Annotated in this window: 54 protein-coding genes and 2 tRNA genes (1 of these 56 running past the window's edge); 34 read left to right on the top strand and 22 right to left on the bottom strand. The window is 72.9% G+C overall.

What is annotated here, in order from left to right; translation table 11 throughout:
• The 6 genes from gyrB to SM452_RS24905 form a co-directional block, all read left to right on the top strand.
• Positions 1–837 carry the end of a DNA topoisomerase (ATP-hydrolyzing) subunit B gene (gene gyrB / locus SM452_RS24930; RefSeq protein ID WP_135242602.1) on the top strand. 1110 nt of this gene lie to the left of the window's left edge, so the window shows 837 of its 1947 coding nt (coding positions 1111–1947); its start codon lies off the left edge, out of view; its stop codon occupies positions 835–837.
• A gap of 131 nt (positions 838–968) precedes the next feature.
• Complete coding sequence (gene gyrA / locus SM452_RS24925) at positions 969–3488, top strand: DNA gyrase subunit A (RefSeq protein WP_463840812.1); 2520 nt, start codon at positions 969–971, stop codon at positions 3486–3488.
• A gap of 3 nt (positions 3489–3491) precedes the next feature.
• Complete coding sequence (locus SM452_RS24920) at positions 3492–4418, top strand: DUF3566 domain-containing protein (protein ID WP_262012900.1); 927 nt, start codon at positions 3492–3494, stop codon at positions 4416–4418.
• Between the two features lie 143 nt (positions 4419–4561).
• A tRNA-Ile gene (locus SM452_RS24915) sits at positions 4562–4635 on the top strand.
• A gap of 43 nt (positions 4636–4678) precedes the next feature.
• Positions 4679–4807 (top strand): DLW-39 family protein, encoded by a 129-nt coding sequence (locus SM452_RS24910; RefSeq protein ID WP_013283222.1) that lies wholly within the window; start codon positions 4679–4681, stop codon positions 4805–4807.
• Between the two features lie 9 nt (positions 4808–4816).
• A tRNA-Ala gene (locus SM452_RS24905) sits at positions 4817–4892 on the top strand.
• Positions 4893–4894: 2 nt separating this feature from the next.
• On the opposite strand, the gene SM452_RS24900 is transcribed toward SM452_RS24905, so the two are convergent.
• From SM452_RS24900 to SM452_RS24890, 3 genes are all read right to left on the bottom strand, one after another.
• Positions 4895–5242 carry an ImmA/IrrE family metallo-endopeptidase gene (locus SM452_RS24900; protein ID WP_463840811.1) on the bottom strand — a complete coding sequence of 116 codons (348 nt, stop codon included), beginning with the start codon at positions 5240–5242 and terminating at the stop codon, positions 4895–4897.
• 331 nt (positions 5243–5573) lie between these two features.
• Positions 5574–6566 (bottom strand): DMT family transporter, encoded by a 993-nt coding sequence (locus SM452_RS24895; RefSeq protein WP_262012898.1) that lies wholly within the window; start codon positions 6564–6566, stop codon positions 5574–5576.
• 124 nt (positions 6567–6690) lie between these two features.
• Positions 6691–7242, bottom strand: coding sequence for an AAA family ATPase (locus SM452_RS24890; protein ID WP_262012897.1), 552 nt, complete (start codon positions 7240–7242; stop codon positions 6691–6693).
• Positions 7243–7292: 50 nt separating this feature from the next.
• On the opposite strand from SM452_RS24890, the gene SM452_RS24885 reads away from it, so the two are divergent.
• Genes SM452_RS24885 through SM452_RS24875 form a run of 3 tightly spaced genes read left to right on the top strand, consistent with a single transcriptional unit; the run spans position 7293 to position 8724 of the window.
• Complete coding sequence (locus SM452_RS24885) at positions 7293–7598, top strand: ArsR/SmtB family transcription factor (RefSeq protein ID WP_013283242.1); 306 nt, start codon at positions 7293–7295, stop codon at positions 7596–7598.
• Positions 7595–7981, top strand: coding sequence for a VOC family protein (locus tag SM452_RS24880; protein WP_355509521.1), 387 nt, complete (start codon positions 7595–7597; stop codon positions 7979–7981). The genes SM452_RS24885 and SM452_RS24880 overlap by 4 nt, the downstream gene beginning before the upstream one ends.
• A gap of 53 nt (positions 7982–8034) precedes the next feature.
• On the top strand, positions 8035–8724 hold the full coding sequence (locus SM452_RS24875) for a PH domain-containing protein (protein ID WP_463840810.1): 690 nt from the start codon (positions 8035–8037) through the stop codon (positions 8722–8724).
• 3 nt (positions 8725–8727) lie between these two features.
• Here SM452_RS24875 and SM452_RS24870 read toward each other — a convergent pair whose 3' ends face one another.
• Positions 8728–9318 carry a dienelactone hydrolase family protein gene (locus SM452_RS24870; RefSeq protein ID WP_355509523.1) on the bottom strand — a complete coding sequence of 197 codons (591 nt, stop codon included), beginning with the start codon at positions 9316–9318 and terminating at the stop codon, positions 8728–8730.
• 65 nt (positions 9319–9383) lie between these two features.
• On the opposite strand from SM452_RS24870, the gene SM452_RS24865 reads away from it, so the two are divergent.
• Complete coding sequence (locus SM452_RS24865; RefSeq protein ID WP_262012893.1) at positions 9384–9974, top strand: winged helix-turn-helix domain-containing protein; 591 nt, start codon at positions 9384–9386, stop codon at positions 9972–9974.
• An 89-nt stretch (positions 9975–10063) separates the two neighbouring features.
• On the top strand, positions 10064–11011 hold the full coding sequence (locus SM452_RS24860) for an L-threonylcarbamoyladenylate synthase (protein WP_262013023.1): 948 nt from the start codon (positions 10064–10066) through the stop codon (positions 11009–11011).
• On the opposite strand, the gene SM452_RS24855 is transcribed toward SM452_RS24860, so the two are convergent.
• On the bottom strand, positions 11008–15477 hold the full coding sequence (locus SM452_RS24855; RefSeq protein ID WP_463840809.1) for a cation-translocating P-type ATPase: 4470 nt from the start codon (positions 15475–15477) through the stop codon (positions 11008–11010). The genes SM452_RS24860 and SM452_RS24855 overlap by 4 nt on opposite strands.
• A 160-nt stretch (positions 15478–15637) precedes the next feature.
• Between SM452_RS24855 and SM452_RS24850 the strand changes: the two genes are divergently transcribed.
• From SM452_RS24850 to SM452_RS24835, 4 genes are all read left to right on the top strand, one after another.
• The gene (locus tag SM452_RS24850; protein WP_030269581.1) at positions 15638–17014 is read left to right on the top strand and encodes an MFS transporter; all 1377 of its coding nucleotides are present in this window, start codon (positions 15638–15640) and stop codon (positions 17012–17014) included.
• A gap of 226 nt (positions 17015–17240) precedes the next feature.
• Positions 17241–18020, top strand: coding sequence for an SDR family oxidoreductase (locus tag SM452_RS24845; RefSeq protein ID WP_262012890.1), 780 nt, complete (start codon positions 17241–17243; stop codon positions 18018–18020).
• 36 nt (positions 18021–18056) lie between these two features.
• On the top strand, positions 18057–18254 hold the full coding sequence (locus SM452_RS24840) for a hypothetical protein (RefSeq protein WP_355509530.1): 198 nt from the start codon (positions 18057–18059) through the stop codon (positions 18252–18254).
• 59 nt (positions 18255–18313) lie between these two features.
• Positions 18314–18862, top strand: coding sequence for a YbaK/EbsC family protein (locus SM452_RS24835; RefSeq protein ID WP_463840821.1), 549 nt, complete (start codon positions 18314–18316; stop codon positions 18860–18862).
• Between the two features lie 36 nt (positions 18863–18898).
• Here the strand turns inward: SM452_RS24835 and SM452_RS24830 are convergent, their stop codons facing one another.
• The 4 genes from SM452_RS24830 to SM452_RS24815 form a co-directional block, all read right to left on the bottom strand.
• Positions 18899–19531 (bottom strand): DsbA family oxidoreductase, encoded by a 633-nt coding sequence (locus SM452_RS24830; protein ID WP_463840808.1) that lies wholly within the window; start codon positions 19529–19531, stop codon positions 18899–18901.
• A 20-nt stretch (positions 19532–19551) separates the two neighbouring features.
• The gene (locus SM452_RS24825; RefSeq protein ID WP_013283255.1) at positions 19552–19977 is read right to left on the bottom strand and encodes a SufE family protein; all 426 of its coding nucleotides are present in this window, start codon (positions 19975–19977) and stop codon (positions 19552–19554) included.
• An 81-nt stretch (positions 19978–20058) separates the two neighbouring features.
• Positions 20059–20478, bottom strand: a complete 420-nt coding sequence (locus SM452_RS24820) for a CBS domain-containing protein (RefSeq protein ID WP_262012889.1) — start codon at positions 20476–20478, stop codon at positions 20059–20061.
• A 54-nt stretch (positions 20479–20532) separates the two neighbouring features.
• Complete coding sequence (locus SM452_RS24815) at positions 20533–22302, bottom strand: proline--tRNA ligase (protein ID WP_355509535.1); 1770 nt, start codon at positions 22300–22302, stop codon at positions 20533–20535.
• A 94-nt stretch (positions 22303–22396) separates the two neighbouring features.
• Between SM452_RS24815 and SM452_RS24810 the strand changes: the two genes are divergently transcribed.
• The gene (locus SM452_RS24810) at positions 22397–22771 is read left to right on the top strand and encodes a VOC family protein (protein WP_262012887.1); all 375 of its coding nucleotides are present in this window, start codon (positions 22397–22399) and stop codon (positions 22769–22771) included.
• 24 nt (positions 22772–22795) lie between these two features.
• Here SM452_RS24810 and SM452_RS24805 read toward each other — a convergent pair whose 3' ends face one another.
• From SM452_RS24805 to SM452_RS24790, 4 genes are read right to left on the bottom strand one after another with little or no spacing between them, the layout of a single operon-like run.
• Positions 22796–23560, bottom strand: a complete 765-nt coding sequence (locus tag SM452_RS24805; protein ID WP_013283259.1) for an ABC transporter permease — start codon at positions 23558–23560, stop codon at positions 22796–22798.
• Positions 23557–24369: an ABC transporter ATP-binding protein gene (locus SM452_RS24800; protein ID WP_463840807.1), complete on the bottom strand. Its 813-nt coding sequence runs from the start codon at positions 24367–24369 to the stop codon at positions 23557–23559. Before SM452_RS24800 ends, SM452_RS24805 begins: the two co-directional genes overlap by 4 nt.
• Entirely contained in the window at positions 24366–24743 is a 378-nt protein-coding gene (locus SM452_RS24795; RefSeq protein WP_013283261.1) for a DUF1048 domain-containing protein, read from the bottom strand. Before SM452_RS24795 ends, SM452_RS24800 begins: the two co-directional genes overlap by 4 nt.
• A 2-nt stretch (positions 24744–24745) precedes the next feature.
• Entirely contained in the window at positions 24746–25093 is a 348-nt protein-coding gene (locus tag SM452_RS24790) for a PadR family transcriptional regulator (protein WP_463840806.1), read from the bottom strand.
• Between the two features lie 123 nt (positions 25094–25216).
• Between SM452_RS24790 and SM452_RS24785 the strand changes: the two genes are divergently transcribed.
• Positions 25217–25984 (top strand): class I SAM-dependent methyltransferase, encoded by a 768-nt coding sequence (locus SM452_RS24785; protein WP_355509540.1) that lies wholly within the window; start codon positions 25217–25219, stop codon positions 25982–25984.
• Here the strand turns inward: SM452_RS24785 and SM452_RS24780 are convergent.
• Both SM452_RS24780 and SM452_RS24775 read right to left on the bottom strand, forming a co-directional pair.
• The gene (locus SM452_RS24780; protein ID WP_355509542.1) at positions 25959–26150 is read right to left on the bottom strand and encodes a DUF397 domain-containing protein; all 192 of its coding nucleotides are present in this window, start codon (positions 26148–26150) and stop codon (positions 25959–25961) included. The two genes, SM452_RS24785 and SM452_RS24780, sit on opposite strands and share 26 nt — an antisense overlap.
• Positions 26141–26944, bottom strand: a complete 804-nt coding sequence (locus SM452_RS24775; protein WP_355509544.1) for a helix-turn-helix domain-containing protein — start codon at positions 26942–26944, stop codon at positions 26141–26143. The genes SM452_RS24780 and SM452_RS24775 overlap by 10 nt, the downstream gene beginning before the upstream one ends.
• A 95-nt stretch (positions 26945–27039) precedes the next feature.
• On the opposite strand from SM452_RS24775, the gene SM452_RS24770 reads away from it, so the two are divergent.
• The 3 genes from SM452_RS24770 to SM452_RS24760 are packed head-to-tail and all read left to right on the top strand — an operon-like array spanning position 27040 to position 28441.
• On the top strand, positions 27040–27375 hold the full coding sequence (locus SM452_RS24770) for a hypothetical protein (protein ID WP_463840805.1): 336 nt from the start codon (positions 27040–27042) through the stop codon (positions 27373–27375).
• Positions 27372–27929, top strand: a complete 558-nt coding sequence (locus tag SM452_RS24765; RefSeq protein WP_463840804.1) for a putative immunity protein — start codon at positions 27372–27374, stop codon at positions 27927–27929. Before SM452_RS24770 ends, SM452_RS24765 begins: the two co-directional genes overlap by 4 nt.
• On the top strand, positions 27926–28441 hold the full coding sequence (locus SM452_RS24760; RefSeq protein WP_262012879.1) for a putative immunity protein: 516 nt from the start codon (positions 27926–27928) through the stop codon (positions 28439–28441). The genes SM452_RS24765 and SM452_RS24760 overlap by 4 nt, the downstream gene beginning before the upstream one ends.
• A gap of 14 nt (positions 28442–28455) precedes the next feature.
• Here SM452_RS24760 and SM452_RS24755 read toward each other — a convergent pair whose 3' ends face one another.
• Positions 28456–29856, bottom strand: a complete 1401-nt coding sequence (locus SM452_RS24755) for an outer membrane protein assembly factor BamB family protein (RefSeq protein ID WP_463840803.1) — start codon at positions 29854–29856, stop codon at positions 28456–28458.
• Between the two features lie 18 nt (positions 29857–29874).
• Positions 29875–31338, bottom strand: coding sequence for a hypothetical protein (locus SM452_RS24750; protein WP_463840802.1), 1464 nt, complete (start codon positions 31336–31338; stop codon positions 29875–29877).
• A 254-nt stretch (positions 31339–31592) separates the two neighbouring features.
• On the opposite strand from SM452_RS24750, the gene SM452_RS24745 reads away from it, so the two are divergent.
• From SM452_RS24745 to SM452_RS24735, 3 genes are read left to right on the top strand one after another with little or no spacing between them, the layout of a single operon-like run.
• Positions 31593–32363, top strand: coding sequence for an SGNH/GDSL hydrolase family protein (locus tag SM452_RS24745; RefSeq protein ID WP_262012874.1), 771 nt, complete (start codon positions 31593–31595; stop codon positions 32361–32363).
• A gap of 2 nt (positions 32364–32365) precedes the next feature.
• Entirely contained in the window at positions 32366–32812 is a 447-nt protein-coding gene (locus tag SM452_RS24740) for a hypothetical protein (protein WP_262012873.1), read from the top strand.
• Positions 32813–32852: 40 nt separating this feature from the next.
• Complete coding sequence (locus tag SM452_RS24735) at positions 32853–33755, top strand: sulfurtransferase (protein ID WP_262012872.1); 903 nt, start codon at positions 32853–32855, stop codon at positions 33753–33755.
• Between the two features lie 55 nt (positions 33756–33810).
• Here SM452_RS24735 and SM452_RS24730 read toward each other — a convergent pair whose 3' ends face one another.
• From SM452_RS24730 to SM452_RS24720, 3 genes are read right to left on the bottom strand one after another with little or no spacing between them, the layout of a single operon-like run.
• Positions 33811–35004 (bottom strand): hypothetical protein, encoded by a 1194-nt coding sequence (locus SM452_RS24730; RefSeq protein WP_262012871.1) that lies wholly within the window; start codon positions 35002–35004, stop codon positions 33811–33813.
• On the bottom strand, positions 35001–35531 hold the full coding sequence (locus SM452_RS24725; protein ID WP_463840801.1) for a SigE family RNA polymerase sigma factor: 531 nt from the start codon (positions 35529–35531) through the stop codon (positions 35001–35003). The genes SM452_RS24730 and SM452_RS24725 overlap by 4 nt, the downstream gene beginning before the upstream one ends.
• Before the next feature lie 16 nt (positions 35532–35547).
• Positions 35548–36147: a TetR/AcrR family transcriptional regulator gene (locus tag SM452_RS24720; RefSeq protein WP_262012869.1), complete on the bottom strand. Its 600-nt coding sequence runs from the start codon at positions 36145–36147 to the stop codon at positions 35548–35550.
• Positions 36148–36238: 91 nt separating this feature from the next.
• On the opposite strand from SM452_RS24720, the gene SM452_RS24715 reads away from it, so the two are divergent.
• The 9 genes from SM452_RS24715 (at position 36239) to SM452_RS24675 (ending at position 50762) form a co-directional block, all read left to right on the top strand.
• A complete protein-coding gene (locus tag SM452_RS24715) occupies positions 36239–37378 on the top strand; it encodes an FAD-dependent monooxygenase (protein ID WP_463840800.1) in 1140 nt (379 codons plus the stop codon).
• A gap of 164 nt (positions 37379–37542) precedes the next feature.
• Positions 37543–39336: an HSP90 family protein gene (locus tag SM452_RS24710; RefSeq protein WP_463840799.1), complete on the top strand. Its 1794-nt coding sequence runs from the start codon at positions 37543–37545 to the stop codon at positions 39334–39336.
• Entirely contained in the window at positions 39329–42172 is a 2844-nt protein-coding gene (locus SM452_RS24705; protein WP_463840798.1) for a hypothetical protein, read from the top strand. Before SM452_RS24710 ends, SM452_RS24705 begins: the two co-directional genes overlap by 8 nt.
• Positions 42173–42243: 71 nt before the next feature.
• Positions 42244–42858, top strand: coding sequence for a TetR/AcrR family transcriptional regulator (locus SM452_RS24700; protein WP_135242640.1), 615 nt, complete (start codon positions 42244–42246; stop codon positions 42856–42858).
• Between the two features lie 77 nt (positions 42859–42935).
• Complete coding sequence (locus SM452_RS24695) at positions 42936–44273, top strand: acetyl-CoA carboxylase biotin carboxylase subunit (RefSeq protein WP_262013021.1); 1338 nt, start codon at positions 42936–42938, stop codon at positions 44271–44273.
• Positions 44274–44298: 25 nt separating this feature from the next.
• A complete protein-coding gene (locus tag SM452_RS24690; protein WP_262012865.1) occupies positions 44299–45219 on the top strand; it encodes a hydroxymethylglutaryl-CoA lyase in 921 nt (306 codons plus the stop codon).
• 110 nt (positions 45220–45329) lie between these two features.
• Complete coding sequence (locus SM452_RS24685; RefSeq protein ID WP_463840797.1) at positions 45330–46862, top strand: acyl-CoA carboxylase subunit beta; 1533 nt, start codon at positions 45330–45332, stop codon at positions 46860–46862.
• 117 nt (positions 46863–46979) lie between these two features.
• Positions 46980–48128, top strand: coding sequence for an acyl-CoA dehydrogenase family protein (locus tag SM452_RS24680; protein WP_013283288.1), 1149 nt, complete (start codon positions 46980–46982; stop codon positions 48126–48128).
• Positions 48129–48230: 102 nt separating this feature from the next.
• Entirely contained in the window at positions 48231–50762 is a 2532-nt protein-coding gene (locus SM452_RS24675) for an ATP-binding protein (RefSeq protein ID WP_463840796.1), read from the top strand.
• Between the two features lie 268 nt (positions 50763–51030).
• Here SM452_RS24675 and SM452_RS24670 read toward each other — a convergent pair whose 3' ends face one another.
• A complete protein-coding gene (locus SM452_RS24670) occupies positions 51031–51522 on the bottom strand; it encodes a MarR family winged helix-turn-helix transcriptional regulator (protein WP_194800242.1) in 492 nt (163 codons plus the stop codon).
• A 101-nt stretch (positions 51523–51623) separates the two neighbouring features.
• On the opposite strand from SM452_RS24670, the gene SM452_RS24665 reads away from it, so the two are divergent.
• Positions 51624–52205 carry a YceI family protein gene (locus SM452_RS24665; RefSeq protein WP_262012862.1) on the top strand — a complete coding sequence of 194 codons (582 nt, stop codon included), beginning with the start codon at positions 51624–51626 and terminating at the stop codon, positions 52203–52205.
• A gap of 254 nt (positions 52206–52459) precedes the next feature.
• Positions 52460–53938, top strand: coding sequence for a glutamate--cysteine ligase (locus tag SM452_RS24660; RefSeq protein WP_194800240.1), 1479 nt, complete (start codon positions 52460–52462; stop codon positions 53936–53938).
• Positions 53939–54034: 96 nt separating this feature from the next.
• Here SM452_RS24660 and SM452_RS24655 read toward each other — a convergent pair whose 3' ends face one another.
• The gene (locus SM452_RS24655) at positions 54035–55540 is read right to left on the bottom strand and encodes a hypothetical protein (protein ID WP_463840795.1); all 1506 of its coding nucleotides are present in this window, start codon (positions 55538–55540) and stop codon (positions 54035–54037) included.
• Positions 55541–55632: the final 92 nt, after the last annotated feature.

The raw sequence follows: 55632 nt of genomic DNA, 5'->3' as shown, positions 1-55632 counted from the left end.
AACCCGGCCGAGGCGAAGATCATCATTCAGAAGGCGTCCCAGGCGGCGCGGGCCCGGATCGCCGCCCAGCAGGCGCGCAAGCTCGCCCGGCGCAAGTCGCTGCTGGAGTCCGGCTCGATGCCCGGCAAGCTGGCCGACTGCCAGTCCACCGACCCGCGCGAGTCCGAGGTCTTCATCGTCGAGGGCGACTCGGCCGGCGGCTCGGCCAAGCAGGGCCGCGACCCGCGCGTCCAGGCGATCCTGCCGATCCGCGGCAAGATCCTCAACGTGGAGAAGGCCCGGATCGACCGGGTGCTGAAGAACAACGAGGTGCAGGCACTGATCACCGCGCTCGGCACCGGCATCCACGACGACTTCGACATCGAGAAGCTGCGCTACCACAAGATCGTGCTGATGGCCGACGCCGACGTCGACGGCCAGCACATCCAGACGCTGCTGCTCACCCTGCTGTTCCGCTTCATGCGGCCGCTGGTCGAGCTGGGCCACGTCTACCTGGCCGCGCCGCCGCTCTACAAGATCAAGTGGAACAAGAAGGGCGACGACGCCCAGTACGCGTACTCGGACCGCGAGCGCGACGGGCTGATCGCCCTGCGCCAGCAGAAGAAGCCCAACGCCCGCCCGGACGACATCCAGCGGTTCAAGGGTCTCGGCGAGATGAACTACCCCGAGCTGTGGGAGACCACGATGAACCCGGCCACGCGTACGCTGCGCCAGGTCACGCTCGACGACGCCGCAACCGCGGACGAGCTGTTCAGCGTCCTGATGGGCGAGGACGTCGAGGCCCGCCGGTCGTTCATCCAGCGCAACGCCAAGGACGTGCGGTTCCTGGACATCTGACGGACCCACCCGGGCCGGCCGGACATCCACCGGCCGGCCCGGGAGTCCACAGAGTTATCCACAGCCTGAACGCTTTCCACAGCCGTTATCCACAGCGAGACCACGACTGAAGAGTCTGATAAGGGTTAACAGTGACCGATACTCCCGAGTCCACCCCGAACGAGCCGGAGACCCCGGAGACACTGGCCGCGGTCGTCCAGCACGACCGGATCGAGCCGGTCGGCCTCGAGGTCGAGATGCAGCGCTCGTACCTCGACTACGCGATGAGCGTCATCGTCGGGCGGGCCCTGCCGGACGTCCGGGACGGGCTCAAGCCGGTCCACCGCAAGATCCTCTACGCCATGTTCGACTCCGGCTACCGGCCGGACCGCGGGTACGTGAAGTGCTCCCGCGTCGTCGGCGACGTGATGGGCCAGTTCCACCCGCACGGCGACTCGGCCATCTACGACGCGTTGGTCCGGATGGCGCAGCCGTGGTCGCTGCGCTACCCGCTGGTCGACGGCAACGGCAACTTCGGCTCGCCGGGTAATGATCCGGCTGCGGCCATGAGATATACAGAATGCAAGCTCGACCCGCTGGCGATGGAGATGCTGCGGGACATCGACGAGGACACCGTTGACCTGCAGGACAACTACGACGGCCGGGCCAAGGAGCCCACCATCCTGCCGTCGCGTATCCCGAACCTGCTGATCAACGGCTCCGAGGGCATCGCGGTCGGCATGGCCACCAAGATCCCGCCACACAACCTGCGCGAGATCGGCGCGGCGGTGCAGTGGTGCCTGGAGCACCCGGAGGCCGACGAGGCCACCACGCTGGAAGCCCTGCTGGAGATCGTCAAGGGCCCGGACTTCCCGACCCACGGCCTGATCGTCGGCCAGGCGGGCATCCAGGACGCGTACCGGACCGGGCGCGGCTCGATCCGGATGCGCGCCGTGGTCGAGGTCGAGGAGGACAAGCGGGGCCGGCCGGCGCTCGTGGTCAGCGAGCTGCCGTACCAGGTCAACCCGGACAACCTCGCCGAGCGCATCGCCGAGCTGATCAAGGAGGGCAAGCTCGCCGGCATCGCCGACATCCGCGACGAGTCCTCCGGGCGTACCGGCATGCGGATCGTGCTCGTGCTCAAGCGCGACGCGGTCGCCAAGGTGGTGCTGAACAACCTCTACAAGCACACCCAGCTCCAGGAGACGTTCGGCGCCAACATGCTGGCGCTCGTCGACGGCGTGCCGCGCACGCTCAACCTGGCCCAGTTCATCCGCTACTACGTCGAGCACCAGATCGAGGTGATCCGGCGGCGGACCGCGTTCCGGCTGCGCAAGGCCGAGGAGCGGGCACACATCCTGCGCGGTCTGTCCAAGGCGCTGGACGCGCTGGACGAGGTGATCGCCCTGATCCGGCGCTCGCCCACCGTCGAGGACGCCCGGCAGGGCCTGATCCGGCTGCTGGACATCGACGAGGTCCAGGCGACCGCGATCCTGGACATGCAGCTGCGCCGGCTGGCCGCCCTGGAGCGGCAGCGCATCCTGGACGACCTGGCGAAGCTCGAAGTGGAGATCGCCGACCTCAAGGACATCCTGGCCAAGCCGGAGCGGCAGCGGCGGATCGTCTCGGAGGAGCTGGGCGAGATCGTCGCGAAGTGGGGCGACGAGCGGCGCACGAAGATCGTCCCGTTCGACGGCGAGGTCTCGATGGAGGACCTCATCGCCCGCGAGGACGTGGTGGTGACGATCACGCGCACCGGGTACGCCAAGCGGACCAAGGTCGATCTCTACCGGTCGCAGCGGCGCGGCGGGAAGGGCGTCAGCGGGGCGACGCTCCGCCAGGACGACATTGTCAGCCACTTCTTCGTATGCTCTACCCACGACTGGATCCTGTTCTTCACGAACAAGGGTCGGGTCTACCGGGCGAAGGCGTACGAGCTTCCCGAGGCCAGTAGGGTGGCCAAGGGCCAGCACGTGGCCAATCTGCTCGCGTTCCAGCCCGACGAGCAGATCGCGCAGATCATTGAAATCCCGAACTACCAGGTGGCCCCCTACCTGGTACTGGCCACGAAGAACGGCCTGGTGAAGAAGACGCGGCTCGAGGAGTTCGACTCCAACCGTTCCGGCGGCATCATCGCGGTCAACCTGCGCGATGAGGACGAACTGGTCGGTGCGGTCCTGGTCGCTCCGGAGGACGACCTGCTGCTCGTGTCGAAGAACGCCCAGGCGATCCGCTTCAACGCCACCGACGAGGCGCTGCGCCCGATGGGCCGGGCGACTTCCGGGGTGATCGGCATGCGCTTCAGCGGCGAGGACGAGTTGCTCGCGGTCGAGGTGGTGCGAGAGGGTCTGGACGTTCTGGTCGCGACGAACGGGGGTTACGCGAAACGTACCCCGATCGAGGAATACCCGGTCCAGGGCCGGGGAGGTAAGGGCGTGCTGACCGCGAAGATCACCGAGCGACGCGGTGGCCTGGTCGGCGCGGTCGTGATCGATCCGGAGGACGAGCTGTTCGCCATCACGAGCAACGGCGGCGTCATCCGGACTCCGGTGAAGCCTGTACGCCGTACGCGTGACCGGAACACAATGGGAGTCAAGCTGATGGACCTCCCGGACGGCGTGACTATCGTGGCGATTGCTCGCAATGCCGACGAGCCTGACGAACAGGACTAGTTGATGACGGAGACACAGGCGAAGTCGGGGAACAAGGGGACCTCGGCCACTCCGGTCGACGAGGAGGCCGCGCAGGGCGGCACACCAGCGACCGGCCGCGCGGCTGTGGGCCGGGCCACGGTTCCCGCCGACGCGCCTGCCCCGAAGTTCACCCGGGCTCCCGGCATGACCCCGCCTCCGGACAAGCCGGCCGAGGACTCCGGTTCCCGGGACTCGGCCGAGACCAAGGTCGACGCGCCGACGTCGGCCGACGGTCTGGCCGCCCCGGCCGGCAAGCCCACGAACGCCACGAGCACCCAGCCGATCAAGGCGCCGTCGGCCGCCGGCCGGGCTTCCACCGGTACGACCGGCACGCAGCCGCGGATCGGCGCCGGCCTGGGTACCGCCCCGAAGGCGTCGCCCGACGGCTCGCGCCCGGGCGGCGCCGCGAACGCCCAGTCCCGGCCCGCGAACGGCGGCGGCCTGCCGCCGGGCATCAGCGGCGCGGCGGCAGTCGGCGCCGCGCGCGTGGGTGAGGCGGTACGCGCCGCGCGTACCTCGGTCAGCTCGGCCGCGTCGCGCGGACCGCGACGGGCCCGGCTGAACCTGAAGCGGATCGACCCGTGGTCGGTGATGAAGTTCGCCTTCGCGGTGTCCGTGGTGCTCTTCATCGTGGTCGTCGTGGCGACGTCGGTGCTCTACCTGGCGCTCGACGCGATGGGTGTGTTCAAGAGCGTCAACGACAGCCTGACCGACCTGGTGAACGCCGGTGGCGGCCAGGGCGGCGGTGGCTTCCGGATCACCGCGAAGGGCGTGATCCTGACGTCGTCGCTGATCGGCCTGGTGAACGTCGTGCTGTTCACCGCGCTGGCGACGCTCAGCGCGTTCGTCTACAACGTCTGCGCCGACCTGGTCGGCGGCATCGAGCTGACGCTCGCCGAGCGGGACTGATCGACCGACGCCGGGGCACCGCGTAAAGCGGTCGCCCCGGCGTCGTACGTCCGGGTAGGTTCGAGATGGCGCGGGCGCTTCCACTACGTACCCCCGATTTGGGCGCGGTGGAGGCGATGGGTTAACCTAGCTCGTCGCTACGCGGGGCTATAGCTCAGTCGGTTAGAGCGCAGAGCTGATAACTCTGAGGTCGCTGGTTCGATTCCAGCTAGCCCCACCGCACATCGTCCGACGACAGTCGAGCGCGAGGGGTCAAGCACATGTTCAAGAAGCTCCTGATCCTGGCCGGCATCGTCGGTGTGGCCGCCGTCGTGGCCAAGAAGGTCAAGGCCTCGAACGACGAGCGCGCCCTGTGGCACGAGGCGACCACGGCGCCCGACCTGCGCTGACGCCGTCACGGGGCCCTAGCTCAACTGGCAGAGCACTGCCTTTGCAAGGCAGGGGTTAGGGGTTCGAGTCCCCTGGGCTCCACCACATCACGTCGCCTGATCATCAGCGACTGTTTCGAGTACAGCCTGGACACTCGGCTTCCATCGCTCGGCGAAGGCTTCGGCGAACCGTTCATGATCTGATCGGCGTTGTATGCGTCCGACCTTTCGGCTGCGGTGTTGGAGCACGTGATGTCCGAGCTCGTGCAGCAGCACGTCGAATCGCATGAAGTCGCGCAACGATACGGTTTCCGATAGCGGTTGCTCGTACAGGAAGATCTCGCCTGGCACCCGGGTCCTGCCGTAGACGACGAATCCGGGCCGGAGGTCCTCGGTCTGCCGCAGCTCGACGGCGCGCAACCCGTACCACGCCCAGGGTCCGATGGCTTCCAGCACGTCGCGAACGTCTCGTCCGCCTGCCGGGTGCGCGAATCCGGGTCGCGGTGCGTGAACGTGGATCCGCACCCGGTCGAGCCGGGGCGCGCGCCGAAGCGCCTGGCGGGATCGGGGGTCCGTTCGGAGGCTTCGGCTCACAGCGGCCATGGTCGGCGTACGGCACGACCGACGACAACGGATTTCTTCGTGGAGCAACTCGGTGAGACCGGCGGGGTAGAGCGGACTGCCGGCGTCGTCGCGTATCTCGCCGATGGCGCCCCGCTCGTAGAGGGACTGGTCGGTTGTCGGGGTCCGGGGGTGACTTACCGATCGGTACAGAACGTGATCCGGATTATGGACCCGCTCGTCGAGGCCGGCGGCGGTTCCGTGCGTCGGCGTCACGGTCCCTGCGCACCGCAGTCGATGACGGCGCCGGTCCGGGTTCGCCGAGCATCAGCGCGACAACCGCGGCGAGCAGCACGGCCGACCCGAGAACGGCGGTCACGGTGAGCCGTTCGTCCAGCAGCAGCACCGCGATGAGCGCCGCGGTCACCGGCTCGACGAGCGCGATGACCGACGCGGTGGTCGCCCGGACCGAGGCCAGACCGGCGAAGAACAGGGTGTACGCCACGGCGGTGGGCGCCACGGCGAGGAAGGCGAGCAGGCCCACCGTCCGGCGGGTGTCACCGGATGTGGACAGGATCCCTTCGAGCAGGGCCAGGGGCAGCAGGCAGATCATCCCGACGGCGAATCCGCCCAGGAGCGACGTCTGCCCGCCGCCGTCCCGGCCGAGCTTCCGGTTGAGCACGGTGACGGCTGCGTACCCGCCCGCGGACAGCAGCGCGCAGGCCAGGCCCAGCGCCGGTGCCGGGGCGCTGCCGGCGCTACCACCGCCCAGCAGCAGGACCAGACCGACGAGTGCTGTCGCGACGGCGACTCCGCCCGCCCGGCCGAGTCGCTCGCCGAGGGTCAGGCGGGAGCCGAGGGCGATGAGGATCGGCCCGGCGCCGAGGGTGACCATGGTGGCGACGGCCAGGCCGGCGTACCCCACTGCGGCGAAGTACGCCGTCTGGTAGACGGCCAGACCCACGCCCGTCGTCACGACCTGCCGCCACCGGTGGCGCGACGGAGCGTGGACGAAGCCGGACGGTCGCCGCAGTGTCAGGTGGCCGGCGGCGAGCAGCAGGACGCCGCCGGCGAACCGCCAGAACGAGACGGCGACCGGGCCCAATCCGCTGGTGTCGTAGAGGACGGCTGCCGCGGCGCCGCCGGTGCCCCAGGCGATCGCCGCCATGAGGATGTACAGGGTTCCTCGCCCCACGGTCGGGGGCACAATCGTGCGCACGTGATTTCTCCGTTGTCGTCGCCGCCCGGGCACCGCGAACGGACCCGGGCTCTGGGTGCGGGAGCCGGGTTCGGTGAACGGCGTCGTTACCGGGTGACCGGTGGCGGCGAGACAACGCGGAAGGTCATGTCCGCACCCTAGCCGCGCGCAGTCGATCGACCGTCTGCTTTATCGCCGCCACCCGGGTCGCGAGCGGTCCCGCCGGCACGTCGACGAGGTCGAACCCCGCCTCGCGGTACGTCAGTTCGTGGACCCGCTCGAAGACGAGCGACTCCTCGAAGCTGATCCGCCGGGCCGCGGTCGCCTCGACGAAGCCCTGATTCCGGACGAAGAAGACGGTCCGTTCCGCGGTCATGCCCGCGATCTCGTCGAGCAGGGCGGACGGCGGCGTCAACCCCAGGTGGCGGCACAACGCGAGCGTGCAGACCGGTGAGCGGTCGTGGAACACCACGTCGCCGCCGAACGTCTCGGCTCGGCGCCGACGCCTCCGCTGGAGATCCAGCACCCGCTCGGCGAAGTCCGGTTCACGCCACGGCTCGGGTCGCCCGAGCGCCTGACGCAGCGCGATCACGTCGGTCGCGGCCTCTTCCACGACGGGATGGCCGTCGATCTCCAGGTGGCGCAGGATCGCTGTCTTACCGGAGCCGGGAGCGCCGGTGAGGATGTATCCGGGCATGACGTCCTCCGATTGCGGCAACCCCTTGATAGGCAAGCCGTTACTTGCCTATGGTGGGTGACGTGGGCGATCTTTACCAGGCGCTGGCCGATCCCACCCGCCGCCTGATCCTCGACGAGCTGACCGAGCGCGATGGTCAGACCCTGTTCGAGATCTGTGGCCGGCTGGCCACGAAGCACCAGGTCGGTTCGTCCCGGCAGGCGATCTCCCAGCACCTCGACGTCCTGGAGGCCGCCGGCCTGATCGTCACGCGGCGGCAGGGCCGCTACAAGTTCCACCACCTCGACACCCGGCCGCTGCGGTCCATCACCGAGCGATGGCTCAGGTCCGACGCACCCACTCAGGAGAACCCATGAGAATCAACCTCACCAGCGTGTACGTCGACGACCAGGAGAAGGCCCTGCGCTTCTACACCGAGGTGCTGGGCTTCGTGAAGAAGACAGACGTGCCGACCGGGGAGTACCGCTGGCTGACCGTGGTCTCGCCGGACGCCCCGGACGGTGTCGAGCTGCTGCTGGAACCCGACGCGCACCCGGCCGCCAAGGCGTTCAAGGAGGCGCTCGCGGCCGACGGCATCCCGCTGACGCAGTTCGCGGTGGACGACGTGGCCGCCGAGCACGACCGGCTGCGGGGCCTCGGCGTGCTGTTCACCCAGGAGCCGGTCGACATGGGCCCGGTGATCACAGCGGTGTTCGACGACACCTGCGGCAACCTGATCCAGATCGCACAGTACCGGTAGCCGGGCGTTGACTCCGCGCGGAACCGCTGGACACGATCGGTCACCCTGGCGGCATGACGGTGTGGCGGCGCCCGTACTCGCTGGACCTGGCCACCTCCGACTCCATGGTCGTGGCGGGGCTGGCGGTCGGCTTCTTCGTGCTCATCGTGTTCGGGATCCGCAGCGGCAGTTTCCTGGAACGGGAGGCGGTGTTCCTCGGAGTGTGGAACGCCGGCGTCCTCGCCGTCGCGGTCCGCCGCGCGATGCTCGGCGTTTGGGTGAGCCCCGTCGGCGTACGCTCGCGCTCGCTGCTCCGCACGACCACAGTGCCGTGGGCGTCGGTCGTGGAGATCCACAGCGGTACGGCTTCGATAGCGGGTCTGGACATGGGACGCGACGCGATCGTCATCGAGCGGATCGACGGCGAGCCGGTGCAGACGCCGATCCAGTCCGGCGCCATCGTCCGGCCGTTCCGCCTGGAGCTGACCCGGCTGGTCACCTGGCCGGAGCACTACGACGAGATCCTCGCGACCCTGCGGGAGTGCCACCGCGACGCCCGGCCGGCGGAGCAGCGCGCGCCGGCGAGCCCGGCGCCGGATCCGGTCCGCGCCGACCGTCCGGATCCGCCGGAGCAGATTCGGCGACCCGCTCCGAGCGCCGCGAAGCGGCGTGACATCCACGCGTTGACCAGGCAGTACGAGCGTGGAGTGCTGACCGACGCCGAGTACGCGGCGGCGTTGGCGCGGCTGCGCGGTGACGAGTAGGCGTCAGCCGAGCCGGTCGAGCAGCTCGCGGCTGCGGCTCACCACCAGCGCTGTGGCCTCGGCGTCGTACGAGGGCAGCGAACTGTCGGTGAACAGGTGCCGGTCGCCGGGGTAGACGTACAGCTCGCCGCGTTCGGGACCGACGATCGACACCAGCTCGCGCGCGGCGTCCACGTCGCCTTCGAGCCCGAAGAACGGGTCCTGTTCCATGCCGTGCACCTGCACCGCCACCCCGTCGGGCCAGGGGCCGATCGCCCATTCGCCGGTCACCGGCAGGCAGGCCTCGTAGAGCAGGGCGGCCCGGGCGCCGGCCCGGGTCTGGGCGAGCCGCTGGGCGATGGCGGCGCCCCAGGAGACGCCCGCGTAGACGAGGCCGGCGGGCAGGCCGGCGACGTACGCGTCGGCGCGCTGGTCGAGGACGTCGCCGCCGATCCGCTTGATCAGCGCGGCGCCGTCGGAGATGGTGGCCGGCCGTTCGCCGTCGAAGAAGTCGGGGACGTGGACGGTGTGCCCGCCGGACCGGAGGGAGTCGGCGAGCGCGCGGACGCCGTCCGTGAGCCCTTGAATGTGGTGGAAGAGCACGATCTCGGCCATCACTACACTCCTGAGTTGTCAGACCAGAGTTATCGAACGAACCAGAATCTTAGAACGGTCGAGAAATGTCGGTCAATGAGCGAATCCCGGACTACGACCTCGACGACCTACTTGTGGTCACCGCTCCGGAGCAGTTGCGTGCGCTCGCCGACCCGCTGCGGAGCACGCTGCTCGAACTGCTCCTGGAGCGTGCCGCCACCGTGAACGAGATGGCCCGCGCGGTCGACCGGCCGAAGAGCAGCGTGGCGTACCACGTGAACCAGCTGGTGGACGCCGGTCTGCTGCGCGTGGTGCGGACCCGCCGCGTACGCGCCATCGAGGAGCGGTTCTACGGGCGGGTGGCCCGCACCTACTACGTCGGCGCGCTCAGCCGGGCCGAGGACAAGCAGGTGGTGTCCCGGATCAACGGGCTCGCCGAGGCGGCAGCCGAAGCGGCTGCCGCACACGCCGCCGACGAGCTGCGGTGCACCCTCGTGCACGCGCGCATCCCGATCGAGGACGTCCGCGAGTTCTGGGCGGAGGTGCAGGCGCTGGCCCGGCGGTTCGCGCAGATCCCCCGCGCCGGCGACCAGGTGTACGGCTTCGCCGCCGGCCTCTACCCCACCGACGCGCCCACGCTGCCGGACACGGACCCCGCCACCGACAGGCGCGACTGACGGCCCCGCCACGCGACGGCAGGGTCTTGCCGGTGCGGCGAACCGGGCAGGCTAGCGTCGGAAGCGTGAGCACCGGATCCCCGCGCGTCCTGCCGGCCGAGCGCGGCATCGACGAGGCAGCCGCCGTCCTGCGCGCCGGCGGGCTGGTCGCCTTCCCCACCGAGACGGTCTACGGGCTGGGCGCCAACGCGCTCGACGCCCGGGCCGCCGCCCGGATCTTCGAGGCGAAGGCCCGGCCCAGCTTCGACCCGCTGATCAGCCACCTGGCCGACGCCGCCGACCTGGCCGCGCTCGTGGGCGAGGTGCCCGCGGCGGTGGCCGAGCTGGCGAAGCGGTTCTGGCCGGGCCCGCTCACCCTGATCGTGGACCGGCCGGAGATCATCCCGCCGATCGTCACCTCCGGCCTGGACACGATGGCGGTACGCGTACCGGACGAACCGTCGGCGCGGGCGCTGATCGCGGCGGCCGGCGTGCCGGTGGCGGCGCCGAGCGCGAACCGGTTCGGCCAGCTCAGCCCCACCCGGGCCGAGCACGTGGTGGCCGGGCTGGGTGGCGCGGTGGACCTGGTGCTCGACGGCGGGCCCACCCGGTGCGGCATCGAGTCGACGATCGTGGACGCGCGCGGCGACCGGCCGGTGGTGCTGCGGCTGGGCGCGCTGCCGGTCGAGGCGATCGTCGAGGCGGTCGGCCCGGTCGAGGTGCGCCAGGGCAGCTCCGGTCAGCCGGTCGCGCCCGGGACGCTCGCCGCGCACTACGCCCCGCGTACCCCCTTGCGGTTGGGCGCGGCGACCGAGCCCGGCGGCGGCCGGCGGGGCTTCCTGGCCTTCCGGGAGCCACCGGCGGACGGCGACTGGGCGGCGGTGGAGGTGCTGTCGCCGGACGGCGACGTGACGGCGGCGGCGGCGCGCCTGTTCGACGCGCTGCACCGGCTCGACGCAGCAGGGGTGACCGAGATCGTCGCCGAGCCGGTGCCGGAGACCGGCGTGGGCCGCGCGATAAACGACAGGCTGCGCCGGGCCGCCGCCACCTGGCACTAAGAACCGGGCTGCGGCAGGCGGTCGACCAGCTTGGTCAGCGCACCGTTGGCGAACGTCGCGCCGAGCGCCGAGCCGGTGGCGATGGTCCAGCCCACCGGGCCGAGCGGGGTGCAGCCGAAGAAGTGGCTGACACCAGGCGTCTGCACCACCGCCACGAGCACGCCCACCGACGCGGCGGTGGCGGCGAGCACGCTGGGGCTGGTGCCGCCGGCCAGCACGGTCTGCCCGAGCTGGGTGCCGATCAGCGAGGCGAGCGCGACGGTGCTGGCGCGTCGCTGTGTGCCGGTCCACCTGGCGATCGTCCAGCCGGCGGTCGCGCCCAGCGTGGTCGCCGCCGCGCGCAGCCCGATCTCCCGGGTCATGGTGACGCCGAGCGAGGAGTCCGGGCCTTCCCGCAGCAGGTGGTCGGCGCTGTCGTCGGCCGGCGGGCGGACCGCGATGGCGAGCGCCGGCGCCAGGTCGGTGAGCAGGTTGACCAGGAGGAGTTGCCGGCCGCCCAGGGCGGACCGGCCGGTCGCGGCGGCGCTGAGCACGCTGAACGCGATCTCACCGAGGTTGCCGCCGACCAGGATGCTCAGCGCGTGCCGGACGGACGACCACATGGCGCGTCCCTCGACCAGCGTGGCGATGATCGTCTCCAGCCGGTCGTCGGTGACCACCAGGTCGGCGGCGGCGCGGGCGGCGGGAGTGCCCCGCTGACCGAGCGCGATGCCGACGTCTGCCAGCCGGATCGCCGGCGCGTCGTTGGCGCCGTCACCGGTCATCGCGACGGTGCGGTCCTGGCGCTGCAACGCCTGGATTATCCGTACCTTGTGCGCGGGCGTGCAGCGCGCCACCACGTCGGTGGCCATCAGGCGCTCGGCGAGCGCGGCGTCGTCCAGCCGGTCCAGGTCCGTGGCGGTGACGACGCGCTGGCCGCCGTCGTCCGGGCTGATCGTGGCGGCGATCGCCTCGGCCGTGGCCGGGTGGTCGCCGGTGATCATGACGGTGTGCACGCCCGCGGCCCGGATCCGGGCCACCGCCGGCCGGGCGCTGTCCCGCACCCCGTCGGCGAGCGTCAGGAAACCCACGAAGACCAGCCCGTTCACCTGCTCGTCGCTGATCTGCTCGGTGGAGACCCGGCACTCGGCCACGGCGAGGATGCGGTGCCCGGCACCGGCCCGCCCGGCCAGCATGGCCTGCACCTCCTCGCGACCGGCCGCGTCCAACGGACGGTCACCCTGGGCGGTGCGCCGGGACGCGCAGCGCGGCAGCACCGACTCGGGGGCGCCCTTCACGCTCAGCAGCAGCCCGTCGGCGGCGCGCCCGACGAAGGCGCTGTAGCCCCGGGACGGCTCGAACGGCATCCCGGCCGTGGCGGTCCAGCCCGCCGCAGCGGTCCGCTCGTCCACCCCGGCGGCGTCCGCGCCGTGGCGCACCGCCCGGTCGGTCTGCTGCGGCAACTCGTCCGGGTCGTCAGCGGCCGGGGTGGCCCGCACGGCGGCGGCCAGCGTCGACCGGAGCGGCTCGTCCAGTTCGTCCAGCACGGCGTACCGGCCGTCACCGGTACCCACCCCGGCCAGCAGCAACTTCCCCTCGGTGAGCGTGCCGGTCTTGTCGAAGCAGAGCACGTCGACCCGGCCCAGCGCCTCGATGGTCCGGGGGTTGCGGACCAGGGCGCCGTGCTCGGCCAGCCGCCGCGCCGCCGCCAACTGCGCGGCACTGACCAGGAACGGCAACCCCTCCGGCACCGACGCCACGGCCAGGTTCGCGGCGGTCGCCGCCGTCTCGGCAAGGGGTACGCCCCGAAGCAGCCCCGCCCCGGCGACAGCGATCGCCGAGGCAGCCGCCAGGGGTACGGCGCTGCTCGTCAACTTGCCCAGTCGCGCCTCCACGCCACTGGCCGGCGGGGCCTGCCGGGCCATCGCGAGACTCCGCCCGGCCTCGGTCTCCGCGCCGGTCGCCACCACCACCGCGGTGCCGTGCCCGGCGGCCACAGTGGTGCCCTCGAACACCATCGAGTGCCGTTCGGCGACGGCCGCCGCCACCACCGGTTCCGGACTCTTCGCCACCGGCAGCGACTCGCCGGTCAACGACGACTCGTCCGCCTCCAGCCCGTCGCTCGTCAGCACCCGGCAGTCGGCCGGTACGGCGTCCCCGGAACTGACCGTGATCACGTCGCCGCGTACCAACTCCTCGGCGGGGACCACCCGCTCGGCGCCGTCGCGCAGCACCCGGGCGGTGACCGCCGAGCGGGACAGCAGCTCGGCCAGGGAGCGTTCGGTGTTGCGCTGGTGCACGGCGCCGACCAGCGCGGACCCGCCCACCACACCGCCGACCAGTGCGGCGTCGACCAGCGAGCCGAACGCGGCTGAGAGCACCGCACCGGCGGCCAGCACCGGGGTGAGCGGGTTGGACAGCTCCTCGACGAACGAGCGAAGCAGCCCGGCCGGGCCGTGCTCGTCACCGACCTCGACGCGCCGCCGGCGGGCCGCCTCCTCCTCGGTCAGCCCGGACGGGTCGGTGGCGAGCTGTTCCAGGACGGTCTGCGCCGGCATCAGGTGCCAGGCGGTGAGCGCGGGCATCGGTGCGCCGGTCCGGTCCGGCAGCCGGTGCGCCCGGACCACGCCGTGCGCGAACGCGAGCGCCGCCGCGCCGTTCACCGCCGCCAGGGTCGGGCGGGGCAGCCGTCGCCGGTCGGCGGTGAACGCGGCGAGCGCGCCGAGCCCGCTGCCGGCCATCGCGATCCGGACGTTCTGCGCGGTCATCCGGCGGGCCACCCCGGCGGCGTCGACGAGCAGCGCCGGTACCCGCAGGTCGTCACCGACCAGCAGGTGCGCGCCCCACGGCGGCAGGTCGTCCGGGCCGTACACGCCGAGGCCGCAGTCCGAGGCGGCTAGTGCCGACCGCTCACCGGAGACCACCATCACCACCGCGCCCTCGCGTTGCAGGTCGTGCACCGCGTCGGCGAGCCGGGCACCACCGGGTACGAGCAGATCCGCGAAGTCGTACCGGCCGTCGTCCGCGCCGCCCACCACGAGCCGCAGGCCCGCCTGGCGGGCGGCCGACGCCAGCGCGTCCACGCCCGGCGCGGGCTCCGGCTCGACCCGCAGGACGGCGGCGAGCCGGCCGTTCTCGGCGAGCCCGAGCAGCCGTCCACCGTCGGCGCGCAGCCGGGCGCTGTCCGGGGTGTCCCCGGGATCGTCGGCGCCGAGGCGGTCCAGCGGGCCGATCCGCCAGCCGTCGGCGGCGCGTACCGCGTCCGGCGCGGCCGGGTCGAACAACGCGAACGCCCGGGCGGCGACCTGCCCGGTGTCGGCGTCGGCCAGCGGCGCGAGGTCGGCCAGGACACCCCGGTCCGAGCCGAGCACCGCCGCGTCGAGCACCACCGTGTCGATCCGGTCCAGCTCCCGCAGCACACTGCGGTCCATCGCGATCACGCCGCGCCGGGCGAGCATCCGGCCGAGCTGGGCGCCGTACCCCTCGCGGCCGGAGCCGGGCGCCTTCGGCAGCGAGGACAGCGCCAGCGCGGCGGCCCGCTTCGGTCCCAGCACCGGCAGCGCCGCCGCCCCGGCGACCGCGCCGGCCGGGAGCACGCGCTTGGCGTACCGCTCGGGCTGACCGTCCGGCACCGGGCAGGGCCGCTCTCCGTCCGGCACCCGCGCCACAGCCCGCTCCGGGTCACCGGTCAGGTGCGGTTCGGCCCGCCGCCACGCGGCCAGTTGCGCGGCGCTTTCGCCCCACTGCACCACGCGCTGCGCGCCGTCCAGCACGATGCCGGCCCAGCCGCCGGTGAGGCCCTGCACCACGGCCTCGGCCAGCGGGAACAGCACCTCGGCGCGCGGGTCGGCGCGGATGCCCAGGCCGGCCAGCGCGTGCAGCTTCGGGTGCAGGTCGACGGCGCCGAGCAGCCCGGCCACCTCGGCGGGGATGGGAGTGAGCGGCAGGACACGGGTGGCAGCGGAGATGCTCAACCCGAGCACGTCGGACAGCAGCGCGCCGAACGTCCGCGCGGTACGCGGTCCGTCCTCGGGCGGCTGCGGCGGCTCGATCTCCGGGTCCGGCTCGTACGGGCAGGTCTGCTCCACGCGCGCCACAGTGGCGATCAGGTCGCGCAGCTTCGGTGCCGGATCCCCGGTCGCCACCACCACCCGGCCGGACGGCGCGTTGACCCGCGCCCAGGTGACGCCCGGCATCGACTCCAGCGCCGCCTCGACCTGGCGGGCCAGCCGGTCGCCGCCGTCCTGGCAGACGCCGTGCACCTCGATGTGGTGGCGGCCGTCCTGCGACCACACGCGGCGGCTGGTCAGCCCGGTGAGGCGGGCCAGCCGGGCCGCCGCCGTACCGACGCTGCCCGCCACCTCGCTGACCCGGGCCGGCACGGCGTCCGTGGGCAGGACCGAACCGACGGTACGCGCGACACGCGCGGCGGTCTCCGGTACGACCGTAGGAGACAGCAGGAGGCCGGCGAACCGTCCCAGCGCCATCTCGCCTCCCGGTCTCGTCCCGGCGGCCCGACTTCCCGGCGCGGCGTCCGTCATGCCACCCCGACGGCAGAAGTTTCCGGGCATCACCCCGCTGTTCCCGCCGGACGAGACGCGCGCCACAGTTGACCTCAACCGGGGGTGAGGTCCGAGGCTGAACGCCATGACCAGCACCACCGCCGTACCGGCTGACCCACCCGTCGACCTCTGGTCGCCGCGCCTGCGGGCGATGACCGTGGGCAGTGTCGCCCTGGTGTCCCTGCTCGCGTTCGAGGCGCTGGCGGTGGGCACCGCCATGCCGACAGTGGCGCGCAGCCTCGACGGGCTCGGCCTGTACGCGCTGGCGTTCGGCGGTTCGTTCGCCTCCGGCGTGGTGGCGATGGTCGCCTCCGGCATCTGGTGCGACGCGCGCGGGCCGCGCCCGGCCATGTGGCACGGGGTCGTCTGGTTCGTCGCCGGGCTGGTGGTGGCCGGCGCCGCCACGACCATGGAGGTGCTGGTCGTCGGGCGGGTGGTCCAGGGCTTCGGGTCCGGACTGGTCTCGGTGGCGCTGTACGTGGTCGTCGGTCAGGCGTACCCGGAGCAGTTGCGGCGGCGGATCTTCGCCGCGTTCGCCGCGGCCTGGGTGGTGCCGTCGCTGGTCGGCCCGGCGCTGGCCGGACTGATCGTGGAACATCTGGGCTGGCGGTGGGTGTTCCTCGCGGTGCCGGCGGTGGCGATCCCGGCGGCGCTGCTGGTCCAGCCGGGCCTGCGGGCGCTGACCGCCACCGTGGCGACCCGCCCGCCGGCGGGTGCGCTGGCCCGGATCGGCTGGGCCTGCGGAGCGGGGGCGAGCGCCGCACTGCTGCACTACGGGGGGCAGCAGCGCGGCGTGCTCGCCGCCGCCCTGATCGCCGGGGCGCTGGCCGGGCTGTTCGTCTGCGTGCCGCACCTGCTGCCGGCCGGGTTCCTGCGCGCGGCGCGGGGACTGCCGACGGTGATCGGGCTGCGCGCGCTGGCGTCGGCGGCGTTCGTGGCCGCCGAGGTGGTGATCCCGCTGATGCTGTCCCGGGAGCGCGGTTTCTCGCCCACCGGCGCCGGCCTGGTGCTGACCGTCGGGGCGCTGTCCTGGTCGGTGGGCTCGTGGATCCAGGGGCGGATCGGCTCACCCCGTTCGGCGGCGACGCTGCCCCGGGCCGGGCTGGCCTGCATCACGATCGGTACGGCGGGCGTGGCGTCAGCGCTGGTGCCCGGACTGCCGGTGCTGCCGGCCGTGCTGAGCTGGTCGGTGGCCGGGCTGGGCATGGGCCTGCTCTATCCGTCGCTGTCGGTGCTCACCCTGGAGCAGTCCGCCCCGGCCGAGCAGGGCCGCAACAGCTCCGCGCTGCAACTGGGCGACTCGCTCGCCGCCGCCACCGTGCTGGCGCTCACCGGCGCGGTGCTGGCCGCCGGCGCGTCCCCCGGCCCGGCCGGCTTCGCGACCACACTGGCCGTGGCAGCCGCCTGCGGCCTGCTGGGCCTGCTGCTGGCCGGCCGGGTGGTCCTCCGCCCCACCCCCTGACAGCCCCCGCCCCCCACCCCGTTGATCAAGGAGTTCGGGTCAGGTTTCGAGCCTCCATCCGACACGAACTCCTTGGTCAACAACGATCAGTGGGGTCGGGGCGGCGCTCGGGGGCGCAGGATCGGGGTGGAAGGGCGGGAGCGGGTGGCTGTCACGATCCGGGTCGGCGTCCCGTCCCATCGTGGAGCCGCGGTGTGGCGGCTGCGCGGGTGTGGGAGGAGTGGCGATGCGGGTGCTGGTGACCGGGGCGACCGGGCGGCTCGGGCGGGTGGCGGTGCCCAGGCTTCGGGACGAGGGTTTCACGCTGCGCGCGATGAGCCGCGGGCCGCGTACCGGGGACGGGGTCGAGTGGGTGACCGCCGACCTGGCCACCGGTGCCGGGCTGGCGGAGGCGGTCGCCGGGGTGGACGCGGTGCTGCACCTGGCCTCGTCGCCGCGGCGGCGCACCCACGACATCGACGTGCTCGGCACCCGCCGGCTCGCGGTGGCCGCAGGTCACGCCGGGGTGCGTCACCTGGTCTTCGTCTCGATCGTCGGCGTCGACCGGGTGCCGTTGGGCTACTACCGGCACAAGCTCGCGGCCGAGCAGGTGGTGGCCGCCGGGCCGGTGCCGTGGAGCGTGTTGCGGGCGACCCAGTTCCCCGAGTTCCTGGACGGGTTGCTGCGCGGCGCGAGCCGCCTCGGCCCGGTGATCGGGGACCGGGCGGTGCTCGCCCAGCCGGTCGACCCGGGTGAGGTGGCGGACCGGCTCGCGGTCCTGCTGCTGGCCGGACCGTCGAACCGGGTGGAGGACTTCGGCGGACCGGAGGTGCTGCGCTACGACGACGCGGCCCGCGCCTGGCTGGCGGCCCGCCGGGTACGCCGTCCGCTGCTGCCGGTCCGGATCCCCGGCCGGCTCGGGCGGGAGTTGCGGGCGGGTGGCCTCACCACGACCGCCACGCCGACCGGCGTCCGGACCTGGGCCGACCACCTCGCTGACACGTACGGGGGAACCGGCGGAAGATGAGAAACGGTCGGGTCCGCACCGGCCTACGGTGACCGCATGCTGGTCTTCGTCGCCACAGTGGTCCTGTACGTCTTCGGTTTCGTCTTCCTCTACGGCGTGATCCGGGTCGGCGTCCGGCACGGCATCGAGGACGCCGAGGCGAACCGTCCCGAGGCGCTCCGCCGCCGGCAGCTCACCACGACCGAGAGCCGGGACTTCGCGCAGGAGAACGCGTTCCTCACCAATCCCAACTGAAGGGCGCGGGCGGGGTCCGGCGGGTCGATCCGCCGGGCGGGTGCGAGGATCGCGCCATGATGGGGACGCTGAAGACGGAGCCGGCCCGGACGCGGCTCGACCTGCTCGCCCCGCCGGTCGCCGCCGCGGTGCAGGTGTGGCCGGCCGAGGCCCCGGTGGACGTGGACGACGTGCTGGTCGCCCCGATCGACGCCGACCTGGCCGACACCGCTGCCTTCTGCGAGGCGTACGGGGTGGGGCTGGAGGAGTCGGCGAACTGCGTGGTGGTCGCCGGCAAGCGCGGCGGCGAGACCCGGTACGCGGCCTGTGTCGTGCTCGCCACCACCCGCGCCGACGTGAACGGCGTGGTCCGTAAGCTGCTCGACGTTCGCAAGGCGAGCTTCGCGCCGATGGCCGAGGCGGTCGAGCTGAGCGGCATGGAATACGGCGGCATCACGCCGATCGGCCTGCCGGCGGACTGGCCGATCCTCGTCGACTCTCGGGTGATCGCCACGCCGCACGTCATCATCGGGTCGGGTGTACGGCACAGCAAGATCGCCCTGCCCGGGCCGGCGCTCGGCGCGCTGCCCGGGGCGAGGGTGGTGGAGGAACTGGCCCGGCCGGCCTAGGTCCTCATCCGCATCGATCTTGTTCCACGTGAAACATCAGGCTGCCGCTTCGCGCTGCGCCACCTCGCGCAGCGCGGCGAGCAGCGTCTCCGGCTCCTGCGCGCCGGTGACCGCGTACTTCCTGGCCAGCACGAACGTCGGCACGCTGGAGACGCCGAGCTGGTGGGCGGTGCTCAGGTCGGCGGCGACCTCCCGGCGTCCCAGGTTCGACTCCAGGTACTGCCGCGCCTCGGCCTCGTCCAGCCCGGCCTCGCCGGCCAGCGTGACGAGCGCGTCGATCGAGCCGACGTCGACGCCGTCGTGGAAGTGCGCCCGGTAGAGCCGCTCGACCATCTCGGCGGAACGCCCGTGCTCGGTGGCGAAACGCACCAGCCGGTGCGCGTCGAACGTGTTCGCGGCCACCGCCCGGTCGAACCGCAGCTCGAGGCCCGCGCCCGCGGCGACGCCGGTGACGTGCGCGGCCATGCCCTCGGCCTTGTCCCGCCCGCCGAACTTGTCGCCGAGCGCCTCCAGCAGCGGCTTCGGCTCGGTGACCGGCGTCGGGTCCAGCTGGAACGGCCGGAACCGGACGTTCACCTCGCCGTCGTACGACTCCAGAGCCTGTTCCAGCCGGCGCTTGCCGATCCAGCACCAGGGGCAGACCACGTCGGCGTAGATCTCGATGTCCATGACCAGCGACAACCCGCGGGTCAGGAGATCTGTTCCCGGACCTGGCGCTTGAGTCGGGCCAGGATGGCGGTGCCGCCGCGAACGCGCAGCGGGCTGATCGCCTGCGCCAGGCCCATCCGCTGGTAGAGGTCGTCCGGTACGGCGAGCACCTCCTCGGCGCTCGCCCCGGCCAGCCCTTCGGCGAGGATGCCGGCGAACGCCCGGGTCGTGGGCGCCTCCGGCGGGCAGTCGAAGACAGTGCTCACCGTCTTGTCGGCGTTCACCTCGGCGCGCAGGAAGAACGCGGTCTGGCACTCGGGGACCTGCTCCAGCTCCTCCCGGTTGACACCCTCGGGCAGGGGCGGGATCACGTCGGCGAACTCCAGCAGCATCTCCAGGACGACGTCGCGGGGCGCGGCGGCGAACTCGTCGACGATCTCGGCCAGCTTGGTCGGCATCTCGGGCATGGGTCGAGGCTATCCGCCGCCGAGCACCGCCACCCGGCGGTGCCGGGCGGGGCCCCGCGTCACGCGAGCGGGGCCCGCCCGTCACACGTTCGGTGCGGCCTCGCTGATGTCGCTGAGCGCCGACTGGGGGTCGAGCTGCATGGCGAGGTCACCGAGGGAGACGATGCCGACGAGCTTGCGCTCGTTGTCGCACACGAGCACCCGGCGGATGTTGCGTTCGCGCATCAGCGCCGCCGCCTCGTTGGCCGTGCAGTGCTGCTCGATCATCACCACCTCGCGGGTGATGATCGAACCGATGGTGGTGGCGCCGGGGTCGGCGCGCTCGGCCACCGCCCGGACCACGATGTCGCGGTCGGTCAGCATGCCGGCGAGCGTGGCGCCGTCGGTCACCACCACGTCGCCGATGTCCGACTCCTTCATCACCCGGGCCGCCTCGTCCAACGGGGTCTCCGCCGGGAGGTAGACCACCTGCCTGGTCATCACGTCACTGACGCGGAACATGAGAGCCTCCGAACGCTTCGGTCGATCCGTCTGCGGTACCCGGTGGCGCGATCGCTACACCCCGTCGCGGCGCGTCGCGCCCACCTCGTCGCGCAGGCGCTCCACGATGGCCTCCACCGGCAGTTCGGTGCGCTCGCCGGTGGCCCGGTCGCGCAGTTCCACGTACCCGTCGGCCAGGCGGCGGCCGACCACGACGGCGCGCGGGATGCCGATCAGCTCGGCGTCGGTGAACTTCACCCCGGCGGACACGTGCGTGCGGTCGTCGACAAGCACCCGCAGGCCGGCGGCGGCGAGGCGCCCGCCGAGGTCGAGCGCCGCGTCGAGCTGCGGCCCCTTCCCGGCGGCGATCAGGTGTACGTCGCACGGCGCGACCGCCGCGGGCCAGACCAGCCCTCGGTCGTCGTGGTGCTGTTCGGCCACTGCGGCGACCGCCCGGGACACGCCGATGCCGTAGCAGCCCATCGTGGGCCGGACCGGCTTGCCCTGGGGGCCGAGCACGTCGACCGCGAACGCGTCTGTGTACCGGCGTCCGAGCTGGAAGATGTGCCCGACCTCGATGCCCCGCCGGATGGTCACCTCGCCGTCGGCGCAGGCCGGGCAGGGATCCCCGGGCCGCACCTCGGCCGCCTCGATCGTGCCGTCCGGTACGAAGTCGCGCCCGCACACCACGTCGGTGGCGTGCCGGCCCGGCTCGTTCGCGCCGGTCAGCCACGTGGTGCCGGGCACCACACGGGGGTCGACCAGGTAGCGGATGCCGTGCTTGGCGAGGATCTGCGGCCCGATGTAGCCGCGGACCAACTCGGGGTGGGCGTCCCAGTCCTCGAAGACCGCCACCGTGGCGGGGGCGAGCACCGCCTCGACCCGCTTGAGGTCCACCTCCCGGTCGCCGGGCAGGCCGATCACCAGCGGCTCGCCCTTCTCGGTGCCGGGCCGGCGGACGGTGAGGACCACGTTCTTCAACGTGTCGGCGGCGGTCCAGCCGCTGCGCCCGCCCAGCTTCCGGGCCTCGGCCAGCTCGACCAGGGCGGCGATGGTCGGCGTCTCCGGGGTGTCGTGCACCTCGGTGGGCGGGTGCGCGTCGGGGTCGCCGGCGGCCGGGGCGCGGGTCACCACCGCCTCGGTGTTCGCCGCGTAGTCGCAGGCGGTGCAGCCGACGAACGTGTCCTCGCCGACGGGCGTGGCGGCCAGGAACTCCTCCGACGCGGACCCGCCCATCGCGCCGGACATCGCGTGGACGGTGGCGAAGTCCAGCCCGAGCCGGGTGAAGACGCGCTCGTAGGCGGCCCGGTGCCGGTCGTACGCCGCCTGGAGCCCGGCCTCGTCCAGGTCGAACGAGTAGGCGTCCTTCATCAGGAACTCGCGCCCGCGCAGCAGACCGGCCCGGGGCCGGGCCTCGTCGCGGAACTTGGTCTGGATCTGGAACAGCGTCACCGGGAAGTCCCGGTACGAGGTGAACAGGTCCTTCACCAGCAGCGCGGCCAGTTCCTCGTGGGTCGGCGCGAGCAGGTGGTCGGCGCCCTTGCGGTCGGCGAGCGTGAAGATGTCGTCCCCGTACTCGGTCCACCGCCCGCTGGTCCGGTACGGCTCGGCCGGGAGCAGCGCCGGGAAGTGCACCTCCTGGTCGCCGATCGCGGTCATCTCGTCCCGCACGATCGCGGTGATCCGGTCCAGCACGAGCTTGCCCAGCGGTAGCCAGGTGTAGCCGCCCGGTGCGGCCCGGCGGACGTATCCGGCGCGGAGCAGCAGCCGGTGGCTCGGCACCTCAGCGTCGGCCGGGTCCTCGCGCAGGGTCCGGAGCAGCAGGGTCGACATGCGCAGCAGCATTGCCGCAGCTTATGGCGCGAGCGGACGACGGGGCGATCCCTTTCCGCGCCCGTGTCGGGTGAGGTTGTCGCGGGGGCGGGGTAGGAAGGGTGGCATGGTGGATCGACCGACGTTGGAGCTGAGCAGTTTCGTGCTCGACGCACCGTCCGCACAGGATCTCGCCGCGTTCTACGAGCGGCTGCTCGGCTGGCACCGGCGGGAGGACGAGCCGGACTGGGTGGTGCTGGCCCCGCCGGGCGGCGGCACCTGGCTGGCCTTCCAGGACGAGCCGGCCTACGTGCGCCCGGTGTGGCCCGCCGGTCCCGGCGACCCGCCGATGATGACCCACCTGGACATCAAGGTCGACGACCTGGAGGCCGCCTCGGCGTACGCGGTGTCGGTGGGCGCGACGGTGGCGGACTTCCAGCCGCAGGACGACGTCCGGGTGCACCTCGACCCGGCCGGTCACCCGTTCTGCCTCTACCTGTGACGGGTGACCGGCTCTCACGACCGGTTAGCTGACCTTGGTGCGGTAGATCGCCGTCGCGGCGGCGTAGGCGGCCAGGAGCAGGCCGGCGCACCAGGCGAGCGCGATCCAGACGTCGTTGCCGACGGGTTGCTGAGCGAAGAGCGCGCGGAGGGTGTTCACGATCGACGTCACCGGCTGGTTGTCGGCGAACCAGGCGACCGGGCCGGGCATCGAGTCGGTGGGGACGAACGCCGAGCTGATGAAGGGCAGGAAGATCAGCGGGTAGCTGAAGGCGCTCGCGCCGTCGACGGTCTTGGCGGACAGGCCCGCGATCACGGCGACCCAGGTCAGGGCGAGGGTGAACAGGATCAGGATGCCGGCTGCGGCGAGCCAGCCGACCACCGATGCGCCCGTCCGGAATCCCATGATCAGGGCGACGCCCGTGACGATCACGAGCGAGGCCAGGTTGGCGACGAGTGAGGTCAGGACATGCGCCCAGAGCACCGAGGGCCGCGGGATCGGCATCGACTGGAAGCGCTCGAAGATGCCGCCCTGCATGTCGAGGAACAGGCGGTACGCCGTGTAGGCGATGCCGGACGCGATCGTGATGAGGAGGATGCCCGGGAGCATGTAGTTGATGTACGACTCGCCGGATCCGGTGTTGATGGCTCCACCCAGCACGTACACGAAGAGCAGCATCAGCGCGACGGGGGTGACCGCCGTGGTGATGATGGTGTCCGGGCTGCGGAGGATGTGCCGCAGGGAGCGGCCGGTTAGGGTTCCGGTGTCGCTGAGGACGTGGATGGTCATCGGGATTCCTCCCCTGCGGGCACGGCTGCCTTGTCGGCGGTCCTGGCGGTGCGGCCCACGAGGGCGAGGAAGACGTCCTCAAGGGTCGGCTGCTTCTCGACGTACTCGACCTTCGCGGTCGGGAGAAGCTGCTTCAGCTCGGCGAGAGTGCCGTTCTGGATGATCGTTCCCTCGTGCAGGATCGCGATTCGGTCGGCGAGTTGCTCGGCCTCGTCGAGGTACTGGGTGGTGAGCAGGATGGTGGTGCCGTCCTCGGCGAGCTGCCGCACGGTCCGCCAGACCTCGATGCGGGCCTGCGGGTCGAGGCCGGTGGTCGGCTCGTCGAGGAACACGACCGGCGGGTTGCCGACGAGACTCATCGCGATGTCCAGCCGCCGGCGCATGCCGCCCGAGTACGTCCCCGCCCGGCGGTTCCCCGCGTCGGTGAGCGAGAACCGGGCCAGCATGTCGTCGGCGATCGCACCCGGACTCTTCAGGTGGCGGAGCTTCGCGACCAGGACCAGGTTCTCCCGGCCGGTGAGCACTTCGTCGACGGCGGCGAACTGACCGGTCAGGCTGATCGACTCGCGTACCTCGGCGGGAGCCGAAGCGACGTCGAAGCCGTGGACGGTCGCGGTGCCGGTGTCCGCCTTCAGCAGCGTCGACAGGATCCGCACGAGCGTGGTCTTTCCGGCGCCGTTCGAGCCGAGCAGAGCGAAGATGCTCCCGGCCGTCACTTCGAAGTCGACGCCCCGCAGCACGTGCAGGTCCTTGTAGGACTTGGTGATGCCGCGCACCCGGATGGCGGGTTCGCGCGTCGCGGTGGTCATGAGTGTTCCTCCCCGCTGTTGCCGGCGGCGGCGTCGATCGCCTTCCGGAGGCGCTCGCGCTCCTTGTCCATCCACTGCCTCCCGGAGTACGCAGACACGAACGTCTCGGCGAACTCGACCGGGTCGTCGCCGACGATCGCGCGGACGGGTGTGTTGTCGGCGACCGCGCGCTCCCAGAGGTCCACGGAGTCGCCGAGCATCGCGACGAGTGTGTTCCCGTCGACGATCCCTCCCTGGTACATGAAGTACCGCTGGAGCGCCTTGGCCGCGCTGCGATGGGGTTCCGGCAGGGCCTCCATGCGGGCCATGTGCCGCTTGTACTGCTTCTTCTGGTCGAGCGATCCGACGAGCGTCTCGATCCACTTCGCGGCCATGCTCATGCTCCTTCGTCGTGCCGGTCGTCGTTGTCACGGAGGTGGTCGATGCGTTCCGCGAGGACGCTCCACGTCCGCCAGAACTCGGCGAGCTGCTTCCGCCCCTTTGCATTGATCGAATACACCTTCCGCGGGGGCCCCTTCTCGGAGGGAACCTTCTCCACGTCCACGAAACCGCGTTGCTCGACGCGGACGAGCAGCGCGTAGATGGTGCCTTCCGCGATGTCCGAGAATCCGCGGTCGCGCAGCCAGGCGGTGATCTCGTAGCCGTACGCGGATCGGCGGGCCAGGATCGCCAGGACGATGCCTTCGAGAGTGCCCTTCAGCATCTCCGTCATCTGGTTGGCCATGTCCTCGTTCCCTTGCTATTAAGCGTCGCTGAGTATCAGTAGAAAGTAACACTAGGTACCGGTAGCTAGCAACGCTTAATACCGGGGTCTCGGAGGGAGAACCACTTCCTCTAGGTTCGACGGATGACCACCACTCCGTCGGCTCGCGCCGCGAGCCAGTACGCGACGACCACCGGCAACCTGACCGCCCGCATGGCGCTGCACTCGTACGGCACGAACCCGCAGGACTGGTTCGCCTGGCTGGGCGGGCGGCTGCCGCTGACCGGGGACGTGCTGGAGGTCGGCGCCGGCACCGGCGAGCTTTGGCGCCGGGTCGGCCGTCGCGGCCGGCTCACCCTCACCGACTTCTCACCCGCCATGTGCGCGCGGCTGCGCGAGGTGCCCGGCGCCCGGGTGCTGCGCTGCGACGCCACGTACCTGCCGTTCCGAGCCGGCGTCGCCGACGCGGTGATCGCCAACAGCATGCTCTACCACCTGGACGACCCGGACGCCGCGCTGCGCGAGTTCGCCCGGGTGCTGCGCCCCGGCGGCCGGCTCGCCGTCGCGGTGAACGGCCGCGACCACCTGGTCGAGCTGAACGAGCTCGGCCCGGTGATCGGGTACCCCGACCTGACCGTCCGGTTCTACGACCGGAACGACGTCACCGCCGAGACGACGCCGGCCCGGGTCGCCGCCCACTTCGATGACGTGACAGTCGAGCGCTACCCGGACGAGCTGGTGGTACCGGCCGCGGAGCCAATCCTGGCGTACGTCGCCAGCATGATCGGGCCGCTCACCGCCGCGCAGGAGGCGGCCGCCCGCGCCGCGATCCAGGCCCGCATCGACGCCGAAGGCGCCTTCCGGGTCCGCAAGCACACGGTGCTGATCAGCGCGGCGCGCGGCTCCCGCTGACCCGGACGAAGGCACGCCAGGCGTCGGGCGTGAAGGTGAGTACCGGCCCGGCCGGGTCCTTGCTGTCCCGCACCCCGACCACAGCGGCCAGGTTGTCCGCTACCTCGACGCACTCGCTGTGTCCGCTGCGGGTTGACTTGCGCCAGATCGCACCGATCAGCTCCATGACTCGACCACTTCCTTCATCAGCTCGATCGACTGCCGGCGGGACAGTGCTTCACTCCGGACACTCTCCCACCTGGACAGCAGGATGGCCACGTCGTCATCTTTGTCGATTACTGTTCCACCGAGCTGGTTCTCGAGATAGCCGATCCAACCCCCGTCCGTTCCCCGGGCGAGGGTGAACGGCCCGGTCAGTCCGACGTGGAGGCCCACGTCCGCCGGAATGACGTGCACCGCGACGTGTGGGTGGGTGCTCGCCTCGATCAGGTGCGCGACCTGCTGACTCATCAAGCCGCGAAAGCTCTCGTCGGCGCGGCGCAGCACGGTCTCCTCGATCACCGCGACGAACTTGAGCGGATCGGTACCGGCCAGCACCGCCTGCCGGTCGAGCCGGACCGCAAGCCGTCGTTCGGCCTCCTGCTCGGCGAGCATGTCGTCAGTGCGAATCATCGCGCGGGCGTAGTTCTCCGTCTGCAACAGGCCCGGAATGAGGCTCGGCTGATAACAGCGCAACTGCTGCGCCTGGCGTTCGGCTTCGAGCCAGGGGCGGAACCAGCTCGGCTGGCCGTCGCGCTCGGCGAGCTTGAGCAGCGACATCAACAGCCCGCCGGTGCCGAGCACCTCGTCGGCCCGGGCGAGGAAGAACCGGTCGAGCGGCCGGTGGCCCAGCTCGACCGCCGACACCTGGGAGCCGGAGAAGTGCACGAGCCTCCCGAACTCCTCCTGGCTCAGCTCGGCCCGCACCCGCAGCCGCCGCAGTTGCGCACGGATCAGCTCGGCGGTCGGCTCGTTCTCCACACGCCCTCCCCAGTCGGCCGCCGGTCTCCCGGCCTCTCCCCGGACCGGCCACGACGACTTCCGAGAGTAGTGGTCAACTCAGCAGACTGTCACGCATGAACCTTCCCGTGCCGCGGCTCGGGCCGTACCCCGATCGGCCCCGCCCCTCCCCGCCGGACCACCCGGCCCACCTGCCGATCCGGCCGCTCTGGCTCTGCCGCGCCTGCGGCGGACCGTGGCCCTGTGCGCAGGCCCGCCTGCTGCTCAAGGCCGAGTACGCGGACCACCCCGTCGACCTGGCCGTCTACCTGTCCGGGCTGTACCACGAGGCCACCCACGACCTGTTCCGCCTCAACCCGCAGGACGGGCCGACCCCGCGCGAGCTGTTCGAGCGGTTCGTCGGCTGGGGCCCGTACCGGCGGGGCAACGCCGATACGATGCCCGCGACATGACAGCGACCGGGGACTTCGAGCTGACCATGGACGAGCTGCGCGAGGTGGCGCGGTACGCGGTCCGCCACGCGGAGGACGTCCTCCCGGTCTACGAGCGGGCGGTTCCCGGTGACCCACGTCCCCGTGCGGCTGTCGAGGCGGCCCGGACGTTCGTGCGCGGAGCCGCCCGGACGAGACTCCAGCGGGTCACGTCCCTCGACGCGCACCGGGCCGCCCGGTCCGCGCCCACCGAGGCCGCGCGCCTGGCCGCCCGGGCCGCCGGTGACGCCGCCGCTGCCGCGTACCTGCACCCGATCGGGAAGGCCACCCAGGTCGGCCACATCCTGCGGGCCGCCGCCAACGCCGCGCGCGTCGCCGAACTTGAGGCCGGCGGCGACGAGACCGTGGGCACGGCGGTGCTGGACGGGTACCGGCGGCTCGCCACGCCCGTACTGGTCGACGTGCTGCGCCGCTATCCGCCGCTGACCGGCGGTGGCAGCCGGGTCGCCCGGCTGATGAGCACACTGGACCACGACCTGCGCCAGGACGCCGCCGGGCCGGAGGCCGCGTCGTGATCCTGCCGAAGGTCCGCGATCCCCGGTTCACCACGATCCGCCGGGGCGGGACGCTCACCGACGAGCACCACCACCTGCTGGCGCTCTGGGCCGCCACCTGCGCGGAGCACGTCCTCGGCCTGTTCGAGGCGGTCCGGCCGGACGACAGCCGCCCACGCGAGGCGATCGAGCACGCCCGCGCCTGGGTGCGGGGCGAGGTCAGGATGATGGAGGCGCGCGCGGCCGGCGGGCACGCCATGGGCGCGGCCCGGGACCTGCGCGGCGCGGCCCGCAACGCCGCGTACGCCGCCGGTCAGGCCGCCGTCGTGGCCCACGTCGCCGCCCACGAACTCGGTGCCGCCGCGTACGCGATCAAGGCGGTACGCGCGGCGGCGCCCGCCGGTCTCGCCGAGGCGGCCGGGCGGGACGAGTGCCGGTGGCAGCGCGACCAGCTCCCGGCCGAGATCCGCGAGCTGGTCCTGGACGACCAGCGGCTGCGCAACGACATCTGCTGGTCGGTCTTCGACTGCTGACGCCGCTGCGCCGGTCAGCGCAGCACGGTGATCGCCGCGTCCGCCGTGACCTGCTTCCACGGCACCAGCACCACAGTGCCGTCGCGTTCCAGCACCTTCGCGTCGCTGCCCTCGGTGCCGGCCGACAGCGGCGCCTCGGCCACCACTGTGACCTCGCCGGTGGCCGGGTCGATCCGGACCAGCCGCGGGGCGAGGTCACGCCGGTCGCCCACCTCCCATGCCAGCAGGCCCTGCTCGTCGAGGCGGACGAGTTCCACCTCGCTGTCGGTGTGCCCGGCCGACACCCAGCGCCGCTTGCCGGTGGCCAGGTCGATCGCCACCACCTGGTTGGCCTGGCGCATCTTGCCGCCGACGTTCGTCGCCTCGGTCGGCAGGTAGAGCGTGTCCGCGTCGGCCAGGTAGGGCCGGATCTCCGGCCCGCTGACCGTGTTGGAGCGGTTGATCGGAAGGTCGCTGAACCGCGTACCGTCGACGGGGTTGCCGAACGTGGCCCGCGCCTTGCCGGCGGCGTCGCGCGCGACGAACGTCTCGCTGACGAGGCCGGGCAGGCTGACCAGCGGGTCGACGCTCAGCACCCCGGCGCTCTGCTGCGCGGCGGGCAGTTTCTGCTGCCAGCGCGGCTTGCCGGTGGACGGGTCCAGGCCGAGCAGCGCGCCCTGGTCGCCGTCGCAACGCGCGGTGACCACCGCCTGGTCCCCGGCGGCCTGCGCCTGGGTCAGACGGCAGTCCCGGCCGGGCAGCAGGCGGTCCGCGTCGGTCTGCCACAGCCGCTTGCCGTCGGCCAGCGCGTAGCCGAGCACGCTCTCGCCACTGCGGACGACCACCTGCCCGGCGGTCACCGACAGGTCCGGGGCGACGCTCTCGGAGCGGCCCGTCCGGCGTTCGACGGGGAACGTCGCCCGCCACGTCTGCGTGCCGGCGGCCGCGTCGAACCCGACGAGCGTGTCGCAGGAGTCGGCGGAGCCGAGCGCCACCACGCCGCGTCCCTCGGCCATCGTCTGCGCGGCCGTGCACAGCGAGGTCGCCTGCGGCGCGGGCACGCCCCACGCCTGGGCGCCGTCGTCGAGCCGGTAGGCGATGACGCCGTCCGGCTGGGCCCGCACCACCGCGTCGCCGATCAGCCAGGCGCCGAACATGTCCTGCCCGTCGTACGTCTTCAGCCCGTTGCGCTGGAGTTCCGGGAAGTCGAGCACCCACGCGGTGCGCAGCTTCTTCCCGTCGTCACCGCCGCCGATCAGCCGGGACACGCCGTAGGCGGTGCCGGCCGCGACCGCGAGCACCGCCACCAGGCCACCGGCGACCAGCAACGCCACGCGTCCGCGCCGCTTCGGCGCCGCCGGCGGCGCACCGGCCGCACCCGGCCGGCCCGCCGGTGGGTACGCGGGCGGCTGCTGATGCTGATGCTGGTACGTCATCGGTCGTCTCCGTTCCCGTCAGCGCGCCTGCGCGCGGACGTAGTCGGCCCAGCCGGCCTGGAACTCGTCGAGCGACACGCCCAGCACGTCCCGGGCGGCGCGGTCGGTCGGGGTGCCGGCGTAGACGGCCTCGACGAAGCGGAACAGCTTCGGCTCACCGTGCTTCTCGGCGAGGTGGTTCATCGCGGTGTGCCCGAGCCAGTAGTGGAAGCTCAGCCGGCCGGGGTCGTCCCAGTCGCCGTTGCCGGGCAGCGTGCCGTTCCACCCGTCGCGGACCAGCTTCCGGGCCTGCGCGGTGCGTTCGCTGGCACTGAGCGGGCGGCCGTGGAAGGCGAGGTACTCGGCGAAGCCCTCGACCACCCACTCGTCGAGCTTGCTGAACTCGTCCACAGCGGCCAGGTCGGTGCGGGGCGTCATCATCGAGTGCGCGATCTCGTGCCGCAACACCATGCGGGCGTCGTTGTCGCCGCCGGAGCGGGTGAAGTAACTGTCGCTGGTGTCCACCACGATGCGGGTGCCGCCGATCGTGGCCTTGCCGTCCTTCCGCTCGGCCGCGACCATGCCCAGCGAGATGCCCGCCTCGGTGGCCTTCTCGGTGCCGATCCGGTAGAGCGAGGTCATCTCGTCCTTGCCGTCGGCGAGCGTGACGACGAACTTGTCCGACACCGGGCCGGGCGGCGCGCCGGCCCGCCACACGGCCAGGTTGCTCGTCACCGCCTTGTCGACGGCCGGGGCGTGCCGCCTCGCCAGGTCGGCCCGGGCCGCGTCGGTGATGATCAGGGCGAACGGGGTCCGCTCGACGTGGATGTCCCGCCACTTGTCCCACGGTCCGGGGTAGTAGACGGTCTTCGAGTCGCCGTTGCCGCCGGCCGGCGCGCCGGTCACAGCGGTGACCCGGATCGGCGCGTCCTTTCCGGCGCGGACGATCGTCCAGCGGTACCACTCGGCGACCGGCGCCCGGTCGAAGCCGTCCAACTGGTGCACGAAGGAGACGTCGAGCTGGAACGTGACGCCCTGCCCGAAGGCGTCGCTCACGCGGCCCTGCTTCTCGACCGTCTCGTAGCGGGCCACCGACAGCGGCAGCTTCGCCAGGTTGCGGAACAGCTGGGTCTGCCCGGTGATCAGCTCCTTGCGGGCCGGGTCGAACGCGGCCAGGTAGCCGTCCAGGTCCTTGGCCGCGAGCGCCTTGCTGTGCCGGTCGAGCAGGGCGGTCAGCTCGGCGTTCGTGACGGTGACGCCGTTCGCGCCGGCTGCCGCCTTCGGCGCTGGGCCGTCCTCGTCGTCGCCGCGCAGACCCAGCCCGACGCCGACCGCCGTGCCGGCGCAGACCGCCAGCGCGAGCGCCCCCGCCGCGAGCCCGATCCAGAGCCCACGGCGGGACTTCGGCGCCGGTGGCGGTGGCGACCACGGCACCGGCTGCGCGGGCGGCGCCACGCCGTACCGGGGGTCGGCGTGGCCGGGCGGTGGGTGCCCCTGCGTCATGTGGTTCCTCGCTCGTGCCGTGTGCGGGACCGGCCGGACGGTTCGCCCCGGCCGGATGACGGCAGACATCATCCCCGGTCCGGGCGACGGATTCTGCCCCGCCGGTCGTGTCCGGCGGATTTGTCCCCTCGGGTGGCTGTCGTGAACAGGACGTCGAGACATCCGCCACGTCCGGGGTTCAGGGCCAGCGGGACCGGTCCGCACGGTGACAGACTGTGCGACGCACTTCTGCCGGAACGTCTGAGGGAGGCGCCGTGCGCTGGCGCAGCTACGTGGCGGTGGGCGACAGCTTCACCGAGGGCATGGACGACGCGTATCCGGACGGCAGCTACCGGGGCTGGGCCGATCTGGTCGCCACCCGTCTCGCCGTCGAGGCCGGGCCCGACTTCGGCTACGCCAACCTGGCGATCCGCGGCCGGCTGTTCCCCAACGTGGTGGCCGAGCAGGTGCCGTCCGCGCTGGCCATGAAGCCCGACCTGATCAGCTTCGCGGCCGGCGGCAACGACGTGCTGCGCCGCAGCTTCGACCCGGACGCGTTCGTCCCCCGCTTCGACTCGGTCGTGCAACGGCTGCGGTCCGGCGGCAGCGACGTGATCCTGTTCCGGTTCGCCGACGTGATGTCCCGGCTGCCCGGCCAGCGGCTGATGGCCCCGCGCGTGACGCTGCTCAACCGGGTCGTCGGCGAGGTGGCCGAGCGGCACGGCGCGATCCTGGTCGACCTGTACGCCGACGACACCTACCTCAACCCGCTGCTCTGGAGCACCGACCGGATCCACCTGTCGGCGGAGGGACACCGCCGGGTCGCCGCGCAGGTGCTCACCGCGCTCGGTGTCGGCTGCGACGAGGAGTGGCTGCTGGTGCCGCCGCACCCGGCGCCCAGCCCGTGGCTCGCCGCGCGCGCCGCCGACCTGCGCTGGGCCGGCAAGCACCTGGCGCCGTGGATCAGGCGCCGGCTGACCGGGCGGTCCTCCGGCGACTTCGTCACCGCGAAACGGCCGGTGCTCGGGCCGGTCGAGCGCGACTGAGCGTGCGTACCGTCCACGCCGCCGACCTGCTGCGGCTGACACCCGACGACCCACCCCGCGCCGGGCTCGCCGTCGTCATCGCCGGTGACCGGGTCGAGGCGATCGTGCCGGCGGCCGAGCTGCCCGGCGCGTACCCCGGCGTGCGGGTGCGGCGGTGGGCCGGCACGCTCGGGCCGGCACTCGTGCACGACGGACCGCTGCCAGCGGCGCCCACGCCGCGCGAGCGGGTGCACGCGCTGTTCCGGCTCGGCGTGGCCGCCGTGCTCGACGAACACGTGACCGACCCGGCGCTGCGTTCCGCAGCGGCCCGCAACGAGGTGGCGGTGCTGCCCGCCGCCCGGCCGCCCGCGCTGGTGACCGGCGGGCGCGCCGACCTCGCCGTGTTCGACGCGGACGGCTCGTGCCTGGCGACAGTGGTCGCCGGCCGCCTGGTGCACCGCCGCGCCTGACCGGCACCGCGCCCCGCGGATCCGGCGTACCTTGGGGATCATGCCTGTGCCGAGCGATCCGCATCCCCGCCTCCAGTCGTACGCCGACCCGCAGCGCCTGGTCACCACCGAGTGGCTGGCCGAGCACCTGGGCGACGAAGGGCTCGTGGTGGTCGAGTCCGACGAGGACGTGCTCCTCTACGACACCGGCCACATCCCCGGCGCCGTCAAGGTCGACTGGCACACCGAACTCAACGACCAGGTCACCCGCGACTACCTGGACGCCGCGAGCTTCGCCGAGCTGTGCGCCGCCAAGGGCATCGGGCGGGACGACACGGTCGTCTTCTACGGCGACAACTTCAACTGGTGGGCCGCGTACGCCCTCTGGGTCTTCTCCCTCTTCGGTCACCAGGACGTACGGCTGCTCGACGGCGGCCGGCAGAAGTGGATCGCCGAGGGGCGGGAGCTGACCCGGGACAAGGTGAGCCGGCCGCGCGCCTCGTACCCGGTGCCGGAGCGCAACGACGCGCCGATCCGGGCGTACCGGGAGCAGGTCATGGCGCACGTGGCGGCCGGCCGTCCGCTGGTGGACGTGCGGTCGCCGGGCGAGTACACCGGCGAGATGCTGCACATGCCGGACTACCCGCAGGAGGGCGCGCTGCGCGGCGGGCACATCCCGGGTGCGGTGAGCAAGCCGTGGAAGTCCGCCGCGAACGACGACGGCACGTTCAAGTCCGCCGACGAGCTGCGCGCCATCTACGGCGACCAGCTCGGGCTGAGCCCGTCCGACGACGTGGTGGCGTACTGCCGGATCGGCGAGCGGTCCAGCCACACCTGGTTCGTGCTGCACCACCTGCTCGGGTTCCCGCAGGTGCGCAACTACGACGGCTCGTGGACCGAGTGGGGCAACCTGGTCCGGGCACCCGTCGTGAAGGGCGACCAGCCCGGCGGCCTGACCCGCTGAACGTCCCGGCCGGTCCCGCCGTCACGGCGGCGGGGCCGGCCGCGTTCCAGGCCGGTCAGCGGGCGGCTATCGACAGCCGGCCGGGGATGTTGCTCGCCACCCAGTCGACGGCGCCGGTCTCCGGCCGCCACCGGGCCAGCCCGGCGTCGTAGCGGAACAGCAGGTCACCGTCGGCGGTCCAGCTGTACACCTCGCAGCACCCCTTCGCCCGGCCCTCGCGGCCCAGGTCGAGCAGGCGGGTCACCGCCCCGGTTCGGGCGTCCAGCACCGCCACGCCCTCGGCGCCGATCGTCGTGCCGGCGGCGCCCGCGGTGGTGGTCCACCCGGCCTGGCCGATCCGGTCGCCGCGCTGCCAGCCCCGCCCGTAGACCTCGTCTACCCGGTAACCGGGGGGAAGCTCCCCGGTGGTCACCGGCCGCCGCTCCGGCGCGCCACCGGAGGCGGGGAACCGGCGTACGGCCAGGCCGCCGTCCCCGGACCAGCCGCCGACAGTGAACAGGTCGCCGGACCGGGCCGGCTCGGGCACGACGAGCCTCCACGGGTCGACCGGGAGCTTCCGGGCCGCCCCGGTGCGCCGGTCCAGCTCGTACGCGGTGTCGTTGTCCCCGACGATCAGCCGGTCCCCGGCCCAGACGACATGTTCCAGGTAGCCGGTGAGCGGGTAGCGGCGGACCGCTGCGTCGGTCAGGCCGACCACGACGACCTCGCCGGTCTGGGCGAACGCGGCGGTCCGGCCATCCGGCGACAGGCTGGCCGGCTTGAGCGGAGCGGCCTCGTTGCCCCCGGAGTCGCGGGTGGGCGCGAGCGTCACCACGTCGAGTTCCCGGACCATGCCGTCGTCACCCAGCACCCGGACCGGGCCGGCGTCGCCGGTCTCCGGGTCGACCGGCTGGTACAGCGCCAGCGCCCGGCTCACCGGCCGGTCGGAGAGGCGGTAGGCCACCCGGTCGCCGAGCCGGCCCAGCGGGTCGCCCGCCTCGCCGAGCCGGTCCGGGGGCCGCTGCACCACCGGCGCGCTCGGTGCCGCTGTCACAGTCGGGCGGGGCGGTGCCGCAGGTGGCGGGCCGGAGCGGTGCAGGAGTGCGGTCGTACCGCCGCCGAGCAGGACCACGGCGACGGCGGCGGCGCCGGCGGCCCGGCGGGCGCGGCGGACCCGCCCGGCCCGCTCCCATCCCGTCTCGGCCGGCCGGGCCGGCCGGATCTCCTCGGCGGCCCGGGTCAGCAGCCGGGTCAGCTCGGGCTCGTTCACGGGTTCGCCTCCATCCCGGACACCAGGTCGTCTCCGGACGTGCCGGGGGCGGGTACGACGTCGCGCAGCCGGCGCAGCGCGTCGTGGCACTGGCTCTTGACGGTGCCGACGGTGACGCCGAGCGCCTCGGCGGTGGCGATCTCGGTCAGGTCCTCGAAGTAGCGCAGCACCACCACGGCCCGCTGGCGCGGCGGCAGCCGGTCCAGCGCCGCGCGCACGGTGAGCCGCAGCGCCGCGTCGGCGTCGGCTCCCGGCCGGTCCGGCGGGTACGCGCTGAGCCACTCCCGTCGCCGGCGCCGCCACCAGGAGACGGCGTCGCGGTAGAGGATGGCGCGCACGTACGCGGCCGGGTCGCCGTCGCGCACCGACGACCAGCGCAGCGCCAGCTTGAGCAGCGCGTCCTGGAGCAGGTCCTCGGCCTGGTGCCGGTTTCCGCAGATCAGGTACGCGGCGCGCAGCAGCCGGTGCTGGTACGCCTCGACGAAGGCGAGGTAGTCCGCCCGCCCGTCGTCCGCGTCACGCCCCATCCGGCTCCTCCTCCCGTCACCGGCCAGACGCGCGGGACGGGGGTAAAGGTTGGGTCAGGTAGCGCTGAATCGTCGGGCCGACCCAGTCGGCCAGTTCCTCGGGGTCGAGGTCTGCCACTGGTGGCAGCCGGACGACGTACCGGGTGAGCGCGAGCCCGAGGATCTGACTGGCCACCAGACCGGCCCGGCGGTCGGCGGTCGCCGGGTCGGCACCGGACCGGGCCACCGCGACGGCGAGCTGGCCGGCGAAGATCCCGCGCATCCGTTCGGCCGCGCCGGGGTTGGTGGCGGCCGCCCGGAGCAGGGCGACGAGTGTCCCGTCCGCCTCCCATCGGCGTACGAAGTGCCGGGTCAGGGTCTCGCCGAGCCGGTCCGGCGGCACCTCGGCCAGGTCGGGCAGGCGTAGGTCGAACTCGGCCGCCGCGGCGAACAGCCCCTCCTTGCTGCCGTAGTAGCGCATCACCATCGACGGGTCGATGCGGGCGTCGGCGGCGATGGCCCGGATGGTGGCCCGGTCGTAGCCGTCGGCGGCGAAGCGTTCCCGGGCGGCACGCAGGATGGCCGCCCGGGTGGCGTCCGAGCGGCGGGTGCGGGTGGCGGGTTCGGTCACGTCCACGACTGTAGGCCAACACGTGTTGACATCCGCTCTACAGTGAAGTCAACACGTGTTGGCAAACAGTTGTTGACCGAGCCTGGAGGTGGAAGCGATGCTGCCCGAACGCACCGACGTCCTCGTGGTGGGAGCCGGGCCGACCGGCCTGGCCGTGGCGGTCACGCTCGCCGGGCACGGGGTGACCGCGACAGTCGTCGACCGGCTCGCCGAGCCGCCCGTCACCTCGCGCGCCGCAGTCGTGCACGCCGGCACCCTGGAGGTGCTCGACCGGATCGCTGTCGCCGCGCCGCTGGCCGCCCGGGGGCTGCACTCGGCCCGGTTCAGCGTCCGCGACCGGGACCGGGTGCTGGTCACCGTCCCCTTCGACGGGTTGCCGTCGCGCTATCCGTACGCGCTGCTGATCTCCCAGGCCGACACCGAGGCGGTGCTCACCGACCGGCTCGCCGCGCTCGGCGGGCGCGTGCTGCGGCCGTACGAGATGACCGGCCTGGACCTCGACGGCGACGGCGCCGTCGCCCGCTTCGACGGCGGCCGCGCGGTCCGGGCGCGCTGGGTCGTGGGCGCGGACGGGATGCACAGCCGGGTCCGCGAGCTGGCCGGCATCGGCTTCGGCGGCCCGGCCGACCCCGGTGAGTCGTTCCTGCTCGCCGACGTCCGCGTGGACAGCGCGCTCCCGCGCGACCAGGTGAGCCTCTTCCTGTCCCGCCGGGGCCCGCTGGTCTGGGCGCCGCTGCCCGACGGCACGGTCCGGCTGGTCGCCACCGTGGACGACGCGCCGCGCGACCCGCAGGCGCACCACTTCCAGGCGCTGCTCGACGAGCGCGGCCCGGCGCGCCGGCCGGACCGGGTCACCGGCATGGCGTGGTCGTCCCGGTTCCGGATCCACCACCGGATCGCGAGCACCTACCGTTCCGGGCGGGTGCTGCTCGCCGGGGACGCCGCGCACGTGCACAGCCCGGCCGGTGGGCAGGGGATGAACCTCGGCCTGCGGGACGCGGTCGCGCTCGGCGACGCGCTCGCCGCGGGCGGGCAGGCTCTCGACGGGTACGCCGCCGACCGCCGCCCCCGCGCCGAGGAGGTGCTCGGCTTCGCCGCCGGCCTGACCCGCCTGGCCGCCGCCCCACCTTTCGCGCGCCCCCTGCGCAACGTGCTGCTCCGCCTCGTCTCCACCCTCCCCCCGGCCCGGCACCGCATCGCCACCCGCCTCGCGGGCTTCGAACCACCACCCCGCTGATCTTGCAGTTGCGGCCCTCGGCGGGTCCACTTTGTGCGCGTTCGCCCGGGCGGAAGGTGCAAGATCGGCGGGGAGGTGGGCGGAAGGGGGAGGGATGGAACGGGACGGACACTGTCGGCGCTGACCGGTACGGTGAGCGCCGAAAATCCGAACCGGGAGCGCGATTGGACCGCACCTTCCAGGTGGACCTCCGTGGCGTGGTCGACCTGCTCAGTCATCACCTCTACGGCAGCCCGCGGGTCTACGTGCGCGAGCTGCTCCAGAACGCCGTCGACGCGATCACCGCGCGGCGGTCCGCCGACCCGAAGGCCCCGGCGCGGGTCCGCATCGAACCGCCGGAGCTGACCGGCGACGGGACGCTCCGCGTACACGACACCGGCATCGGCCTGACCGAGGCGCAGGTGCACGAGCTGCTCGCCACCATCGGCCGCAGCTCCAAGCGCGACGAGCTGGGCTTCTCCCGGCACGAGTTCCTCGGCCAGTTCGGCATCGGCCTGCTCTCCTGCTTCCTGGTCGCGGACGAGATCCGGGTGGTCACCCGGCACGCCGACGAGCCCACAGTGCTCTGGACGGGCTGGTCCGACGGGCGGTACGCGGTGCGGCTCGCCGACCCGGAACAGACCCGCGACGAGCCCGGCACCACAGTCACGCTGGTGCCCCGGCGCGACGCCGACCAGTGGCTCGGCGTACCCACTGTCACCGAACTGGCCCGCCTGTACGGCAGCCTGCTGCCGGTCGACGTCCGGGTCGGTGACACGCCGACCACGTCTGGCCCGCCACCGTGGCCGACCACGCCCGGGGCGCCCGTCGACCGGGCCGCCCTCCAGCGGTACGCGCAGGAACTGCTCGGCTTCGCCCCGTTCGACGTGGTGCCGCTGTCGGTGCCCGAGGCCGGCCTGACCGGCGTGGCGTTCATCCTGCCCGCCGCGGTGAACCCGGCGGCTCGGGCCGGGCACCGGGTCTACCTCAAGCGGATGCTGCTCAGCGAGCACGCCGACGGGCTGCTACCCGAGTGGGCCTTCTTCGCCCACTGCGTGGTCGACGCCAGTGAGCTGCGCCCGACCGCCAGCCGCGAGGCGCTCTACGAGGACGCGCTTCTCACCTCCGTCCGGGACGCGCTCGGCGACCAGATCCGCGGCTGGCTTGTCCGGCTCGCCAAGCACGATCCGCGCCGGCTCGGCGAGTTCCTCCAGGTGCACCACCTCGGCGTCAAGGCGCTCGCGATGCACGACGACGAGATGCTGCGGCTGGTCGACCAGTGGTGGCCGATGGACACCAACGTCGGCACGATGACGCTCGCCGAGTTCCGGCAGCGGCACGGCGTGCTCCGGTACGCCGCCAGCCTGGACGAGTTCCGCCAGCTCGCCGCCGTGGCCGCCGCGCAGGAACTGGCAGTGGTGAACGGCGGCTACACGTACGACACCGAGCTGATCGAGCGGCTGCCCACAGTGGACCGTTCGGTGTTGATCGAGCGGCTGGAGCCGAGCGACCTGACCACCCGGTTCGAGATCCTCGACCCGGCGACCGAACTGGCCCTGCGGCCGTTCCTCACCGCCGCGCAGCGGGCCCTGGAACGGCTCGGCTGCGAGGTCGTGATCCGCGCGTACGACCCGGTTTCGCTGCCGGCGCTCTACCTGGTGTCCCGGTCGGCCGCGTTCCACGACCAGCTCGCCGCCAGCCGGGACAAGGCCGACGAGCTGTGGGGCGGCGTGCTCGACGCGCTCGCCGCCTCCGCCCCGCCGGACCGCCCGCAACTCGTGCTCAACCACCGCAACCCGCTGGTCCGCCGGGTCACCACGCTCGCCGACCCGGAGCTGGTCGGGCTGGCGGTCGAGGCGCTCTACGGGCAGGCCCTGCTGCTCGGGCACCACCCGATCCGGGCGGCCGACGCCGCACTGCTGAACAGTTCCTTCCTCGGCCTGCTCGGCCGGGCCGTACCGGGAGAGATCCGTGACTGACGACGACCTCTGGCGGATGCACCACGAGATCGAGTCCATGCCGTACGGCCCGGGGCAGATCGCCGCGCTGGAACAACTGCTGCGTCGCGCCGACGCGGGCGACGACAGGCACCTCGCCTTCGCCGCCCGGGTCACCGGCACCACCGCGTACGTCTACGGCGGCGAACCGGCGAAGTCCTTCGTCACGTTCTCCTGGTGCCTGGCCGAGTACGACAAGGACCCGCAGCCCTACCACCAGCGCTACACGCACCAGCTGCTCTGGTTCTTCAAGTACATGGTCAATGCGATGGTGAAGTTCCCGGAGCTGCCGCTGGACCGGACGTACGCGGTCCTCGACGACATGGAACGGCGCTACCGCGACTCCGGGCACTCGCTCCAGGCCGTCTACAAGCACCGCTACCTGGTGGCCGCGCACCTGGGCGACGAGGAGGCGGCGGAGCAGTGGTACCGCAAGTGGATGACCACCCCGCGCGACACGCTCTCCGACTGCGCCGGCTGCGACCCGACCACGCAGGTCGCGCACCTGGTGCGGCACGGCCGGCACGAGGAGGCGGTGGCACTCGCCGAGCCGGTGCTCGCCGGCCGGCTGACCTGTAGCGAGCAGCCGCAGGGGATCCTCACCGCGTTGCTCACGCCCTACCGCGAGACCGGCCGGACCGACGCGGCGCGGGACGCGCACCGGGAGGCGTACCGGCGGGTGCGCGGGCACCTCGCCGACCTGTGGGACATCGCCGACCACGTCGAGTTCTGCACCGTGACCGGCAACGAGGCGCGGGCGCTGGAACTGGTCGAGCGGCACCTGGACTGGCTGGACCGGGCACCCACCCCGGCAGCCGCGATGCACTTCGCGGCCGCCGCCTCGGCGGCGCTGCGCCAGGTGCCGACCGAGCTGACTGTGCACCGCCGCGCCTCCGGCGAGCGGCCGGCCGCCGACGTACCGGTGGGCGCGCTCGCCGACGAGCTGGCCGGTACGGCGACCGCGCTGGCCGAGCGCTTCGACGCGCGCAACGGCACCACGCACCAGTCCGGGTTGATCGCCCGCAAGCTGGCGGCCGGGCCGGTCGGTGAGCACCTGCCGCTGTCGGCGAGCCTGCGCCGCCCGGCGGTGCCCGCGCCGCGTACCGGCTCGGACGCGCCGGTGGCCTCTTCGCAGCCGGTGACGGTGCCCGCCGACGCCGGTGCCGACGAGTTGCTCGCGCTGGCCGAGGAGTGCTGGCGCACCAACCGCCGGGACGGCCTGGTCGCCGCGTTGCGCGCGTACGACGAGCGGTTCGGTGACGCCGACGTGCCCGCGACCACCCGGGCCTGGCGGCTGGAGCTGCGGGCCGGTGAGCTGTCCCAGGACGACGACGGCGTACCGGCGGCGATCGCTGTCAACCGGGAGGCGCTGGCCGCCTGGCGGGAGGTGCCGGATCCGCTGCGCGCCCAGGTGGTGGCCGGGCGGCTCGGTGTGCTGCTCAGCATGGTCGAGGAGAGCGCGGACGAGGGGATGACCCTGGCCCGCGAGTCGGCCGGGTACCTGACCGAGCACGGTGAGCCGCGTGACCGGGCCGCCGGCTGGGACCGGCTCGCCCTGGCCCACGTGCACCGCGAGGAGTGGGCGGAGGCGCTCGACGCGCTCGACCGGGCCGAGGCGGAGGCGGACGCCGATCCGTGGCTGGCCGGACGGGTCGCGCTGCACCGCACGCACGTGCTGGAGCAGTTGGAGCGGGCCGAGGAGTTCCGGGACGCGGCGGTGCGGTCCCGCCGGCTGGCGAGCGAGCTGGGTGACGCCGAGATGCTCACCGGCGCCTGCCTGGCGTACGCCCGCTCCACCGACGACCCGGCCGAGGCGGTGGCCGCCTGCGACGAGGCGCTGTCTGTCGCACCGGCCGGCGCGTACCTGCCGCTGCGGGTGACCCGGGGCCGGGCGCTGATGGCCGCCGACCGGGCCGGCGAGGCGGTGGAGGATCTGGCCGAGGCGGTCACCCTCTGCGTCGAACAGGGGCTGGACGGCGACGCGCTGCTGCGCTGGGAGCTGGCCGAGGCGTACCGGGTGGCCGGGCGGCTGGCCGAGGCCGCCGAGGTGGCCGAGGAGGCGGTGCTCGGGCTCGACCGGGCGGGCGCGCAGGCCGAGGCGGACCGCTGCCGGCACATGCTGGCGGGCATCTACGCCGGTCTCGGCGAGACGGATCTGGCGCTCACGGTGCTCGACACGCTGGCCGAGAACCTGGACGGGCCGGACAATCTCCCGCACCGGGCGCAGGTGCTGGAGGAGTCCGGTGGCCTGCTCTACGACGCTGACCGGGACGCCCTGGCCGCGCAGCGGTTCGCGGCGGCGGCGACCGCTTGGCGGCTGGCCGGTTTCCAGGTGGACGAGCTGCGGGCCCGGCGGCGGGAACTGCTCGCCCTGCACTGGTCCGGCGACCTGCCGGCCGCGGTCGCGGCGATCGAGCGGGTGGACGAGGCGGCGGCCGTGCTCCCGGCCGAGGCAGACGAGGCGCCGGTGGTGACGTACGAGCGGGCGATGGCCGCCGACGCGGTGGCCCGGGTGCTGATCGGCGAGGACCGGCTGACCGCCGCGCTGGACCGGGTCGACGGCGTCCCGGAGCGCCTGCGGTCGATCGAGGCGTTCGGCGAGGCGGCGCAGGTCGAGGTGCTGACCGGCGAGCTGCTGCTGCGCGACGGGCGGCCGGAGCAGGCCGAAGGGCTGCTGCGCCCGGTTCTCGCCGGGCTGCCCACCGGTTCCCGCCCGGCCACGCAGGCCGCCTGGCTGCTGGCCCGCGCGCTCGACGAGCAGGGCCGGGAGGCCGAGGCGGCGAAGGTACGCGCCGACCACGGCATCGAGGAGGACTGACACGACGGGCTGGGGCAACCGTTGGGTAACCGCGGCTGCCCCAGCTCGAACGCGAGGTCTAGGCTGGTCCGGTGGCGGTGGAACAGCAGGCACGGGGTGCGGCGGGTGCGGCCAGGCGCCGGTCCCGGCGGGACGAGATCCTGGAGATCGCGGTCGGCCTCTTCGCGGCGCGCGGCTACCACGGTGTGTCGATGGACGACATCGGCGCGGCGGCCGGTGTCACCGGTCCGGCGCTCTACCACCACTTCGCCGGCAAGGAGGCGATGCTCGCCGCCGCATTGATCCCGGTGAGCGAGGGTTTGCTCGCGGGCGGGCGGGACCGCGCCGCCGGCCATCCGGGTGACCCGCGTGCGGCGCTGGAGTCGCTGATCGACTTCCACGTCGACTTCGCGCTCGCCAATCCGGCGGTGATCGCGTTGCACCTGCACGAGCTGGACCGCCTTCCGGATGAGCCGCGCCGCCGGATCCGCCGGCTCCAGCGGATGTACGTCGAGGAATGGGTCACCGTGCTGACCGCGCTGCACCCCGGCCTGCCCGACGGCGCGGCCCGGGTGCTCGCCCACGCGGCGTTCGGCCTGATGAACTCGACGCCGTTCCTCGGCGGCGAGGTGGACCGCCGGCGCCGGGCCGAACTGCTGCGCGGCGCGACCCTCGCGGCCCTGCTCGCGCCCACCGACCCGACCTGACACGCCGCGCGCACCTTAACGCGTGTTAAGAAGAGACCCCGGCTTTGCGTCGAGAAGGGGTCACGTCCGTGCAGAAGATGATCGAATCGTTGTTGGTCGCGAATCGGGGGGAGATCGCGCGGCGGATCATCCGCACCGGTAGGCGGCTCGGGATCCGGACGATCGCGGTGCACTCGGAGGCCGACGCCGCGCTGCCGTTCGTGACCGAGGCCGACGAGGCGGTCTGCGTCGGCCCGGCGAACCCGGCCCAGAGCTACCGGAACGTCGAGGCGATCCTCGACGCCGCCCGCAGCACCGGCGCGCAGGCGATCCACCCCGGCTACGGCTTCCTGTCCGAGAACGCGGACTTCGCCCGTACCGTCGAAGGGGCCGGCCTGATCTGGGTCGGGCCCGGCGCCGACGCGATCAGCGCGATGGGCGACAAGATCAACGCCCGGAACCTGATGGCGGCCGCAGGGGTGCCTGTCGCGCCCGGCACCACCGAACCGGCGAGCGACCTGGACGCTGCGGTCGCCGCCGCCGCGGAGATCGGCTACCCGGTGATGGTCAAGGCCGCCGCCGGTGGCGGCGGCATGGGCATGGGCGTCGCCGCCGACGAGGCGGCGCTGCGCACCGAGTACGACAAGGTCCGCGCGTTCGCCGAGCGGATGTTCGGCGACGGGTCGGTGCTGATCGAGCGGTACTTCCCCCGGGTGCGCCACGTCGAGGTGCAGATCCTCGGCCTGGCCGACGGCCGGGTGGTGGCGCTCGGCGAGCGGGAGTGCTCGGTGCAGCGGCGCAACCAGAAGCTGGTCGAGGAGTCGCCGTCCCCGGCGGTGTCGCCCGAGCTGCGCGAGCGGTTCCTGGCCGCGGCGGTACGGGCCGGCGAGGCGGTGAACTACCGCAACGCGGGCACCGTCGAGTGCCTGCTCGATCCTTCGACGCAGGAGTTCTTCTTCCTGGAGATGAACACGCGGCTGCAGGTCGAGCACCCGGTCACCGAGTACGTCTACGGCGTCGACCTGGTCGAGGAGCAGTTGCGGGTGGCGTCCGGCCTGGCGCCTACGTTCGACCCGGACGCGCTCACCCCGCGCGGTCACGCCATCGAGCTGCGGATCAACGCCGAGGACCCGAAGCGCTTCATGCCCGGCCCGGGCGCGATCACCACCTGGAACGAGCCGTCCGGCACCGGCGTCCGGGTCGACTCCGGCTACGTCGCCGGCAACACCGTCACGCCGTTCTACGACAGCCTGATGGCCAAGCTGATCCTCACCGGGGCGACCCGCGAGGAGGCGGTCGAGCGGGCGCGGGCGGCGGTCGCCCAGTTCGAGATCGTCGGCCCGAAGTGCAACCTGCCGTTCTTCGCCGAGCTGCTGGAGAACCCGGAGTTCCTCTCCGGCGACTACGACACCGGCATCGTCTCCCGGATGCGCTGACCTTCGACCCAGTGAGGTGAATCTGATGGCAGAACTTCCAGGCTCCGTGAGCATCCGTGAGGTCGGTCCCCGCGACGGCCTCCAGAACGAGGAGCCCATCCCCACCGACGCCAAGGTGCGGCTGCTCGACGCGTTGTCCCGCACCGGGGTACGGCGCATCGAGGCCGTCTCCTTCGTCCACCCGAAGGCGATCCCGCAGATGGCCGACGCCGACGAGGTGTGGCAGCGGGCGGAGAAGGTCGACGGCGTGCGCTACTCCGCCCTGGTGCCGAACACCCGTGGCGCGCAGCGGGCGCTGGCTGCGGGCTTCACCGAGATCGAGGTGGTGGTCTCGGCCAGCGACACGCACAACCGCCGCAACGTCAACCGCTCCACCGACGAGTCGCTGGACGACATCGCCGAGCTGATCGACCTGCTGCACGGCGCGGGCGCGACCGCCGAGGTGATCGTGGCGACCAGCTTCGGCTGCCCCTACGAGGGCGACGTGGACCCCCGCCGGGTCGCCGCGATCGTCGACCGCGTCGCCCGTGACGGCGCGGACCGCGTCGCCTTCGGCGACACCACAGGCATGGGTACGCCCCGGCGCGTCCGCGAACTGGTCACGGCGGTCCGGGACCGTAACGCCCAGCTGCCGGTGCTGCTGCACTTCCACAACACCCGGGGTACCGCGCTGGCGAACATGCTCACCGCGATGGAACTGGGCATCACCGAGTTCGACGCGAGCGTCGGCGGCCTCGGTGGCTGCCCGTACGCGCCGGGTGCCAGCGGCAACCTGGCCACCGAGGAGGCGGTGCACATGTTGCACGACATGGGCATCGACACCGGCATCGACCTGGACGCCCTGATCGCTGCCGCCGAACTGGCCGAATCCCTGGTGGGCAAGAAGCTCCCGTCCGGAGTCCTCCGGGCCGGCCCTCGAACCCGCCTGACCCCCCGCCCCGCCTGACCGGCGGGAGTGGGCGTGGTGGGGTGCCGGGGACGGTGCGGGTGGGGTAGCCTAACGATCGTTCAGGTCGGTGGGCGCCCTGTGCGGGGGCCGTGGCAACGGGAGTCGGCGTGACGCTCGACGGTGAGGCTCTGGAGCAGCTACGCAAGCGCGCCCGCGCCGGCGGTGCGGACAAGTACCACGCGGCGAACGCCGCGAAGGGGAAGCTGTTCGCCCGCGAGCGCGTGGCCTACCTGGTCGACGAGGGCTCCTTCGTCGAGGACGGGCTCTACGCCAACGCCATGGCCGACGGGCTGCCCGCCGACGGCGTGGTCACCGGCACCGCCACCATCGACGGCCGCCAGGTCTGCCTGATGGCGAACGACTCCACGGTCAAGGCCGGCAGCTGGGGTGCGCGTACCGTCGAGAAGATCATCCGGATCATCGAGCGGGCGTACGCCACCGGCGTCCCGATGGTCTATTTGGTCGACTCGGCCGGCGCCCGGATCACCGACCAGGTCGACCTGTTCCCGGGCCGGCGCGGCGCCGGCAAGATCTTCTGGAACCAGGTCCGCGCCTCCGGCTCGATCCCGCAGGTCTGCGCGCTGTTCGGGCCGAGCGCGGCGGGCGGGGCGTACATCCCGGCGTTCTGCGACGTGGTCGCCATGGTGGACGGCAACGCCAGCATGTACCTCGGCTCCGACCGCATGGTCGAGATGGTCACCGGCGAGAAGACCACGCTGGAGGCGATGGGCGGCGCCAAGGTGCACTGCGCCGAGTCCGGCGTGGGGCACTTCCTCTGCAAGACCGAGAGCGACGCGCTCGACGTGGTGCGGACGTACCTGTCGTACCTGCCGTCGAACTGGAAGCAGGACCCGCCCGTTGCCGAGGCGGTGGCCGCGCCGGAGAAGGCCGACCTGGCCGCGCTGGTCCCGGCCAGTGAGCGGCAGGCGTTCGACATGCGCCGGTACGTCAAGGGCCTGCTCGACTCCGGCAGCTTCTTCGAGATCCAGGCGCTGTGGGCCAAGGAGTTGACCATCGGGTTCGGCCGGCTCAACGGCGAGGTCGTCGGCGTGGTCGGCAACAACTCGATGTTCAAGGGCGGCGTGCTCTTCGTCGACTCGGCCGACAAGGCGACCCGGTTCGTGCAGCTCTGCGACGCGTTCAACGTGCCGCTGCTGTTCCTCAGTGACGTGCCCGGGTTCATGGTCGGCAGCGTGGTGGAAAGGCAGGGGATCATTAGGCACGGCGCCAAGATGATCACGGCGATCTCCGAGGCGACCGTACCCAAGATCTGTGTGGTGGTCCGCAAGGCGTACGGCGCGGGTCTCTACGCGATGGCCGGTCCCGGCTTCGAGCCGGACGCCACGATCGCGCTGCCCACCGCGAAGATCGCGGTGATGGGCGCGGAGGCCGCCGTCAACGCGGTCTACGCGAACAAGATCGCCGCCATCTCCGACGAGGCCGAGCGGGCCGCGTTCGTGGCCGCGAAGCGCGAGGAGTACGAGCGCGACATCGACGTCGTCCGGCTCGCCAGCGAGCTGGTGGTGGACGCGATCGTCGAGCCGCACGAGCTGCGTGCCGAGCTGGTCCGCCGGTTCGCCGCCGCGCGCGGCAAGGAGCGGCACTTCTCCCGGCGCCGGCACGGCGTCACCCCGGTCTGACCGGTAAGGAAGGGCCCCCTCTTAACGCCTGGTGCATGTAAAGGGGCCCCTCCTAACGCTTCAGCCGCTCTCGGCGTCACGAGCGCCCGGCGGCCCGCCCTTTCCAGGAGGATCGACATGGACTTCCGGCTCGACGAGGAACAGCAGGCGCTGCGGGAGAGCGTCCGGGAATTCGCCCGCGAGGTGGTGGCGCCCACCATCGCCGAGCACTACGAGCAGCACACCTTCCCGTACGAGATCGTCCGTCAGATGGGCAAGATGGGCCTGTTCGGGCTGCCGTTCGCGGAGGAGCACGGCGGAATGGGCGGCGACTACTTCGCGCTCTGCCTCGCGTTGGAGGAACTGGCCCGGGTGGACTCCAGCGTGGCCATCACGCTGGAGGCGGCGGTGTCGCTCGGCGCGATGCCGATCTACCGGTTCGGCACCGAGGAGCAGAAGGCGCAGTGGCTGCCGAAGCTGCTCAGCGGTGAGGCTCTGGCCGGGTTCGGGCTCACCGAGCCGGGCACCGGCTCGGACGCGGGCGGCACCCGGACGCGCGCGGTCCTGGACGGCGACGAGTGGGTCATAAACGGCTCGAAGGCGTTCATCACCAACTCCGGCACCGACATCACCGCGCTGGTCACCGTCACCGCCGTCACCGGTACGCGGCCGGACGGCGGCAAGGAGCTGTCCACGATCATCGTGCCGTCGGGTACGCCCGGCTTCACCGTGGCGCCCGGCTACTCGAAGGTGGGCTGGAACGCCTCGGACACCCACGAGCTGACGTTCGACGACTGCCGGGTGCCGGCGGCCAACCTGCTCGGCGAGCGCGGCCGGGGCTTCGCCCAGTTCCTGCGCATCCTGGACGAGGGCCGGATCGCCATCGCGGCGCTCGCCGTCGGCCTGGCCCAGGGCTGCGTGGACGAGTCGATCAAGTACGCCAAGGAGCGCCAGGCGTTCGGTCAGCCGATCGGCAACTACCAGGCCATCCAGTTCAAGATCGCGGATATGGAGATGAAGGCGCACACGGCCCGCCTGGCCTACTACGACGCGGCCGCCCGGATGCTCGCCGGTGAGCCGTTCAAGCGTCAGGCGGCGATCGCCAAGCTGCACGCCTCCACCGTCGCCGTGGACAACGCCCGCGAGGCGACGCAGATCCACGGCGGGTACGGCTTCATGAACGAGTACCCGGTGGCCCGCTTCTGGCGGGACTCCAAGATCCTGGAGATCGGCGAGGGCACCAGCGAGGTGCAGCGCATGATCATCGCGCGCGACCTCGGCATGTGAGGACGGCACCCACACCGTGCCCTGTCGGATATCGGCAGTGGACGGTCGGGTGGTTGACGATGGGCTGTGGAGCGTCGGAGTCCATCCGTAATCTTCGTGCCCATGACTCCGGATCATGACCGTGCGCGGGGCACAGACGGTCGTACCGGTCTGTCCGATCTGCTGCGCGGGCACCGGCTCGCCGTCGGCCTGACCCAGGCCGAGCTGGCGGGCCGGGCCGGCGTTGGCGTACGGACGGTCCGCGATCTGGAACGAGGACGGGCCGTACGGCCCCAGCGCACCACTGTCGACCTGCTGGCCGACGCGCTCGGCCTGAGCGGGGACGAGCGGCGGGAGTTCGTCGACACCGCCCGGCCGGCGGCGTCCCGCCCTTCCGGCCCCGGCACCGACGATCCGCCGGTGGTGCTGCCGCAGCCCGTACCGCTGCTCGGCCGCGAGCGGGACGTGGCGGAGGTGTCCGGCCTGCTCGACGCGTACCCGGTGGTCAGCCTGGTGGGACTCGCGGGCGTGGGGAAGACCGCGCTCGCCGTCACCGTCGCGCACGCGGTGGCGGCCCGGCACCCGGCGGGCGTGGCCGGGGTGCTCGTGGGCGAGGGCTCGGACACCCCGGACGTGCTCGCCGCGTCGGCTTCGATGTTCGGCGTGAACCGGCTGGCCGACCTGTCCTGCCGGATCGGCGACCGGCGGGCGCTGCTGCTCGTCGACGCCGTCGACCGGGCGCCGGAGGCGGTGGCCGAGGCGCTGCGCGTCCTGACCGCCGCCGTGCCGACGCTGCGGGTGCTTGTCACCGGCCGCCGGCCGGTCGGCCTGCCCGGCGAACTGGTCCGGCCGGTCGCGCCGCTCGACGTACCGCCCGCCGGCGTCGTACCCGCCGACCGGGCCGACCTGGACCGCTGGCCGGCGGCGGCGCTGTTCGCCGCGCGGCTCGCCCAGGTCCGCCCGGAACCGCCGACGCCGGTCGAGTTGCCGGCGCTCGCCGCGCTCGTGCGCCGGCTCGGCGGACTGCCGCTCGCCATCGAGCTGATGGCGGCACGGGGACGCATCCTCGACGTCACCGAACTGCTCGACCGCTACGGCGACCGTGTCCTGGACCTGACCGGCGGACGCCCCGGCTGGGAACCCGCCGGCCCGTCCGCCGGTACGGTGACGCTGCGCGACGCGGTGGCGACCAGCTATCGCCTGCTCGCGCCCGCCGACCGGGCGGCGCTGCGGCGGCTGTCAGCGTTCCGTAACCGCTGGTCGGTCGAGCTGGCCGAGGATCTGCTCGCCGACGGCGGCCGGCGGTGGGACGCCGCGCCGATGCTGGACCGGCTGCGCGAACTGGGCCTGCTGAGTGTCCGGGGCACCGGCCCGTTCCGGTTCCGCCTGCTCGACGCGGTCCGTGACTTCGCCGCGGAGCAGGCCGACGCCGACGGCGAGGCCGCCCGTATCCGGATGCGGCACGCCGCGGTGGTCGCCGGGCTGGTCCACCGCACCGCGCCAGGGCTGGTGGGTCCGCGGATGTCCGGCGCGGTGCGCGTGCTCGACGAGGCGACGAGCGACATCACCGCCGCGCTGGCGTACGCCGCCGAGCACGCGCCCGAGACGGCGCTCCTGCTCGCCGCCTCCCTGCCCCGCTGGTGGCGGCTGCGCGGGCGGGACGTCTCCGGCCGGCGCCGGCTGCGGGAACTGCTGGCCGATCCGCGTACCGCCGGTGCCCGGCCCACGCTGCGCGCCTGGGCCATGCTCGGCGCGGCCCGGCTCGCCGCCGAGCACGGCGCGGGCGCGGAGGAACTTCCGGGCGTGCGGGCCGCCCTGGTCGTCTTCACCGAGGCGGGCGACGTGACGGGCGAACTGTCCGCCCGGTCCGTGCTCTGCGCGCTCCTGCCCGGGCTCGGTGCGCACGACGAGGCCCGCGAGCAGGCCGAGGCCGCGCTCGCGGCGGCCACCCGGCACCACCGGGTACGTGAGATGGCCGTCGCCCAGGCGCACCTGACCTGGCACGACGTACGCGAAGCTCGGCTGGCCGGCGCCCGGCGGCGGCTGGCCACCGTCGACCGCCTGGCGGCGCAGTGCGGTGACCAGCGTCTGCGTGTGCTGGCGCGGGCCGATCAGGCCGAGCTGACCCGCCTTGAGGGCCGGTACGCCGAGGCGGCCGAGCAGGGGCGCCGGGTGGCGGCCGCGCTCGCGGAGCTGGGCGATCCGGGGCGGCGGCGCCGGACGATCGGCGCGGTCGGGCTGGCGCTCGCCCACGCCGGGCGCACGGACGAGGCGCTGGCCACAGTGGCCGAGCTGTGGCCGTCCGGTGCGGTGCCGGGCCGGCGCCGGCCACCGGCTGTGCAGATGCTCGACCTGCCCGGCTCGGGTGGGGACGTGCGCACCGAGGACGCGTTGCGCGGGTTGATCGAGGGGCACGTGGCGCTGCACCGGGGAGACCGGGAGGTGGCGGCGGAGTGGTTCGCCGCGGCCGCCGACGCGGCGGAGGGTGTCGCCGACCGGCGGGATCTGGTGGAGGCGCTGGTGGGGCTGGCGGTCAGCACCGCCGACCCGGCCGTGCTGGGCCGGCTGGACGCGGCGCGGCGGGTGACAGGCGTCAGCCTGCTGCCGCAGGAGGAGGAGTTGCTGTTCTCCCTTTCGGCCCGACGGCGGCGATGAACGTCGTCGACGCCGCGGCGGTCGCAGGCCGGTCGGCCGGGCACAGGGAGGCGGAGGGCGCGGGGGTGGCGCGAGCGAAGTAGCCCCCTGGTGCTGCCCCTCGCTCCACGCTCGCGCCAGCACCCCCCGGTGCCCCCCGCTGCCGGAAGACTACCGAGGTCGGACGACCGATTCATGAATATGTGGACCGCTTTGTCCGGCCGTTGGGGCGGTTCTGCCGGTCATTCTGCCGGTGACCGGTGGGTAGCCGACGGCAGAGCGTGGCCGGTCAGGCGGCGTCCTCGGCCGGCTCGGTGCTGCCGGCGGTGGCACCCGGATGAACCGCGTCGCGTACCCGGCGCAGCCCGTCCAGCAGCCCGTCGAGCTGTGCCGGGTCGAGCTGGCTGGTGAACCACTGCTCGATGATCTTCAGGTGACCGGGCAGGACGTCGTCCAGGCGGCCGAGCCCGGCAGTGGTGACCACCGCGAAGGAGCTGCGCCGGTCGGACGGGCAGGCGCGCCGGCAGATCAGCCCGTCCCGTTCCATCCGGTCCACCACGCGGGTCACGCCGCTGGTGGAGAGCGAGGTCTGCGCGGCCAGGTCGGTCATCCGCAGCTGGTTGTTGGGTGAGCGGGCGAGTCGGGTCAGCACCTCGAACTCGACCGGGGAGAGGCCGTGCTCCTCGAACTGGGCGGCGAACCGGGCGGCGAGCCCGGCGTGCGCCTCGACGAGCAGGCCGACGGCAGTGATCCGGGGGTCGTCGAACACGTTCTGGTCCACGCCACCATCCTAGCAACACTTGACACGGGGAATATTGCTGTGACTATAGTTGCTCAGTCAGTCGTTGGGCTCCTAAACATTCTTCTCCGGAGGAGAGCATCATGACCAGCAGCACCGAGCCGACTACCCGCGACTGGGAGGGTCTCACCATCCCCGCTCCCGGCACCTACGTGCTGGACGCCGCGCACAAGCGTGTCGGCTTCGTCGCGCGGCACATGATGGTCAGCAAGGTACGCGGTGAGTTCGCCGACGCCACCGCCACCATCACCGTCGCCGACGACCCGATGCAGTCCACGGTCACCGCCAGCATCCAGGCGGCCAGCATCAACACCGCCCAGGCGGACCGCGACGCGCACCTGCGCAGCCCCGAGTTCCTCGACGCGGAGCAGTTCCCGACGCTGGAGTTCCGCAGCACCGAGGTGAAGTCCCGCGACGGCAACGAGTTCGTGCTCGTCGGCGAGCTGACCATCAAGGGCGTGACCCGTCAGGTCGAGCTCGAGGTGGAGTTCGAGGGCGTCGGCCGCAGCCCGTTCGGCCAGGACATCTTCGGCTTCTCCGCCTCCACCGAGATCGACCGGGAGGACTTCGGTCTGACCTGGAACGTGGCGCTGGAGACCGGCGGCGTCCTGGTCGGCCGCAAGGTCAAGATCGAGATCGAGGGCGAGGCCATCCGCCAGGGCTGAGCCCGGCACCGGCCCGCAGGGCCCGCACCGTCCGCCGACGGTGCGGGCCCTTCTCGCGTACGCCCCGGCGGTGCGAATCGTCACGCGAAGTTCTCCGCACCGACGCGCTGGTGACGGCCGCGACGGGGTACAGGTGCAGACCTGTCGCCCGTCCAGCCGGGCGGCGGGGCGGGCGCACTTACGCCCACCACGCGAATGGTTCACAATGCGTTGCGGAACGGTACGGTTCCGTCGCACCAGCGCCGGGAGGACACATGGGCACAGACGTCGAGCAGGGCGCCTTCTCCCGCGAGGACCGGGTCCGCTACCGGCAGAAGGTCCGACGGTGCCTGGACGTGTTCGCGCTGATGCTCGACGACTTCGGCTTCGACGCCGACCGCCCGATGACCGGGCTGGAGATCGAGCTGAACCTGATCGACGCCGCCGCCGAACCGGCCATGCGCAACGACCAGATCCTCGCCGACATCGCCGACCCGCTGTTCCAGACCGAGCTGGGGCAGTTCAACCTCGAACTGAACGCCTCGCCCCGGCTCATCGAGGGCAGCGGCTTCGCCGACTACGAGCAGGACCTGCGCAGCAGCCTCAGCCGCGCCGACGAGCGGGCCGCCAAGTCCGACGCGACGATCATGATGGTCGGCATCCTGCCCACGCTCACCGAACGCCACCTGGTCGCCGACAACCTCTCCACCAACGAGCGGTACCGCGTCCTCAACGACCAGATCGTCGGCGCCCGCGGCGAGGACATCGAGCTGGACATCAACGGCGTCGAGCGGCTGCGTACGCACACCGACTCGATCGCGCCGGAGGCCGCCTGCACCAGCCTCCAGTTCCACCTCCAGGTCGCGCCGGACAGCTTCGCCGACTACTGGAACGCCTCCCAGGCCATCGCCGGCGTGCAGGTCGCCGTCGGCGCCAACTCGCCGTTCCTCTACGGCCGGCAGCTCTGGGCGGAGACCCGGATCGCGTTGTTCCAGCAGGCCACCGACACCCGCCCGGACGAGCTGAAGGCCCAGGGCGTACGCCCCCGCGTGTGGTTCGGCGAGCGCTGGATCACCTCGATCTTCGACCTGTTCGAGGAGAACGTCCGCTACTTCCCCCCGCTGCTGCCCATCTGCGAGGAGGAGGACCCGGTCGAGGTGCTGCACGCCGGTGGTGTGCCCAAACTCGGTGAGCTGCGGCTGCACAACGGCACCGTCTACCGCTGGAACCGGCCGGTCTACGACATCATGAACGACCGCCCGCACCTGCGGGTGGAGAACCGCGTGCTGCCCGCCGGCCCGACGGTGGTGGACATGCTCGCAAACGCGGCGTTCTACTTCGGGCTGGCCCGCGGCCTCGCCGAGTCGGACCGTCCGATCTGGAGCCAGCTGACGTTCAGCTCGGCGGAGGAGAACTTCCACGCCGCCGCCCGGCGCGGCATCGAGGCGGTCCTGCACTGGCCCCGGCTCGGCGACGTGCCGGTGACCACGCTCGTGCTCGACACGCTGCTGCCGGTGGCCGCGCAGGGGCTGGACCGGTTCGGCGTCGCCCCGGCCGAACGGGACCGCCTGCTCGGCGTGATCGAGGGCCGCTGCCGTACCGGCCGCAACGGCGCGGTCTGGCAGACCGAGACGGTGTGGACGGCCGAGCGGAACCGAGGGCTGGACCGGGAGGCCGCGCTGCACCACATGGTCCAGCGGTACGCCGAACTCCAGCGCGGCAACGAGCCCGTCCACACTTGGCCGGTCGACTAGCCCCCCTGCCGCCCTCGCCCCTGCGATCCGCGCCTCGATGCGGGTGTGCGGGTGGCTCAGCGGCCGAGGTGACGTGCGGGCCGGGCGGGTGGGGCCTCAGCGACCCCGTCGGCGGGTGGTCTCGGTGGGCGGCGGCGGGTCGGCCTGGTCCGTCGAACCGGTCTGGCCCGGCGAGGCGGTCGGGGACGAGGAGTCGTCCGTCGCGCTTCGCGGGTTCGGCTCGTCGGCGGGTGAACCCTTGTCGTGCGAGCCGGCCTGCGTGGGTGACTCGGGTTGCCGCTGCGGCGGCACGGCCCTACCCCGGCGGCCGGTGGTGGACCGGGTGGCACGTCCCCGATCCGTCTCCGTCCGGCCGGACGCCACGCCCGGCTCGTCGTCCACTGCCGCATCCCGGAGCGAACCGGCCGACACGTTCGGCTCCGCGTCCAGCCCGGTGGTCCGGCCGGCGAGATCCGACGCCGACCGATTCGCGGCCGACCGGCCCGACGCGGATCGACCCGACGCGGATCGACCCGACGCCGACGCGTCCGACAAGGCCGAGTCCGACACGCTCACCGTCGAGGTGCCCGCCCGCTTCGATGGCGCCGCGCCTGATCGGCCCGACGCCGAGCTGCCGGGCAAGGGCCCGTCCGGCCCGTCCGGCTCCGCGGTGGCGGGCGAGGCATCCCCGCTGATCTCGTCCGGCTCGCCGGTGCGCTGCCGGGGCAGTGTCACCCGCTCGGCGCTCCGGCGCTCGGCACGCTGGGCCAGCGCGGCCATCACCATCGAGCCGCCGACGCCGGCGATGACCGCGTACGGGGCGATCAGGTGGGCCGACAACTGCTCCGCGGCGATCCCGGCCAGGCGCGGCACGGCGAGCAGGTACGCCAGCGCGACGAGCAGCGGCCCGGCCGCCCCGGAGGCTGCCGCGCCGACCCGGATCTCCGGTGCGCGGGCGGCTCGACGGGCCGCCACCAGGCCGATCACCAGTGCGGAGAGCACCGACAGCAGCGCACCGGGCCAGTAGAAGTAGTCGCGGATCCAGAACGCGCCACGGTCCGCGCTGATCTGCCAGATGCCGAGCTGGGCGGTGGTCAGGCCACGGCCGGCGATCACCCCGTCGACCACCGACACCACGGCGAGCAGCCAGAGCCAGCCGGTGGTGGCGATCAGGTTGGTGGCGGCGGCACGGGTGTGCAGCGCCCAGACGGCGAGCAGTACGCCGAGCACCAGCCCCGCGCCCGCGTACGCGGCGGCGACGGCCTGCGGCGAGGAGACGTCCGGCACCCGGGCCGCCCGCGCGGGTACCGCCACCAGCAGGACGGTGACGATAGCGCCGACACCCGCGGCGAGCGCCAGGCCGAGCCGGGGCAGCGTGCCCGGCGACTCGTCGGCGCCACCACGCAGGCGCTGGGCGCAGACCGCACCGACGATGACCGATGTCGCCGCGATCCAGGTCGCCCAGGCGAGGCTCGCCACCCAGGCCGCCTCGGCCCGTACCGCGCCGTCCGGCACCCAGTTGATGATGCCCAGCCCGTACCCGAAACCGAGCTGCGCGGCGCCCGCACCGGCGGCGACGCCGAGCGCGGCGGCTGTCGATCCTCCCCAGCCCCGTCTGACCATGCCGGGGAGCGTAACGTCCCGTGGTCGGCGCGGCGAGTCGTAACGACTGGCCGTGACCGTCTGTGAGCAACGGATACGGTCGTCGATGATCG

The organism is Micromonospora sp. SYSU B005, assembly GCF_055362685.1.
The sequence above is the reverse complement of the archived record's forward strand: the minus strand, read 5'-3'. Positions and strand labels throughout refer to the sequence as shown.

Excerpts from the sequence above, each read along its gene's own strand:
- SM452_RS24695 (WP_262013021.1), top strand. The coding sequence starts at position 42,936 with ATGATCGAATCGTTGTTGGTCGCGAATCGGGGGGAGATCGCGCGGCGG.
- SM452_RS24770 (WP_463840805.1), top strand. The coding sequence starts at position 27,040 with ATGAACCTTCCCGTGCCGCGGCTCGGGCCGTACCCCGATCGGCCCCGC.
- SM452_RS24660 (WP_194800240.1), top strand. The coding sequence starts at position 52,460 with ATGGGCACAGACGTCGAGCAGGGCGCCTTCTCCCGCGAGGACCGGGTC.
- SM452_RS24840 (WP_355509530.1), top strand. The coding sequence starts at position 18,057 with ATGCTGGTCTTCGTCGCCACAGTGGTCCTGTACGTCTTCGGTTTCGTC.
- SM452_RS24810 (WP_262012887.1), top strand. The coding sequence starts at position 22,397 with ATGGTGGATCGACCGACGTTGGAGCTGAGCAGTTTCGTGCTCGACGCA.
- SM452_RS24755 (WP_463840803.1), bottom strand. The coding sequence starts at position 29,856 with ATGACGTACCAGCATCAGCATCAGCAGCCGCCCGCGTACCCACCGGCG.
- SM452_RS24870 (WP_355509523.1), bottom strand. The coding sequence starts at position 9,318 with ATGGCCGAGATCGTGCTCTTCCACCACATTCAAGGGCTCACGGACGGC.
- SM452_RS24805 (WP_013283259.1), bottom strand. The coding sequence starts at position 23,560 with ATGACCATCCACGTCCTCAGCGACACCGGAACCCTAACCGGCCGCTCC.
- SM452_RS24675 (WP_463840796.1), top strand. The coding sequence starts at position 48,231 with ATGACTCCGGATCATGACCGTGCGCGGGGCACAGACGGTCGTACCGGT.
- SM452_RS24880 (WP_355509521.1), top strand. The coding sequence starts at position 7,595 with ATGAGAATCAACCTCACCAGCGTGTACGTCGACGACCAGGAGAAGGCC.
- SM452_RS24725 (WP_463840801.1), bottom strand. The coding sequence starts at position 35,531 with ATGGGGCGTGACGCGGACGACGGGCGGGCGGACTACCTCGCCTTCGTC.
- SM452_RS24655 (WP_463840795.1), bottom strand. The coding sequence starts at position 55,540 with ATGGTCAGACGGGGCTGGGGAGGATCGACAGCCGCCGCGCTCGGCGTC.
- SM452_RS24875 (WP_463840810.1), top strand. The coding sequence starts at position 8,035 with ATGACGGTGTGGCGGCGCCCGTACTCGCTGGACCTGGCCACCTCCGAC.
- SM452_RS24920 (WP_262012900.1), top strand. The coding sequence starts at position 3,492 with ATGACGGAGACACAGGCGAAGTCGGGGAACAAGGGGACCTCGGCCACT.
- SM452_RS24910 (WP_013283222.1), top strand. The coding sequence starts at position 4,679 with ATGTTCAAGAAGCTCCTGATCCTGGCCGGCATCGTCGGTGTGGCCGCC.
- SM452_RS24890 (WP_262012897.1), bottom strand. The coding sequence starts at position 7,242 with ATGCCCGGATACATCCTCACCGGCGCTCCCGGCTCCGGTAAGACAGCG.
- SM452_RS24885 (WP_013283242.1), top strand. The coding sequence starts at position 7,293 with ATGGTGGGTGACGTGGGCGATCTTTACCAGGCGCTGGCCGATCCCACC.
- SM452_RS24830 (WP_463840808.1), bottom strand. The coding sequence starts at position 19,531 with ATGGACATCGAGATCTACGCCGACGTGGTCTGCCCCTGGTGCTGGATC.
- SM452_RS24835 (WP_463840821.1), top strand. The coding sequence starts at position 18,314 with ATGGGGACGCTGAAGACGGAGCCGGCCCGGACGCGGCTCGACCTGCTC.
- SM452_RS24735 (WP_262012872.1), top strand. The coding sequence starts at position 32,853 with ATGCCTGTGCCGAGCGATCCGCATCCCCGCCTCCAGTCGTACGCCGAC.
- SM452_RS24825 (WP_013283255.1), bottom strand. The coding sequence starts at position 19,977 with ATGCCCGAGATGCCGACCAAGCTGGCCGAGATCGTCGACGAGTTCGCC.
- SM452_RS24715 (WP_463840800.1), top strand. The coding sequence starts at position 36,239 with ATGCTGCCCGAACGCACCGACGTCCTCGTGGTGGGAGCCGGGCCGACC.
- SM452_RS24795 (WP_013283261.1), bottom strand. The coding sequence starts at position 24,743 with ATGGCCGCGAAGTGGATCGAGACGCTCGTCGGATCGCTCGACCAGAAG.
- SM452_RS24865 (WP_262012893.1), top strand. The coding sequence starts at position 9,384 with ATGTCGGTCAATGAGCGAATCCCGGACTACGACCTCGACGACCTACTT.
- SM452_RS24850 (WP_030269581.1), top strand. The coding sequence starts at position 15,638 with ATGACCAGCACCACCGCCGTACCGGCTGACCCACCCGTCGACCTCTGG.
- SM452_RS24765 (WP_463840804.1), top strand. The coding sequence starts at position 27,372 with ATGACAGCGACCGGGGACTTCGAGCTGACCATGGACGAGCTGCGCGAG.
- SM452_RS24855 (WP_463840809.1), bottom strand. The coding sequence starts at position 15,477 with ATGGCGCTGGGACGGTTCGCCGGCCTCCTGCTGTCTCCTACGGTCGTA.
- SM452_RS24780 (WP_355509542.1), bottom strand. The coding sequence starts at position 26,150 with ATGGAGCTGATCGGTGCGATCTGGCGCAAGTCAACCCGCAGCGGACAC.
- SM452_RS24845 (WP_262012890.1), top strand. The coding sequence starts at position 17,241 with ATGCGGGTGCTGGTGACCGGGGCGACCGGGCGGCTCGGGCGGGTGGCG.
- SM452_RS24665 (WP_262012862.1), top strand. The coding sequence starts at position 51,624 with ATGACCAGCAGCACCGAGCCGACTACCCGCGACTGGGAGGGTCTCACC.
- SM452_RS24820 (WP_262012889.1), bottom strand. The coding sequence starts at position 20,478 with ATGTTCCGCGTCAGTGACGTGATGACCAGGCAGGTGGTCTACCTCCCG.
- SM452_RS24790 (WP_463840806.1), bottom strand. The coding sequence starts at position 25,093 with ATGGCCAACCAGATGACGGAGATGCTGAAGGGCACTCTCGAAGGCATC.
- SM452_RS24680 (WP_013283288.1), top strand. The coding sequence starts at position 46,980 with ATGGACTTCCGGCTCGACGAGGAACAGCAGGCGCTGCGGGAGAGCGTC.
- SM452_RS24815 (WP_355509535.1), bottom strand. The coding sequence starts at position 22,302 with ATGCTGCTGCGCATGTCGACCCTGCTGCTCCGGACCCTGCGCGAGGAC.
- SM452_RS24800 (WP_463840807.1), bottom strand. The coding sequence starts at position 24,369 with ATGACCACCGCGACGCGCGAACCCGCCATCCGGGTGCGCGGCATCACC.
- SM452_RS24785 (WP_355509540.1), top strand. The coding sequence starts at position 25,217 with ATGACCACCACTCCGTCGGCTCGCGCCGCGAGCCAGTACGCGACGACC.
- SM452_RS24750 (WP_463840802.1), bottom strand. The coding sequence starts at position 31,338 with ATGACGCAGGGGCACCCACCGCCCGGCCACGCCGACCCCCGGTACGGC.
- SM452_RS24690 (WP_262012865.1), top strand. The coding sequence starts at position 44,299 with ATGGCAGAACTTCCAGGCTCCGTGAGCATCCGTGAGGTCGGTCCCCGC.